The following is a 57,671-nucleotide window of genomic DNA, read 5'->3' on the forward strand; positions in this document are numbered from 1 at the left end:
ACTGCTCACTGCTCACTGCTCACTGCTCACTGCTCACTGCTCACTGCTCACTGCTCACTGCTCACTGCTCACTGCTCACTGCTCACTGCTCACTGCTCACTGCTCACTGCTCACTGCTCACTGCTCACTGCTCACTCAAACACTTCTCACTTCCGCCTCTTTATGAATTTTCTTCACCAAACCCTGAAGAACCTTTCCAGGACCACATTCAATAAATTCCACTGCTCCATCGGCCACCATATGCTGTACAGACTGTGTCCATTTTACTGGGGCAGTTAACTGGGCAATCAGATTATTTTTGATTTCCTGAACATCCCTAACAGCTGTTGTGCTCACGTTTTGGTAAACAGGACAGATAGGTTCATGAAAGACAGTATCTGCAATTGCTTTTTCTAGTTTCTCTCTTGCTGGCTCCATTAAAGGAGAATGAAAAGCTCCTCCAACCGGTAGCGGTAAAGCACGTTTCGCTCCCGCAGCTTTCATAGCCTCACAGGCCAATTCAATTCCTTTGTTAGACCCGGAAATCACCAATTGACCTGGGCAGTTATAATTTGCCGCTACCACAATCTCTCCCTCAATAGAGGCGCAAATTTCCTCAACTTTAGAATCCTCCAAACCAAGAATTGCGGCCATTCCAGAAGGATTGATTTCACAAGCTTCCTGCATTGCAAGCGCACGCTGATATACTAATCTCAAACCATCCTCAAATGCTAAAACACCGTTCGCCACTAAGGCAGAGAATTCTCCCAAAGAGTGTCCTGCTACCATGTCAGGATTGAAGTCAGCAGAAGTTTTTGCCAATATCACCGAGTGTAAAAAGATGGCAGGCTGTGTAACTTTGGTTTGTTTGAGTTCCTCATCTGTACCTTCAAACATGATATCTGAAATTCTGAAACCAAGGATTTCATTGGCTTTTTCAAACAATGCTTTTGCAGTTTCATTGTTTTCATATAAATCCTTTCCCATTCCTGGGAATTGGGCTCCTTGGCCAGGAAAAACGTATGCCTTCATAAGTTTTTATGTTGATTGAAGTGCAAATATAGGAAAAAGGTATTTATAGGGATATTGATTGATATTGGATAATGGGATATTGGGAGGAGGAGAGATTTTCTTGGGTAGATAAATGAAATAAAGTGGAAATAGGGTAGAAATAAATTGAAATAATAAGGAGAGACCCGGCAGGTTTTAAAAACCTGCCGGGTCTGAATGCGCTGATAACAAGTTTTTTTAAAAACTATAAAAAATTTTATTCTTTAGGAAAAACCATATATAGCCACTAATTATTTTGTTTAGCGGGGTGGTGAACTAATTTTTAAAAGATTGTCTTGAAATTGACTATTAGAATAGTACAAAGTCACCTAAGTATATGTTATTCAATGGGTAGGTGATTTGGAATAGTGGTTTGTGTTTTATAGTTTCATTAAGTTAAATTCATAAACCTGCATTTATGAAACCGCTCCAGCTTATAATAACCTTGACTTTATTTTCTTATTTCAATGATGATCTTCTCATGGGGAAATGGAAAATGTACCGTAATGAAACCATGGAAAGTATTCTTACTTCCAATAGATTTCAAATGGAAGATGAACAGACTCAACAAGCTTTAGCGGAGACCTTTTCTAAAGTTCTTAACGGTTCATTTTATCAATTTGAAAAAGATACCGTAACCTTTACAGATTATAAAAATAATGAAGTAGTTGAATTGAAAGGCCTTTGGTGGACCAATGGTGACACCTTAGTCATCGGGCAGTTACAAAAAATGAGTGTTCAAAAATATTTGATTACTAATCTGGATAAAGCTGAACTCCACATGAAAATGATTAACCCCCGTGATGGAGTTCCCTTCAAAAGTAGAATGATTTTTAAAAAAGAAGAGTAATTCAATTCAAAAACCCCTAATCTACTCTCCCAAATCATAGATCTCCATGATCTTGGAAAGAATGCTTTTGAAGTCGATTTTAAGGTCGATCAGTTTTCCTGTGGAGACATCAAAAACCCATCCGTGTACTTGTAATCCTCTTTGGCGAACTGCCTTTTGGACAGTGGCAGTTTTGAGGAGATTGATGCATTGCTCCTGTACATTTAACTCGATCAAGCGGTTGTATCGGTCATTTTCATTTTCAATCCCATCCAACTCGGCTTGATGAAGTCTGTATACATCTCGGATATTACGGAGCCAAGGATTCAAAACCCCTAAATCGGCGGCTTGCATGGCAGCTTTTACGCCTCCGCAGAAGTAATGCCCACACAAAACGATATGATCCACTTTTAAATGGTCCACCGCATAATGAAGTACTGCCATGGCATTGACATCTATTCCGATTACTAAGTTTGCAATATTACGATGAACAAACACATCTCCTGGTGCCACACCCATCAATTCCTCTGCTGTTACACGGGAATCCGAACAGCCTATGTACAAAATTTTTGGTTCTTGGCCTTTGGAGAGCTCATGAAAATAAGCCGGATTTTCGGAAAGTTTCTTTTGAATCCATTCCTCATTGTTCCCAAATACTTCCTGTAGTTTCATAAGTGGAAAAAGTTTAGTGTTTAGTTATTGACTATCTATTTTTTTATTCTTCTAGGTCTTCGGCGGTAAGGAACTTTGCCCGTTCCTCAGGTGTGGGCAATCGGCATGTTTCCTTCTTACCAAACCACCGATAACGGTTGCGTGCGATCCAATCGTAGATGGGGTCTCGGATAAATGCTGGAATGATGATCAATCCATATACAATTGGCCAAAGTCCCCCAAGATTTCGGGCAATTTCTAATGCCCCCCTGCTTTTGAAAAAGACCTTTTCTCGATGAATGTAAATTAAAGAGTCTAGATAGTCTTTGGGAATATCATAGGACTCCAATAATCGCTGTGTATGTGCATCTTGGATTGCCCCAACTTTGAATACATTTTTGCTATCTCGGCGGATGATGAAATCCACCGAATGATTGCACAAATTGCAAACACCGTCGAACAAGACAATATGGAACTTTTCTGTTATTTTCATCGAAGCACTTGTACAGTACCCTTATATTTCCTCATACGCAAAGCAGGGTCCAATACATCAAAATTCACAGTTGCTTCGTAGAAATAAGTCCCAGCAGGCACTTCATTATTACTCTTATCTCGCCCGTTCCAACGGATGAAGATATCATTCTCAGGAGATTGAAGGCTATTGTATCTGAACATCTCCACACCCCAACGGTTAACGATGGTGATTTCCACTCCCAATACAAATCGCGGACATCTGCTAAATGGATTATCAAAGGCCATGAAAGTATCATTTACCCCGTCATTGTTTGGTGTAAAGGCATTTGGTAAATCATAGTTAGGGCAATTATCCACGCATACCGTGTTACTTGGCTCACTTTCATTTCCCGATCTATCCACGGCAGTGATGTAGTAGCAACCACGGAAAGTTGGTAAGTCTCTGATCATCGTTGATAATTCGAATGCGGTGAATGTACGAATCAAATCAAATGGTCCATCTCCGTCATTATCTTTGAAGTACAAGCGGTAGCCACTCAATTCATCATCGCATACGCCCGAAAAATCCGGCTCCCAACTCAATTGATGCTCAAAGCTTGAGAAGTTACATGGTTTATCAGATAAGAAATCGGTGCAATCAGGTCCTTCAAAGGTCAGGACTGGAGGACATGGCAAGCGATCATCATCTGGACGGGCGCAGATGATTTGAGACTTGTTTTCCAACGGAAACTCAATCATATCCACATTGTAATTTCCTTTCGTAATCACATAGTAGCAATATTCAATTTCTCGTTGCAGCGGCACTCCGTTATGGGAACCATCATCAAAGAAGCTGAATCCCTGTGTTACAGGATTGACCTCTGCGATAAGCGTAAAGGTATCTGCATCCTGAGCTAATGGGTCGGTGCGATTTCGATAAACTTCATGTGCGAACTCTCCAACCGAATTATTCCAAGGTACATCAAATGTCCAATTCAATTCAATGGCCTCGTTGATGATTGTAGGCTCCAATCGTACGGAAGATGCTTTACTCGAGCTATCAATGACAGTGGTGTTTTCTCTTAAAATCACCCGATAATTGTATACAAGGTTTTCTGTATTGAGTCCTGTATCTGTGAAAACCGTATCATCCGTAGTTAATAAAGAAACACGGTTTTGATTGCCAGTGAATCCTGTGCTTCGGATCAATTCGTAATTAAATGGTCCCGGGAACTGTTCCCGATCAATATCATAAGGAGGAGTCCATCGAACAAGAATTTCACCATTTTGAGTATCTGTGGCTTCCACGCTGACATTGGTTAACAGTGGTACATCCACATCTACCGTGATACATATTTCTTCCGATACCACACTTTCTCCTAATCTAGGGGTAGGGAAGGCTGCTACAAGTCTGTAGCAATAGGTGTTGCCAGGTGCCAATCCGTTTCCTCCATTGGTGTCAATGAAATTGAAGGTCTGCATATTGGTAGTGCCGACCAGTTCATAGCCTGCACGAATGCCTGTCTCACAAGAATCAGGTTCGTAAGGGTCAGAATTGATTCGCCTCCATATTTGCATAGTTTCAGCCGAATTGGCACAGGTGTATGGATCCCATCGAATATCTACCGAGCGACCCTGTTGCTGTACTAGATCATCAATCACTGGTGGAGGGCCTATGACTGTGATATTCCAGGTTCGTATATCGACCAAAGCAGGTCCGGAGCGCGGTTGGTCTGTAATTCGGATTCGCACTTGATACTGTCGTTCTCTTACATGGGAGCAAACCGTCTGCCAATCAAAGTTGACTATTCCAGGGCTAGCCTGAAATATGGATAGCGGACTGTAAGTAGCACTTGGTGTAATCTCCATAGGGTCTCCAAATACTTCAATTCTGATAGGATCACCATCTGGGTCAGAACCTTGTATTATTTCTTCAATCCTTGTCCCCGCCACCACACAAAGATCTGGAGGTAAAATCAATTCAGGGCGTCTATTATTTGTGTTTTCAATAATAATCTGCATATCCCGGACCACATATCCAATCAAGCGGTATTGTCCATTGATTCTACGCCATTCCTGTATTTGAAAAGCGATATTGTATTGTCCCGCCAAGCCTGGTGCATCCCAAATCAAATCTCCATCCGTATTCATGGAAATAAAAGGATTGGGGCTTCCATCTTCTCTATTGAAACTGAATTCAGAAGATGCAGGGCTGCGGTAATTATTTACAAATCGCTGAAATGCCTGCTTTGGCCTGACGGTATTTTCATCAAAAAGATAAGCTATACTATCCCCATCGGGGTCATAAGCACCTGGATTGTGAATGTACCGGATATTTACACCTCCATTGTCCACAGGAGGGATTGTCAAAACCGGTGAATTATTAATGCCGATAAATGGATCAATGGTAATCATGGTTTCTACATAGAAAGGCGTATCTACGGAGTTATCCATGTTGAGGGTACGGTCATTTCTGTTGAATTCACGGAATCGGATGATGTATTGTCCCGGTCCTTGATAGGTATGGGTAATGACAAAAGTATTTTTCTCAATTTGGTTACCCAACGGCTCTGTAAACGCTATGTCAGCCTCTGTATTCAGTCGTACCTCCCTGCCATCTCCAAAATTGATTTCCCCAGGTCCAAATACTACATTGGAACGTGTATCTGTGTAACCGACCACAGTAATTCTATAAGTTAATGTTTGGGTCGAAATACGTTCGGCAATAATTTCACCCGCACGAATGTGTGTGGCGTAAATTTTTTGTAAAAAACTGAAATTCAGCAGGATGATAAATAAAAAGAGCGCTTTGATTTTCATGGGTTTCTTTTTTCAGCTTTTAATTTAAACGAAAATTACTAGATCAGGGTCATTTATTTGGTATTTATCAAACAATAAAATTGAACAGGTGGTTAAAAAACCATAAAATAAATAACAAAATTAGTTGTATCGACACTTATTTAGAACCTTTTAAAATAAGTTCAACCGATTGAATAAGCTTTGGTTGCTAATTTTTGCAAGCGTAAATTTGGCATCAAAGTTTTAAACTAAATCAATCGAACGTTTAAGAAAACACATATGAGTTGGGTATCAAAAACCTTAAGTAGCACACTAGGCCGCAAATTATTGATGGCCTTGACCGGTTTGTTTCTCATTTTGTTCTTGGTAGTACATTTAGCTGGTAACCTGCAGCTTTTATTACCTGACGGAGGAGAATCTTTTAATGTCTATGCACATACGATGGCAAATAATCCACTAATTAAAGTGGTATCCATTGGGAACTTTGCTTTTATCTTGTTGCATGTGATTTATTCAATCGTACTTACACAGCATAACAAGAAATCAAGACCTGTGGCTTATGCCATGAGCAAAGAAGGCAAAAGCAGCACCTGGGCTTCTAGAAATATGGGAATCCTTGGGACTGTCATCCTAATCTTCTTGGTAGTCCATTTGAAAGGCTTCTGGTATGAAGCAAAGTTTGGGACGCTTCCTACGACCATGATCGATGGAGAGTCATACAGTGACATCTATGCAATCGTCGCAGCTGCCTATGCTAATGTTTGGTATGTATTGATTTATGTGGTTTCCATGGGTTTCTTGGCATTTCACTTATCGCATGGATTTGCAAGTGCATTTCAGACATTAGGGTTGAATCACGTGAAATATTCTCCATTGATTCAAAAAGTAGGTGCAGGATTCTCTATAATAGTTCCTGTCCTATTCGCTTTGATACCTATCGTGATGTATATTCAAAGCTTATCATAAAAATTGAAGATTAGCAATTAAATCATAGTAAAATGATACTGGATTCTAAAATACCTGCTGGTCCTGTTGCAGAAAAATGGACCAAACATAAGTTCAACGTGAAGTTGGTCAATCCGGCCAACAAGAGGAAGTATGATGTGATTGTAGTGGGAACGGGTCTTGCAGGTGCTTCTGCAGCGGCTTCCCTTGCAGAATTAGGTTACAATGTCAAAGCATTCTGTTTCCAAGACAGCCCAAGAAGAGCACACTCCATTGCTGCTCAGGGTGGAATCAATGCGGCTAAAAACTATCAAAATGACGGTGACTCTGTTTATCGTCTGTTCTATGATACAGTAAAAGGTGGTGACTACAGAGCAAGAGAAGGCAACGTTTACCGCCTGGCTGAGGTTTCTGTAAGCATTATTGATCAGTGCGTGGCTCAAGGTGTGCCATTTGCAAGAGAATATGGAGGTTTGTTGGCCAACCGTTCATTCGGTGGAGCTCAGGTTTCCCGTACATTTTATGCAAGAGGTCAAACCGGACAGCAGTTGTTGTTGGGTGCATATTCGGCACTTTCAAGACAGGTTGCTAACGGGAAAGTAAAATTGTACCCTCGTACTGAAATGATGGATGTGGTAACCGTAGACGGTAAAGCGCGTGGTATCATCACCAGAAATTTGATCACCGGTGCTTTGGAATCACACAGTGCACACGCCGTATTGTTGTGTACAGGTGGATACGGTAACGTATTCTTCCTATCTACCAATGCGATGGGATCCAACGTGACGGCTGCTTGGAGAGCACATAAGAAAGGTGCTTACATGGCCAATCCTTGCTTTACACAAATTCACCCAACTTGTATTCCTGTTTCCGGAGATCATCAGTCTAAATTGACTTTGATGTCTGAATCCTTGAGAAATGACGGTCGTGTATGGGTGCCTGCTACAGTAGAAATGGCGGAAAAGCTTAGAAAAGGACAAGTTAAAGCAAATGATATCCCTGAAAACGAAAGAGATTATTTCTTGGAAAGAAAGTATCCTTCATTCGGTAACCTAGTTCCTCGTGACGTAGCTTCCAGAAATGCGAAGTATGTGTGCGATGAGGGTAGAGGGGTGAATGAAACAGGTGAGGCAGTATTCTTGGATTTCCGTGATGCAATCAAGCGTGATGGAAGAAAGACTATCGAAGGAAAATACGGCAACTTGTTTGACATGTACAAGCAAATCACCGGTGAAGATCCTTACGAAGTTCCAATGATGATTTATCCAGCAGTTCACTACACCATGGGCGGACTTTGGGTGGATTATAACTTGATGACTACAGTGCCTGGCTTGTATGCCTTGGGTGAAGCAAACTTCTCTGATCACGGTGCTAACCGTTTAGGAGCTTCTGCTTTGATGCAAGGCTTGGCGGATGGTTATTTCGTAATTCCTTACACAATTGGTGATTACTTGGCACAAACGCCTTACGATAAAATCCCTACAGATCATCCTGAATTCAAGAAGGCTGAAAAAGAAGTTCAAGATCGTATTCAGAAGCTTTTGACTATCAAAGGTGAGAAAACGGTTGATCACTTCCACAAGCGTTTAGGTAAGATTATGTGGAATTACTGCGGTATGGCTAGAACCGAAGAAGGTTTGAAAAAAGCGAAGCAGATGATCAAAGACCTGAAGGCTGAATTCTGGACCAATGTAAATGTCCTAGGTGGTGGTGACGAATTGAATCAATCCTTGGAAAAAGCACATAGAGTAGCCGACTTCATCGAATTGGGTGAGTTGATGGTGGATGATGCCTTGAACAGAAATGAGTCCTGTGGAGGTCACTTTAGAGAAGAGTATCAGACACCTGATGGGGAAGCCTTGAGGGATGATGAAAACTTCGCTTATGTGGCTGCATGGAAGTACATGGGAGAGGGACAAGAGGAAGAATTGCATAAGGAGCCTCTTGTATTTGAAAATGTGAAGTTGACCCAGAGAAGTTACAAGTAATCAACCGTATTTAAACTCGTAAGAGCCATGAATTTAACATTAAAAATTTGGAGACAGAAGAATAATTCCGATAAGGGAGGATTCAAAGAATATAAAGTGTCCGATATTTCAAAAGACATGTCGTTTTTGGAAATGTTGGACGTATTGAATGAGCAATTGTCAGAGAAGGGAGAGGATCCTGTTCACTTCGATCATGATTGTAGAGAAGGTATTTGCGGGATGTGCTCCTTGTATATCAATGGTAATCCACACGGACCGCTTCAGACCACTACCTGTCAGTTGCACATGCGTTCCTTCAACGATGGTGAGACCATTACGATCGAACCATGGAGAGCAAAGGCTTTCCCAGTGATGAAGGACTTGGTGGTAGATCGTTCTGCTTTTGACAGAATCATCCAAGCAGGTGGTTATGTATCTGTCAACACAGGTGGTGTACCGGATGCCAATGAAATTCCAATTCCTAAAACAATCGCTGACTTAGCGATGGATGCAGCTCAGTGCATCGGTTGCGGTGCTTGCGTAGCAGCATGTAAAAATGCTTCTGCCATGTTGTTTACTTCTGCGAAAGTTTCCCAATTGGCCTTGTTGCCGCAAGGACAAGTTGAGCGTAAGCGTAGAGCGGAGAAGATGGTTGCTCAGATGGATTCCGAAGGCTTTGGAGCATGTACCAATACAGGTGCTTGTGAAGCACAGTGTCCAAAGGGCATTTCCATTACCAATATTGCTCGTATGAACAGAGAATACTTCTCTGCTGTTGTGAGCAATACGGAGTTAGTGTGAAAATTTAACATTCATCGATATACAAAAGCCAGCTGTTAAGCTGGCTTTTGTGTTTATAAAATTACTAACTGTGGCTCGGTGAAAATGAAAAATGTTATTTTGGTTTTTTGTGTGTTGGTACTGACAATTTCATGTGCTCAAAAACATGTGAGTGAGGAGTTTTTAGACAAAATATTACCATCCTTTTTGTTGAATGTTAACCAAAGTAGTGAATTTCAGTGGCCTTCCACACTGACGGTGGAGGAAGTTATTTATTTGGAGACTACCGATGAATCCATTCTTTCCAGTTTGGACAAAGTCTATGTTTCACCAGATGAGCAGGTTTTGGTAGCCATAGACTTGAAGTTAAAGAAGGTAGTCATTTTTGATCCATACGGGAATGTACTTCGTGTTTTAGAAAAAATAGGCCAAGGTCCAGATGAGTATCTTCATATGACCGACGTGTTTGTGAATTTTAAAAAGAACACCATTGAAATTTTGGAATTGAAAACTATTCAGGTCTATGATTTGATAAGCTTGGAGTTTTTGGAATCCGTATCCTTGGAGGGAATAAAAGGAGATATCAATTATATACACCATGTAAGCATCGATGATGTCTACTACATTTGGACACCCATTCCATCAGAGCAACGGAAGGACTTGATTCAAATCACAGCATTCAATCAGTATCACCTGATAAGAAAAGAAGGAGATACAGTAGAATATTTTATTCCATTTCAGTTTGGGGCTCCTATTGATAATCGTTTTCATCCTTCTGTTCGTGATGGCGAATTCCTGCTTTCTCCAATTTTAGGGACATCTACTGTTTATAGCCTTATGAAAGAGGGAATCGCTCCTGCTTATGACTTTCAGTTTTCTTCAAATGCTCCAACCTACGAAGAATTGAAATCCTATCGTGGAAATGAAGTCGAATTTTTAACAAATAAGTCATTTAAGTTTTTAACTAATTTCAGGGAAACTGAAAAGTATCTTTATTTTCAATTTCTGGGAGGGGAATTTTACTTTCATGGTTTGCTTGATAAAAAAGAGGAGCGTATAGTTTCAGTAGGCAAGCAATCAGATTTTCGGGTAACTATCATTGCGACAAATGGGCCTAATTTTTATTGCTATATTTTCCCAAGTGTGTATCAGCGATTGAAAGCAGATGGGAAGTTATCTAAAGACCATCCCTTGTTGAAGCATGTGGATAGCAATAAGTTGGACAAAGAGGATAACCCGGTGTTGATTAAATTTAGTTTATGACGTAAACAGGGCTTCTTTTTTTTGAATTTTTTCAATTAAATCTTTGGTTTTCGTTTTTTTTCTAAATTTAATTCATGAAATATTTAGTCGACAAATTTTTCAAGGCCATATCACAGGGGTGTGGTTCAATCAAAATTGTTAGTATGAAACATCATTGCGCAATCATTTTCATAATTTTAGTTAGTTTTTCTTGTGGTGTAAAAGAAGAAAAATCTGATCAAATTAACTTTTTCGACACCACAGTTGAGATCAATACAGAGGTATACGATTCCATAGGCTTCTTTCAAAAGCCTGATCAATTAGAGCTCATTTCTGATTCCTTATTAATCGGTTTTAGCAGTTTTTCAGGTTTTTCCATTTATCAACTGCAGTCTGGTATTCAACTTGATTACGTTGATTTTAAGCGTGAGGGATTGAGGAATTACTTTTTTTCAGCTTTTGATGCGCGTTCTTTTCCTCTAGTTTATTTTCTCGAGCCAAAAAGAAAAACAGTTGTACTTTATGATGTTCAAAAAAAGCAGCTGGTAAATTCCGTTAATTTGGATTTAAGTGAAGAAAATTCCATTCGTGCTTTAGGAGGTAAATTTAAGGTTTACAACAATGAGTTTTTTATCGAGTTAGAACCCCTAGGTGTTCCCATGTTAGACGTAAAGTACTACGAAAAATCAGGTAAATTCCTGGGGATATTCGGAGAGGATGGCGGACAAAAAAGAAAGGTTTTGGAGTACCCAAAAGAAATGAGAGATTCTTCTTTTTTCTTCATTCCGGCAAATTACTATTCGTTCGATATTTACAATGATCAGTTGTTTATTTGTTTTCCTTTTGAAAGGAAAATTAGGATCTATAGCTTGAACTCTGACTTTAAAGAATACAGCTCAATTGATCTTCCTGAAATCAAGCATATCGATCTGGCATTACAAAAAATCCCCACCAAATTTCATCCCAAGGATTATCCAATTGAACAGCGATTGATTGCTCCTAGAGCCGATAAGTTATTGGTTTCAAAAGGAGGGGATATTTATTTGAGTTTAGTTATGAACGATAATAATAATTCGGATAGATTTCGGGAGTATGTTACCGTTTGGAAGTATGATGCTTCTCATCAATCTTGGTCTGCCTTAAAAGATCCTGTAGATTACTTTGATCTTGGGAATTTCGCAGGTGTTAGTAATGGTCTTTTGTATTTTTTTGATGCAGCGGTCATCGCCAAAGATGAAAAATTTATCAACGCCATACGCATGGAGTAAGGGGAGTGTTGTTCAAATGGTTTAATTTTACGCTTTCAGGCTTTTAAACAAAATTTTATTTTCGTAAATTTGAAAAATTCTATCAATTAGAAATTTTGTTTTATTTTAACTAGAAAAACATGCATTACATTGACCTCGGCATCTTTGTCGGGTACATGGTGCTGATGCTCGGCGTAGGATACTACTTCATGCGCCAAAATAAAAATCAGGACGATTATTACGTAGGAGGCAGGAATATAGGAAGCTGGCATATTGGGTTGTCCGTAGTAGCGACAGATGTGGGTGGAGGTTTCTCTGTGGGATTAGGAGGATTAGGTTTTGTCATGGGACTTTCCGGTAGTTGGATGTTGTTCACTGGATTGCTCGGTGCTTGGTTGGCCGCAGTGATTTTGATTCCTCGAGTAAAGAGTGATCCTGCTTTTGCAAACTTTTATACCTTTCCGCAGATTTTCGAATATTTATTTGATAAAAAGGTAGGCGTTATCGCAGCTGTAATCTCGTTGATAGGATATCTCGGTTTTACGTCATCTCAGTTGTTGGCAGGTGCAAAATTGGCATCAGGAACATTTCTAACACTGGGTTTGACAGAGGCCTTGGTCTTAATGGGTGTCATAGCAGTGGTTTATACCGTGCTAGGAGGCTTAAAGGCTGTAATTTATACGGATACTGTACAGTGGATTATTTTAATGCTGGGTTTTATTTTTATCGGTTTGCCAGTAGCTTACTTTTATGTAGGCGGTTGGGAACAAATACAGGCCACCTTACCGGATGCTTATTTTTCTTTGACCAATCTCCGCTGGCAGGATTTGGCTAACTGGGGTATTACGATTATCCCCATTTGGTTTATTGGGATGACCTTATATCAGCGGATATTTGCAAGCAGAGATGTAGCCTCAGCCAAGAAAGCCTGGTTTATCGCAGGTTTTTTTGAGTGGCCTATCATGGCTTTTATGGGTGTATCCTTGGGATTGCTATCCAAAGTGGCCTTTGAACAGGGAATGCTCATCATTGATCTGGATGTGATGGATCCGGAAATGGGTTTGCCTATCTTATTACGAACCATTTTACCGCCGGGTATTTTGGGATTGATGATGGCGGCCTATTTTTCGGCAGTGCTATCCACAGCTGACTCTTGTTTGATGGCAGCCTCTGGAAATCTCAGTACCGATATCTTCGGTTCATGGTTAAGTCCCAAGTCCGAACAGGCCCAAATTCGCTACAGTCAGTTATTTACCTTGATGTTAGGTGTAATCGCCCTTGTAGTAGCCTTACACATGACCAATGTATTGGACTTGATGTTGTATAGCTATGCATTTATGGTTTCGGGTCTTTTGGTTCCGATTTTATTTGGACTCTTTACTACCCATAGAAATCCCTTGGCGGCAGTTGCTGCCATGCTGACAGGAGGGGTGGTTACTGCGGGGCTGGGTTTGTTGGGCTGGGAGCTTTTATGGGGCTTAGATCCAAATTTTTTCGGAGTATTTGCCTCTTTAGCAATGTATTTGCTTGTAAGTGTATTCAATAGAGATTATAAACAAAATAAAATTACAAAATATGCCTAGTATAGAAACGCTATCCGCTATGGATCAAGCTACCTATTTACAGAAAAAAGAAATTGCTGATTTTCTATTTGTTCACTTAGAAAAATATGGAGATCCGCATGAGCATATCATGAAATGTTTGGATTACGCATTGGATCAAGCAGTAGATAAAGGTGGATTTGTGGTGATGGCTAGAGAAAATCAAGAGGTAGTAGGTGCTGTGGTCATCAATAAAACAGGCATGTCTGGCTATATTCCTGAAAATATCTTGGTTTATATTGCCGTAGATGCCTCTCAGCGGGGTAAAGGAGTAGGGAAAAAGTTGATGCAGACAGCCATTGACTTAGCTCAAGGAGATATTGCCTTACACGTGGAGCCCGATAATCCTGCTAAAGGTTTGTACGAATCTCTTGGGTTTACTAATAAGTATTTGGAGATGAGACTGGTGAAAGGATGAAGGATGAGGGGGGAAGGATGAATAGTTGTACCAAGTACCATGTACGAAGTACCAAGTAGGGATTCGCTAGGAAGAAGTAAGATTCGAGCTTGCTTGCCGTAAAGCAGGAGTTTAGAAACAAGACACAAGAAGCAAGACACAAGATGAAACATGCTTGCTTCGACAGGCTCAGCACAAGGGCGCTATATAAAGTTGATAGATGCCTTCTAACTTTCGTAGATAAGAGCAGTGATATAGTAGGGAGGTGTGGAGAAAAAAAATATTCTTTAAAAAGTGTCTCGTATTTTCATTATTGGGCAGTTGAGTACAATTTCGCGCTTCTACGCTTTAATCTCTAATGATTCGATCCCAACGGGATCACATGTTTATAGTTTAAATTGAGTCTATGAAGGAATACGACCCCGTAGGGGTCGAATGTGCCAGCTGCCAAGATCTTTGCTATAAACATATGACCTCTTTGAGGTTACTTAATTGAGGAGTTATGATGCGATTAAGCTTTATATTACCTGAATACCTAAATGGTACAATTTCAGAGATAAGTGATGGGAGTGATACTGAAGTCAATTAGGGATGAAATGTCGAATGATGAATGACCAATGTCGAATTATGAAGGGCAATTATTCAATTTATTACCCAAACCCCTACTTGGTACTTAGTACTTGGTACTTCGTACAAAAAAATACATAACGAAAAAACTAACAATGGCATACCTTACATTAAATAGACAAAAGCTAACAGAAAACTTTGAATTCTTGCGGGGGATGTTTGAAAAGCATGATGTCTCTTGGGGAGTAGTGTCCAAGTTGTTTTGTGGAAATCGAAAATTTTTGAAAGAATTGATCGAATTGGGGGTGCGGGAGATTCATGATTCCCGCATCAGTAACCTGGCAAAGATTAAAGAGCTCAATCCTGATGTTCAGACGGTGTATATCAAGCCTGTTTCCAAGCGAAATATTGCTAAAATGGTCAAATATGCAGATGTAAGTTTGAATAGCGAACTGAATTCTATCCGTTGGATTTCAGAGGAGGCTGTCAAACAGGGGAAAACCCACAAAATCATCATCATGGTAGAGACAGGTGATTTGCGTGAGGGGGTGATGGGGGATCATTTGGTTGATTTTTATGCGCAGGTATTTGATCTTCCGAATATTGAGATCATTGGCTTAGGCACTAATTTGAATTGCCTCAATGGGGTCATGCCATCAACCGATAAACTGATTCAATTGAGCTTATACAAGCAAATCATCGAACTCAAGTTTAATAAAAAAATACCTTGGGTTTCTGCGGGAACCTCGGTGACTATTCCTTTGATGTTGCATCAGCAATTACCGAAAGGGATCAATCATTTTAGGGTAGGAGAGACCTTATACTTCGGAGTGGATTTGTTTGAAGAAAAGGTGATCGATGGGATGCATGGAGATGTTTTCGAACTATATGCGGAAATCATCGAAATGCAGGAGAAGCCATTGTTACCTACAGGTGTTTTAGCTGCCAATCCTCAGGGAGAAGTTTTGGAAATTGACGAAAACTTATACGGTAAATCATCGTACCGTGCCATTTTGGACATAGGCTTATTGGATATAGATCCGAAGTATTTGATTGCAGAGGATGGGGAGTTGGAGATTATCGGAGCAAGTTCGGATATGTTAGTTTTAAACTTAGGAACTAACCCCAAGGGCTATGCAGTAGGTGATACAATTAAATTTGATCTGAAGTATATGGGAGCATTGGGGGTCCTGAATTCCAGCTACATAGACAAGGTAGTTGTGTAAATGATCTGTCGTTTTATCTAGTTTATTGTGGTTTAAATTATATGTTGGCATAATTATGGCTCTATTTGTAGCATAACCAACTATTATTTATACTATGAGAAAATTGATGTTAGTATGTGCATTTGTTTTGGGAGCAGTAGTTGTTCAGGCACAGGATGAGAGTAGATTAGGGATTGGTATCCGAGGGGGAGTGAATTTTTCTACCTTCGGTGGAGGGGATATTCAGGATGATGATTATTCCAATCGTACAGGTTTCAGCACAGGTTTATATGCGACGGTTCCAATTTTGCCGTTCTTAGCAGTGGAACCTGGGGTTTTTTATTCCGTGAGAGGTACACAAAACAATGATTTTGCAAATTCACGCGCAATTTTAGGATATGTGGATGTACCGGTATTGGCCCGATTGTATTTGGGTAATTCCTTTAACGTCTTTGCAGGTCCACAGGTATCCTTTTTGCAGTCTTCCCGATTCGAGGGAGATTTGTTTGGGTCGACGGTAGGGTTTGATACGGATACAGTGCGTGAAAGTGATTTTGGAGCGGTAGTAGGTATTGGATTCAATCCGGCCAAAGGGATCAATGTGCAAGGTTCTTACAATTACGGCATGCAGCCGGTGTTTAAAAACTCCAATATAGATGTGTATAATCGTGGGTTTACTATCTCAGTAGGTTACACCTTTTAAAGGATAGGAACATAGGATAAAGGCCTCTCTCATGAAAATGGGGGAGGTTTTTTGGTTTTACGCAAAGGCGCTGTTTATGGAATGGTTTGCCACAAAGGAACGAAGGCACAAAGTTTTGGTTGCTTTGGGTTCTTTGCGTAATCCTTTGGGTCCTTTGAGGTTAATTTTTTTGTAGGTCCACGAATGGGACAAATGATATGAATCCTAAAATCTAAAATAAAAAAGTCCACGAATGGCACGAATGGCACGAATTACACGAAGATTTTTTTGATTGATTTTTTGGTTATCATTGAGATCGAGGTGCTTGGATGGATTTTTTAATGATTGCGCAAAGCTTAGGAATTGCACGAATACTACAATCTGATATCTAAAATCTACCTTCTAATCCCGATAGCTATCGGGACTAAAATTAAAAAGTCAACAGATTTCGCAGATTTGCACAGATGTTTTCTCACATCCTAAAATTTCTTGACACTTTTCTCATTTCTAATTCCCAATTCCTTACTTCGACTACGCTCAGCACAAGCATTCCTAATTCCCACCACTGTTCACTACGCACTGCTAACTATTTCACCCTTCATCCTTCATCCCTCATCCTTCATCCTTCATCCTTTCATTTAAATCTAAAATCTAAAATCATCATCCTATTACATTTCATCAATCCATCGTTTGATCAGCTCTAGACCTTCTTGATGTACGGTGACTCTTCCGATTTCGGGCATGGCGGCGCCGACTTGGGTGGTGCCCATACGGTAGGTGAGGATGGATTCATCGGCTTTTCCGGGAACGATATCATAGGTGAAGCTGCCTGCGCCAAAACCTGCGGCTACAGGTGTTTTGAGAATCCCCAATCGGAGTATGTCTGTTTCTTCATAGGTCAAAAATAGCCCCGAAGTACTGGCAGGTGCCTCAGCCCGGTGGCAATGGGCACAGTTGATGTCCAAATAGGCTCGCGCTCTTAATTCCAGGGATTGGCTTTTATCTAGGTAATTGACCATGTTGGGGTAAGCGGTTTCATGGGAGAAGTTGCTGAGTTTGCCTGCATCAGCCCACTTGACCAATTGATTGTGAGTGCCATCTTCAAAAGTGATGGCATGATTCAAATGCTTGGCTTTTACGCCTATCGGGACCAGCTGCTCGTGGATGTTATGGCAACTCTTACATTGATTTTTGTTGGGGATGATGTAATTGATAAGCTGTGTTTGCCCTTCCTCATCAATCCAACTCACTTGTTTTTCTCCACCAATCACTTTGAGCTGTGCATCGGATTGGTCATCTGCCCAAACATAGGGATATGCTTCCCACTGTTCGGCTGTCTTCACCATCAGACGGGTTTCTATGATTCTACGTTCCTTTTCAGGCTGTCTGAAATCCGTGGGATAGTAAAAATTCTTGATAATCACTGTTCCTTCTGGAAACTCCATCGTTCCTTCTTCATCAGCCTGAATACTTGCAGCAGTACCCTCTGGCATCCAAATATAACGGGATTTGTGTGCGTAATCTGTGAATAAAGAAGATGCAGGTTCATATAGCAATACGCCTTCATTGGGCGTAAGGCTACGCATGATTCCTTTGAAAAAACCATATTCTGATAAGTTAGTCAATGGAAATGCTTCCAAGTTTAATTCAGCTAGATTTTTATCGGGAGCTTGAAAGTCTACAAATGCAGGCAAGGCAATCACTATCTCTTGTTCCTTCGTAGGCTGCGAACAAGCAAACAAGATCAATAGTGAAAAAAAGAACGATCTGGAATAACGACTATACATATCAATTGGCTAAACTGAGTGAAGATACATCTGTAGAGATGCTAAGGGAACAGTTGAAGAACCTATGGTCCTTGGAGGATTTGATATTGGATTCCCCTTCCCATAAGTCAAATAGGGTGAAGCGGAGTTTGTCCATAGAGGCTTCTTGGATACAAATATTCATGGGATTTTCTTCTATGCTTGCAGCCAGCGATTGATCCCAAAATCCATCATAGACGATGTCCTGACTTTTTCCTTTGCCATGGGCGTTGTATACGGATATCAATTGCCCCATTTCTTTGCTTAGGTCAGGTATTTTTTGGCTGCGTTGATAGTCGTTGCTATGGACATAGATGTTGGATGTAAATGGTGACCAATTGGGGGCATCCAAGGGGAAGCCGGTGACATGGTAATTGGCGATGGCAACTCCTACGGTTTTGTTGTTGTGGATACGGTTGTTGTAGATTTCCACATCCTTTGCTGCCAATAAGACGATGCCCGAACCAGGTGGAATCATGGTAACTGTATTTCCATTAGGATCTTCTCCCAATGGGGTAGCGAAATTTACATGATTGTTGGAGATGATATCATTGTCATAAATCTTGGTGCTACCACCATCGGACTTTGGTAATCCGGGAAGGTTAAATACCAAAATACCTCCTGAATTGTCCCTTGCGGTGTTTCCATATACTTCTGCGTTATCGGAGTTTTCGATTTCTATCCCCGCTACGTTGCCAAATGCCAGGGAATTTCTGACGATGATATTTTCGGATTGGCCTACATAGATGCCGGCGTCTTTGGAGTGGGAGGCGATGCATTCATCGATCATCACATTTTTGCATTGCACGGGATAGATGGCGTATGTTCCATTTTTAGATTTGTCTCCATTGGTCCAGGTGACGTTGATTCTGTAAAAGGTGATGCCATCTACATGCTGACTTTTGACCCCATCGCCCGGTGCATCTTCGATACTAAGGTCTTGGATCCGGATATTGTTTCCTACCAACTTGACGCCTTCACCGCCTGATCTGAGTTCTCGGAAAGACAACACGGTTGCTGCCATACCTGCTCCTTTGATGGTGACATTGGATTTATTATCAAGAATCAGTTGGGTTTTAATCGCATAAAATCCAGAGGGAATCTCAATAACTTCTCCATCTTGAGCCATGATAAATGCCTCGACCACCCTATCTACTTCTTCCTGACTTGCTTTCCGTAGTTTGCTTGAGTCAAAAGTCATCTCTGTGCTGCTTTCTGAGCATGCGAATAGTATTAAACACAAAATAGTGAGCGGGTAGAAGTGGGTGAAACTAGTGCTAATGGTCTTCATGAGTTGCTTGGATTTATATTTGGAGAAAAGGTCTGAATAGTTATGAAAAATTTCGCAAAAAGTCAAGAAGGAAGTGGCTAGTGAGCAGTAAACAAGGAGTCGTGGTGTCAGACCTGGCAGGTTTTTAAAACCTGCCAGGTCTAGGAAAAAGGTTTAGTCTTTTAACTTGAAGGGCCAAGAGACAATGTGAATTACTTTTTTACTGAATCCCTACTTGGTTCTTCGTACTTGGTACCTGGTACAATACACCAAAGTCTTGTGTCTTACATCTAAATCCATCCTACCTCACTCAAGTTTTTCTGATGATTTTTCTTAATCCATTCTTGGATTCTAGTATATTCGGGGCGTTTTGAAAAGTTCGATAATCATCAGTTAAAATTTGATACCCATGAAAAAAACTCTTCTTCTAGTGATAGTTTCTGTGCTAGGATTTCAGGCACAGGCACAGTTTGGTGTTCGGGCTGGGGCAAATGTTTCCAATATCAATCAGTTTGCTTTTGCCAACCGCACAGGCATACATCTCGGAGCGTATTATGCCTATGAATGGAAAGAAAACATCGTGCTGGAAGCAGGTGCTTATTACAGTCAGAAAGGATATAATGATCAAAAAAGCTCAGGTATTTCGGAGAATTTCAATTATCTGAGTGTTCCTGTGATCGTCCGTTATAAGTTTTTGGATCAGTTCAATGCATTTCTTGGACCCCAAGGGAGTATTCTTGCTTCCCGAAAGCGTGATGATAACGGCACAATTTCCCAGACAACAGCCATTCTCAGAGGTTATGATATCTCGGCCTTGATAGGTGTTGGGATGGACCTACCACAAGGATTCAATGTGCAGATTGCTTATGACTATGGCTTAATAAGCTTGAATTACTTTGATTTTAATGTCAAAAACAGAACTTTACAGCTTTCCGTTGGGAAGAGTTTTTAAGATTTGACGCGGTCTGGATTATCCTCCAAAAAGGATTTCCAGCCGCCTGTTCTTCCTCTGGTCTGCAACCTTCCTGCATGGAAATGATGGCAAATGGCCACTGCTAAAGCATCGGTAGCATCGAGCAACTTTGGGATTTCCTGGATATGTAACAAGGTTTTGAGCATCTCGGCAACCTGTTCTTTGGAGGCATTTCCATTGCCTGTGACAGATTGCTTGACTTTTTTGGGGGAATATTCCGCGATCGGGATTTCTCTTGCCAAGGCAGCTGCCATAGCCACTCCCTGCGCTCTTCCCAATTTGAGCATGGATTGGATATTTTCTCCATAAAAGGGCGCTTCCAAAGCAACTGCATCCGGATGGAATTCATCGATCAAGCCTGTAATCCGCTCAAAAATCTTCTTTAGCTTCAATTCATGGGTGGTATATTTCTTCAAGTGAATGACCCCAAACTGAAGCAGGCTATATTTGTTTCCTTCCACCAAAATTAAACCATAACCCATGATATTAGTCCCTGGGTCGATTCCTAAAATAATTTTTTCTGATGCAGGTTTTTTGATTACATTACTCATTCCTGCAAATTAAGCCATTTCATGTTTACCTTGTACATTTCACTTGGGATAGTTTATCAAGTACTCTTACTCACACTTTATTTCGTGAGCAAGAAAAGTACACGAAAGACTGTCGTACACCATCAGGAAGGGGTAAGCATTATTCTCCCAATTAGAAATGAAACGGTTTATTTGGAACGTTGCTTGACAAGTATTGCTAAACTTAACTATCCATCTTTTGAAGTGCTTTGCATAGACGATCATTCCACTGATGATAGTCAGGCAATCGCACATGCATGCAAAGAAAAATTTCCCCATATTTCCATCCGGATATTTAATAGTCCAGGTCAGGGGAAAAAGGCTGCGGTAAGCTATGGAGTGAGTCAAAGTGCATATGAATTGATTTTGACTACCGATGCTGATTGTATCTTTCCGGAAGATTGGATACAAAATATGCTTGCTGCCTTAGGTTCTGAGGTGCAATTGGTCGCAGGTCCTGTTATGAGTCATGACAAGGACGGCTTTTTTGGAGGATTTCAACAACTCGATTGGGCAAGCATTGCATTGGTGACAAAAGCAAGCATTCACATGCAGCAACCACTGATGTGCAGCGCGGCAAATATGCTTTACAGAAAATCTGCTTTCGAGACTGTTGAGGGGTTTAGAGGAAATGAGCAGATACTTTCCGGTGACGATGAGTTTTTGTTGAAAAAGATCGTTTTACATTATGGGGCAGAAGCAGTGAATTATCAAGGGGACTCGAAAGCCTTGGTGTACACAGAACCTATGCCCACCTGGAGCGATTTATTTCAACAGCGGATTCGCTGGGCCTCTAAATGGAAAGCACATGGATGGAATATACATGCATTGGCTTCTTTAATTCCTGTTGTTCTTCAAGCACTTTTTTTGTTCCTCTTTTTTTTACCTTTTTTAAGACCTGATTTGTGGGGATTGGCCTGTTTGTTGCTTTTGTTGAAAGTGCTGGTGGAACGATTTGTACTCGGCCAAGTGTTGAAAAGCTACGGGATTAATCACTCCATCGTCCTTTGGCTTGGGACATCCTTGGTACATCCTGCGTATGTATTAGCAACTGGTTTTCAGACTTTTTTTCGAAAAATCGAATGGAAGGGAAGAAAATCCTTGAGATAGCATTAATTTAGCGAAATAAATAGGTAAGTATTCATGACCGATCTGGAGTTTGACTTATTGGACGAGCTGTATTTTGTCCAACATTATGATTACCTCAAAGAATCTTTGGGTTGGGAAGATACCCAACTCCTTGAGACCCTTGCTTCTCTTTGTCAAAAAGGATTTATCAAATGTTTATTTGGGCCGGATGATGAAGTTTTTCGTCCCATTGATTTCCCAAGTGAGGGACATACCTTGTACTATTTAGCTACCAAAAAAGGTTTAATGGAGCATAACGCCATCTAACGATCCAAACATTGACGCTGCAAACAGAAAAATATCATAAAAAAGAACTGGAGCTCAAGGCTCTGTTGGAGATCACACAAGCGATCAATGAGAACAAGCCTGCCCATGTATTGCTGGACATATTCAAGTTTACCTGCTTAGTGCATTTGAATATCAAATCCATTCTTTTATACATTCAGGGGCCTGATGGCTATGAACGAAAACTTTCCCATGGACTCAAAGGAAGTATCCCTGAATTTATTCCACATCAATCAGTAGCTTACGATAAAGATGCTGGTACGCTACACCTGGAGGTGGATCAGCGATATGCTTTTACTGAGCTTGAGAATTATCTACCGGTTTTCCATAAGGATAACATGTTGGCGGTATTGTTTTTGCGAAAAAAAGATCCGCTTTTAGAGTTGGATTTGGATTTTACTCAGGCACTATCCAATATTCTGGTGGTGGCCTTGGAAAATAAACGCTTTGCCAAAAAGCAATTGGAGCAAGAGCGATTAAATCGCGAGGTAGAAATCGCCAGCAATGTACAGCGGATGCTATTTCCAGCCCAATTACCCAAGGCAGCACCCTTGCATGCAAAAGTCACCTATGTGCCGCACTCCACGGTAGGAGGGGATTATTACGATTTGGTAAGAAAATCCAAGGATGAAGTATTTTTCTGTATCGCAGATGTTTCGGGAAAAGGCATGCCTGCAGCATTGTTGATGTCCAATTTTCAAGCAGCTCTTCGAACTTTATTGCGAAGCTCTTCCGATTTAAAAATGATTGTGGAGCAGTTGAATTATACCCTGTTTGAAAATACTAAAGGAGAGCGATTTATTACCTTTTTCTTAGGTTACTACAACTATAAGGACCGAAAACTGACGTATGTTAATGCGGGACACAATCCACCGGTACTTTGTTGGGGAAATGAAAATAGAAGTGAATTGCTAGGTGCAGGGACCACGATTTTGGGGGCATTTGAAGAGTTGCCTTTTTTGGAATTGGGTACCCGTGAGCATTTAAAGGGTTTTACCATTCATTTGTATACTGATGGCCTGACCGAAAGCATGGATCCGCAAGAGGAAGAGTATGGAGATCATCGCTTTATGCAATTTGTGAAGAAAAGATTGCATCTCAATCCGGATGAGTTTCATGCGTTGTTTTTCGAGGAGCTGAAGGTTTTTAGTCAGGGATCCCCTCAGCGGGATGATGTGACTTTGTTGAGTATACAATTTTCCTAAGCGTATGGTGGTCATGCATCACATACCTGATTGGATCCCTTATTTATTGCGGGATATTACTTGGCATAAGGACAGAAGTACGCCTACCATTTATTTAACTTTTGATGACGGGCCTGTGCCCGGAGTAACAGATTTTGTGCTGGAGCAATTGTCAAAAAAAGACATGCAGTCCACCTTTTTTACGGTAGGAGACAATATTCGAAAAAACCCTTCCTTAGCAAAAGAGGTGTTGGATGCAGGACATAGCATTGGGAACCATACCTTTCATCATCTAAAAGGTACCAAAACCTCCCATTGGGCTTACCTGAAAGATACTATTCGCTGTCAACATTGCTTGGAAGATGAGTTGAATTTTTCTCCCACTCTATTTAGACCACCTTATGGGCTCATGAGCAGGTTGCAATATGGCAGTTTGAAAGAGTCTTTTGAAATTGTCCTTTGGGATGTATTGAGCGGGGATTATGATATGCAACAAGATGCGGCAACTTGTCTGCAGAAAGCCAAGCAGTACACACAGGGAGGCAGTATCGTACTTTTTCACGATCAAGAAAAAACACGTGATAAAATCAGGAAAATTCTCCCGGATTTTTTGAGTTGGGTGGAGGATCAAGGGTTTGTAACAGCTAGTTTATGATAGAGGGAGTGGTTTTTGGGATTGTGATTGGGCTGATAGTTCAGGATTTGTTGTTGTTGGGTTTTTTAAAGTGGAATTTTAAGTCGTTTGAGCTCCTTTCTAGTAAACAGCAGGCAAAATTGCCATTCGTCAGCATAGTAATTCCTTTCCGCAACGAAGAGAATGCAATTCCCAAGATTTTGGAGTCTTTAGATAAATTAGACTACCCAGCTGATTCTCTTCAACTTTTGCTCGGAGATGATGGATCTCAGGATAGGACGGGAGAGCTGTTACAGGCATGGTCCAAGTCACGTTTGCATGTGAGTTTTTTTTCTTTGAATAAACCAGATGATTTTACTGGGAACGGGAAAGCTTGGGCCTTGCAGCACTTGTGTAAACATGCTACAGGTGAGTTTTTGTTATTTACAGATGCAGATTGTGAAGTGCCCGCGAGTTGGGTCACATCCATGGTTGGAGCTGCCATATCCGCAGATGCAGCTATGGTCACAGGGGTCACTCAGGTGGAAGAAACCAATATATTTGCAGTCATGCAATCCCTCGATTGGTGGTTGAATCTTGGGATGGTCAAAGTTGTATCTGACTTGGGAACCAATATCACCTCTATGGGGAATAATATGTTGATTAGAAGTGATTTTTATCAATTGACTGGGGGCTTTCAGCAGACTTATCACAGCTTGACAGAGGACTTTGAGATGGCTCGATGCATCAAAAAGGTGGGTGGGAAGCATATACACTTGGTCAGTCAGAAGAATTTAATTCAGACACAGCCGATTCCAAGATACCGTGGATTATTGGAGCAACGCAAGCGCTGGATGCGTGGAGCTATGGGACTTCCACTCTATTGGAAAGTTTTATTGGGGCTGCAAGTCTTGTTTTTTCCAGCAATCTTGATGCTTGTTTTTTTATCGTTTTGGAAAGGAATTTTTCTTTGGCTGTTCAAATTGCTAATGCAGTCTCTTTTTCTCTTATTTTTTGCTTCAAAAACCCGTAAAAAAATGAAAATTTGGCATTTATGCCTTTTTGAACTTTATTATTTCTTTACCACTTGGTGTACGATAGTTTATTATTTTTGGCCTGGTAAAACAGTTTGGAAAGGCAGAAAATACGCATAAGGCGAACAAGCTTTCTTCAAATAGTGTTTTATCTCTACATCGACTAAACCTATTGACACCTGTGGCTTACATTGATTCCCACGTGCATATCTACTCTTCCAAGTATGATGAGGACCGCGATACCGTTGTTCAGTCTGCTATAGAGCAAGGAGTAGAGAAATTATACATGCCCAATATTGATATTCCTTCCATTGATGCGATGCTGGAAGCCGAACACCGCTACCCAGGTGTCTGTATCCCAATGATGGGATTGCATCCATGCGATGTGAGTAAGGATTTTGAAAAAGACTTATACATCATGGAGGACTGGATTTCCAAAAGGGCTTTTGCCGCTATTGGAGAGACAGGAATTGACCTATATTGGGATAAGACCTTTTTCGAGCAACAAAAAGAGGCCCTCCGTATTCAGACCCAATGGGCAAAAGCGAAAAATTGGCCGATTGTCTTGCATTGCCGGGAAAGTATGGAGGAAGTATTGGAAATCATCCAAGCAGAACAGGATGGAACATTGAAAGGGATCTTTCATTGCTTTTCTGGAACTTTGGAGCAAGCGCAAAAAGTTGTAGAGTTGGGATTCCTTTTGGGAATAGGAGGCGTTGCTACTTTCAAAAACGGAGGGCTACGGCCGATTTTACCTGCGATTGGTCTAGAACATTTGGTGTTAGAGACAGATGGCCCATATTTGGCACCTACTCCGCACCGAGGTAAGCGAAATACGCCTGAGTATGTTCCTTTGATTGCCCAGGTAGTGGCAGATATTTTGGAGAAACCGTTGGTCGAGGTGGCTTCTGTAACTACAAAAAATTCCCTGAATATTTTTCACCCGATCTCTTAGTCCTATGAATTATAAAATTGTACGTCTCAATACAGTTGCCAAAAGTGAGATTACTTCTTCGGTACTGATCATATATACCGGAGGAACCTTGGGTATGTCCTATGATGCATCAGGCGCCTTGGTTCCATTCAACTTTGGGCAAATCCTGGACAAAATTCCTACGCTCACACATATGAATATCGCCATTACGGTGATTTCCTTCCCTGAGCCTATTGATTCTTCTAATGTGAATATGCAGCATTGGGTGGATATGGCTTATATCATCTATGAGAATTACGATAGCTATGATGGCTTTGTGATTTTGCATGGGACAGATACCATGGCGTACTCTGCCTCTATGTTGAGCTATATGCTGAGTGGTTTGACCAAGCCGGTAGTCTTTACAGGAGCGCAATTACCGATTTCAGCCATGCGTTCGGATGCTCGTGAGAATTTGATGACCGCCTTGGAAATTGCGACAGCAAAAGCCAATGGACGCCCGATTGTTCCTGAGGTGTGTATCTTTTTCAATCACATGCTACTCAGGGGTAACCGATGTAAAAAGGTGCAAAGTGTGCATTTTGATGCCTTTGAATCTGAAAACTATCCTCCTTTGGCGGAAGCAGGGATTATCATCGATTACAATTTTGCGGCTATACAGCCTTTCGATGAAGGGAAAAAACTCTTTTACAGCAATAAAATGGATAATCATGTGATGATTGTCAAGCTGTTTCCAGGAATTACAGAAAAAGTATTGGATGCTTGCTTTGATATGGAGGGTTTGAAGGGAGTAGTCTTGGAAACCTACGGTTCGGGTAACAGCCCAAGTGATAGTTGGTTTACAAGTTCCATCAAACGAGCCATTGCCAAGGGTTTGATTATCCTCAATGTATCTCAATGTAACGGAGGTCGGGTGATTCAAGGACGTTATCAGACGAGTAAAGACTTGTTGGATATGGGTGTATTGAGTGGAGGGGATATTACTACAGAGGCAGCGATTACGAAGATGATGTTTTTGTTGGGGAACGAAACCAATAAGCAATTGATCAAGCAAAAACTCATCACCCCGTTAGCAGGGGAGATGTCCTTGATAGGGATGAGTTGATTTTTTTCAGGCAATAGTTGCAAAGGCTGCGATAAATTCATTTCTTTGCACTCCGATTGAGAATCGACCACACAGAGAGGTGTCCGAGTGGTTGAAGGAGCACGCCTGGAAAGCGTGTATACCCCTAAAGGGTATCGAGGGTTCGAATCCCTTCCTCTCTGCCAGGTAGAAAAACAAAGCCTTCAAAAGCCTTCAAAATTAAGCTTTTGAATTCCTTTATTAAGTTTTTCTACAAGTGAAAAACCCAGTTTAAATCGTATTTAAGCGGTTTTTCGTCAAATTTTCACAAATTATCAGCTAAAAAGACCTGCACTCAGCGAATGCAGGTCTTTTTGTTTTTTAAGCCAAAATCTTCAATTTTTCCCAAAATTGAAGTGAGTCCTAGGTGAGTCTTTTTAGATGAAAAAAAGACTCACCTAGGAGGGGTTTAAGAAACTGAAAATCAACATGTTCTAGGGCTGAATATCTTGCCAAAAGACTCACCAAATAGTAATTTAAACCTTTAAAGTGAGTAAACATGATTGAAAAAACGTTTTCCCTGCTGTATTATCTCAAACCTTCAAAAAACGATAGAAATGGTTTGAAATCTATTTACATGAGAATCACGGTTGATTCCCAGCGATTTGAAATGTCAACCAAATACAAATGTCATCCCGATAAATGGATGGCCTCCGCCAATAGAGTGAAAGGCAAAACTGAAGAGGCTCGTATGATTAATTCGTATTTGGAAACATTGCAGCTAAAAGTTCATCAAGTAAGAAAATATTTATTAGATAATGATAAAGAGATTTCTCTCGAAAATATCAAAAATGTTCTTCAAGGTAAATCTGAACAGAACAGAAAGATCCTGGAAATATTTGCAGAGCATAATCAAAAAATGGAAGCCTTGGTTGGGAAGGAATTTGCAGCGGGCACATTAGAACGATACAGGACATCACTTGAGCATACAAGAGCGTTTATCCAATGGAAGTATCAGAAAGATGACATTGAAATCAAAAAACTCGATTATGATTTCATCTCGGATTATTCTTTTTGGTTAAAATCTATAAGAGGTTGTGCACACAATACAACGGTAAAGTATCTGGCAAATTTTAAAAAAATCGTATTAGGCTGCATCAAAAGAGGTTGGCTTGTAAGAGATCCATTTATCGGGTTTAAAATGGCTAAAAAGGAAGTTCCTAGGCATTTCCTTACAGTAGAGGAATTGGACGCCTTAGAGCAGAAGTTTTTTGAGATAGCACGGCTGGAACAAATCAGAGATATTTTTCTTTTTAGCTGTTATACTGGTTTGGCTTACATTGATGTTAAGAAGCTTAGAAGAGATCAGATTTTTGTTGGAATGGATAAGGAAAAATGGATTGCTACCAACCGCCAAAAGACAGAATCAAGTGTACGGCTTCCTTTGCTTCCCAAAGCCCAAAAGCTTATGGATAAGTACAAAGATCACCCTAAATGTGAGGCAGAAGGGTTGATTTTGCCTGTGCTCAGTAATCAGAAGATGAATGCTTATTTAAAAGAAATTGCTGATTTATGTGGTATAAAAAAGGAACTTACGTTTCATATTGCTAGACATACCTTTGCCACTACTGTAACACTCAGCAACGGTGTCCCTATTGAAACTGTATCCAAAATGTTAGGACATAAATCGCTTAAACAGACGCAGCATTATGCTAAAATTGTTGATTTAAAGGTTAGTGAGGATATGCGGACATTAAGAAATAAAATGGAGATGTAATAGTAAAGTTAAAATCATCAGAAAGTTTAGATAAAAATCAATCATTTATTTGACTTTCGAAAAAACACAAATCTACCTTCTAGAAAGATTTTTGAATTGTAACATGAACAGTCTATTAAAAACTAAACTCTTTTTATTTTCATTATTCTTAAGTATGAATTCTTGAGGAAAATTTAATTTTAGGTTCTATAGTGTATATTGACCGGTATTCTTATAGTCTAAAAAAATCAAAACCATGCCACTAACCCCCTACCATGCAAAATACTTCGCTTTTGAATTGACTAAAAGAGTACCGTCTGACTCGGTGGAAAAATTAGCTTCTGCGCTCGTGGATGCGCAGGTTGACCTGAACCCCCATCAAGTGGAAGCTGCTTTATTTGCGTTTAGATCACCTCTTTCGAAAGGAGCTATTTTAGCTGATGAAGTAGGGCTTGGAAAAACCATCGAAGCAGGTTTGTTGATCTCCCAAAAATGGGCTGAGCGTAAAAGAAAAATTCTAATCATTTCCCCTGCAAATCTACGAAAGCAATGGGGTCAGGAGTTATTGGATAAGTTTTTTATTCCATCTGTGATTTTGGAATCCAAATCCTTTAATGAGACTATAAAAAATGGCAATCTCAATCCATTTGAGCAAAGAGATCTGATTATCATTTTTTCTTTTCAGTTTGCCAAAAGCAAAGCACCTTATATTTCACATACGCCTTGGGATTTGGTCGTAATCGATGAAGCGCATAGGTTACGAAACGTTTATAAGCCTGGGAATATCATTGCAAATGTCCTAAAAAGAACCCTAGAGCCCTTTCCTAAAGTTTTGTTGACCGCCACACCACTCCAAAATTCTTTACTGGAACTTTATGGCTTGGTTTCCATTATTGATGACCATGTATTTGGTGATCTGAAAAGCTTCAAAGCGCAATACAGTAGGGTGGAAACCAGTCCAGACCCCAGTATATATGAGGAACTGAAGGAAAGACTTAAACCTGTATCCATCCGTACGCTTCGAAGGCAGGTGCTCGAATATATCAAATACACAGAAAGAAAAGCTTTCGTATTTGAATTCTTCCCTTCTGACAGGGAACAACAATTGTACAATTTGGTTTCTTCATACTTACAAAGACCAAAATCCTATGCTCTCCCAGCTTCCCAAAGAAAGCTTATGACTTTGGTCATGAGAAAACTTTTGGCTTCTTCCTCTTTTGCCATTTCAGGTACATTTAGGAAAATGCAGGAAAGATTGGGGGCCATACTCCAACGCCATGAAGAAAGAGAAGAAAATCTATGGGAAAGTTTTTTGGAAGTGGAATATGAAGATTATGATGAACTTAAAGATGAATGGGGTGAAGAAGAAGATACCCCTGAAGAAACTTGGTTAACTGAACTTGAACTCCTTGAAGTCAAGGAAGAATATGAGCTTCTTGGCACCTTTGCTGATTTAGCAGAGTCAATTGAAGTGAATGCCAAAGGAGAAAAGCTAGCTGCTGCACTTGAAGCAGGTTTCCTTGAAGCTGAAAAAAGAGGTGCTCCAAAGAAAGCTATCATTTTTACGGAAAGTAAACGTACCCAAAGTTACCTTTTAGAATTACTCTCACATAAAGGGTATAAAGATAAAATTGTGCTTTTCAACGGTACTAACACAGATAAAGCATCCAAATCAATCTACCAAAAATGGATTGTTGCAAATAAGGAATCAGATAAAGTCACAGGTTCTCCTACTGCTGATATGAGAGCGGCCTTGGTAGATGAATTCAAAGAAAGGGCAGAAATCATGATCGCTACTGAAGCAGCCGCAGAAGGAATTAACTTGCAGTTTTGTTCTATTGTGGTCAATTACGATATGCCATGGAATCCCCAAAGAATCGAGCAGCGGATAGGAAGATGCCATCGCTATGGTCAGAAATACGATGTGATTGTAATTAACTTCCTCAATAAAAGGAATGCCGCAGACGAACGAGTTTATAAATTATTGAATGATAAGTTCAATTTATTCAATGGAGTGTTTGGTGCTTCGGATGAAGTTTTGGGTTCCATAGAATCCGGTGTGGATATCGAACGGAGAATAGCCCAGATTTACCAAGAAAGTAGAACGGAGGAGGAAATTAATGAGAGTTTCAATCTTCTACAGCAGGAATTGGAAGAAAGTATTTCTCAACAGATGACCACGACCAAACAGAAATTGCTGGAAAATTTTGATGAAGAAGTTCATGAAAAGCTTCGGGTCAATCTGATGGAGAGTAGGGAGTACATTTCAAAATACGAATCCTTTTTGTGGAAATTGACACAGTTTGCATTAAATGGCAAAGCTATATTTAATGAAGATGAGCTGTCTTTTGAACTGCAAGAGCCTCTTTTTCAAACATCAATTGGTAATTATAAAATCGGAAAACAAGAGAATTCTCATCAATACACGTACCGTACCCAACATCCTTTGGCTCAGGCTATCCTTTCTCATTGGAATGAAAAATTGCTTCCCTCAAATGAAGTCGTATTTGATTATACAAGTACTCCTAAAAAAATCACGCTCTTGGAACCTTTTGTCGGGAAAAGTGGATGGCTAGAGTTAAGCCGTCTATACATCAAATCCTTTCAGGACGAAGATTATCTGATCGCCGCTGGTCTAAGCGATGATGGAGAAATGTTACCTGCTGATCTTATTCCTCGCTTCTTTTCATTGGAAGCTCATGTTATTGATGAAACAACACTTCCAGTGAAAGAAAAAGAAATGCTTCATCAAATGATTCAAACTGAATTCAAGCAGGCCCAAGAACTGTCTATGGAAAGAAACACCCAGTATTTCAGTGAAGAATACGAAAAGTTGGACCACTGGGCAGATGATATGAAAATCAGTCTGGAAAAAGAATTAGCTGATTTAGATGCAGAAATAAAGCTAAAGAAATCTGAAGCAAGGAAAATCACTGAACTCAAAGCCAAGGTAGCTGCCCAACGAGAGGTCAAGGACTTAGAAAAAGAAAGAAATGAGAAGCGGAAAAAGCTCTTTGAAGCCCAGGATTCCATCGAACAACAAAAGGAAAAATTACTTTCAGAAGTAGAGAACCAGCTCAATCAAGGAGAAGAACTTAAGACTCTTTTCACCATTCGATGGAAAATTATATAACTGTCATTTAATTTGTTATGGTTTAAATTACCATAAAGCCAATTATCGACTAATCTATTTTAACATTTTTTAGTAATTTTATTTTAACCTTTAGGGTTAAAGAAAAAATTAAAACACTATCTTTGTCATGAAGATTAACTACCAACCAAAAAAACTCGAAAAAACCACGCAGGACTTCAAGGCTATTTCCAAAAATTATGGAACAAGGGCAAAAAAAGTAATACAAAGGCTTGAAGAAATGAAAGCTGCCGAAAACTTGGAAATCCTAAGAAAGATTCCTGCGGCAAGGTGTCATGAATTAAAAGAAAACTTTAAAGGATATTTAGCAGTGGATATATCTGGAAACCATAGAATCTTTTTTAAACCAGATCACGATCCTCCTCCAAAAAAGGATGACGGAGGCCTCGATTGGACCACGGTCACAGCAATCACCATAACTGCTATCGGAGAAGATTACCACTAAATCCGATAGATTTCAGTAAAACCAAATCAACACAACAAACCCTATGAAACTGCGAACCCTCGAAGATATACAGCTGGCCAAAGAAATGATTTCTCCGCCAGGTGATACCCTTTTGGAAACAATTGAGTATAAAGGTATTTCCCAAACTGATCTTGCCAAAAGAATGGGAAGGCCTATCAAAACCATCAATGAAATCATTCAAGGCAAGGCTCAAATCACTCCTGAAACAGCTATTCAACTGGAACGGGCTTTGGATATTCCAGCCTCTTTTTGGTTGGAGCGGGAGAGGAATTACCGATTGGAATTGGCAGAAATCGAAGATGCTGAACAATTAATACAGCAGAAGGATTGGTTGAAAAATTTTCCAATGAAAGAGATGATGGCTTTGGGTTGGTTGCTACCAAAATCCAAGGAAGTTGTCGATTTGATGGATGCCCTCTTGAAATTCTTTGGGATTGGAAGTAAGGATGCTTTTTATGAAGCTACCTGCTATGCCTACATCGAAAATTCGGCTTTTCGATTGACTAATCAAGAAAAGAAGAACCCCTATGCCTTAGCGGCTTGGCTAAAACAAGGAGAAAAGCAGGCTGAACAAATGGAGGTAAAAATATTTGATAAGAAGCTTTTCAAAGCCAATCTAGAAAAAATAAAAGACATCATGGTAGCACATCCGGAAGATTTCTTTGCTCAATTGCAGCAGTTATGCGCTGAGGCTGGAGTAAAATTGGTGTACACTCCAAAATTACCCAACAGCAAAGTACATGGTTCAACTCGATGGTTGAATGATACTCCACTTATCCAGCTATCCAATCAGTTTAAGCGAAATGATATTTTCTGGTTTACTTTTTTCCATGAGGCTGGGCATATTTTGAAGCACGGGAAAAAGGAATTGTTTGTGGAGGGAATAAATTATTCAGAAGAAGGTAGGGTAAAAGAGAAGGAAGCTGATGATTTTGCCATAGAAATGACATTTTCCGAGAAAGAAGAGCTAGAATTTCTAGGTATCAAGGGAACATCAGGTTGGTCTATCGATCAAGTTATTTCTTTTGCAAAAAAGATCAATACCCATCCAGCCATTATCGTTGGAAGACTGGAACACAAAGGTTTATTGAGTCATGGACAAGGAGTGAAGTATGGGATAATTGAAAAAATTGAATTGTAAATGCCAAGATCACTTAATTCGACACAGGTTAAAGATTGGTTTAAGCCACAAAATAAAACACCTTTACCTTCTAATTCGTCAGGTTATTCTTGTAGTCAAAAGGTGGTTTTTGAGGGGGAAGAGTTTGATAGTAATGTTAGCCAATTATTAGATTTTAATTTTCTAGGTGGGCTCGAGTTTATTGGGTGCAATTTTAGTAATGGTTTATTTTTTAAAACACTAAAGGTAAGAGGTGGTCTGAAATTCGATAATTGTAAATCTCCGACTTTACCCCAAATTAGACCAGGGCTACATTTTCAAGATTTTGATATTGACAGCCTTGAAATCACAAATTGTATTTTAAGTCATGGGGTATATTTTGAAAAACCTTCATCATCAAACATAAAGAATCTAATCAATACACTTTCAATAAAAAATGGATCTTTTCCCGTCGGTGGATTAAATATTGTTAGAACAGAAATAAAATCAGGTTTCCATTTAAAAGGCGTTTCCGACTGTCAAAACCTAATAATCAAGGATTGTCAAATTGGGAAAATTTCGGACATTGATAACTTTAAAACCAAGCAAATAAATATCGGTGGCAAGGATCTTGTTTTTAAAGACAACTTAAATATTTGGAGAGTTAAAGGTTTAGATAAACTTTCAATTACTTCCGGGAAATTTGAAGGTGACATTAAGATAATCAAACCAATAATTTCCGATAAAATGGATTTTCAAAATCTGGAGATCTCAAAAAGTTTAATAATTGATTACAAAGATGAACAAAGTGAGAATCTTCCTAATTACTCTTTTCCTGAAATATATTTTAAAGGATGCACGGTAAACGAAGGTTTTTATTTAAGAGGAGAAAACACTAATTGTAATAAAATAACTATCCCTTTTTCACCTCAAATTAAAGGAAGGCTTTCTTTTTATGGAACCAATTTTAAAGAATTACATTTTTCCGGAACAAACTCTGATAATAACATTTCTTTTAATAATTGTGGGTTTGGTAAGTTTCATCTTAATGACTTTGTGAATTTAAAAATATTATCAATCAATGGTTTAAACGCAGCATTTCAAGAGGATAATAATTCAGAAATACAAATTACTGATTCAAATCTTGGGACATGGGTGCTTTCTAATTTTAATTTTAAATCGTTCTCTAAAATTATTTGGAAAGACAGTTTGGTGTCCGATTTAAAAACCTCATCAATAAAATGGTTTGAGGATAATACACTCCAAATAGACGGTGAATCAGACCCAAACACATGTTTAAGAAGACGGGAACTTTATAGGCAGTTAAAACTTGCCAGTGAAAAGGAAGGTGACAGGATTTCGGCCTTAGAATTTAAATCTAGGGAGTTAAAAGCTTATTTCAATGCACTCAAAGTTCTAAATAAAAAATGGTGGACAATAGACAGGATAACTCTTTGTTTAGGACTTACCAATAATCACGGTCAAAACTGGTTCTTACCTCTTGTGTTGATTTTAGCATTTACGACATTTCCATTTTATCCGCTAATTTTAATGGCTGCGGATTCTGAAATATCACTTTGCTGTTTAGAATGTGATTTCATCAGCTTTAAAACTTTTGGAAATAAATTCTGCAATTATGGAGCAGTATGGCCAAGTCTTTTCAATCCAGCAAGAAGAATCAGTGGTTTATTTCCAGAAGCTGAAAATTCATTTGCTCTAGGATTTTGGGATGGTTTACAGAGGATAGTACTAGCCTTCTTCATCTTCCAAATCGTTTCTGCCTTTAGAAAGTTTGTAAAGTAGATTAAATCAAACCAATCCATTCTTCTCCAAGGCCTCCCTAATTTTGTCTTGAATTAAAGGAAGAATACTTCTGGATAACCGATACACTTCTGTAGATCCTACGGATGGATGTCCTGATTCAAGACTTTTAAAATTTTGCTCTGCATGGACAGTTGCCCTTTGTATAAAAATTGGATGCTTTCTAGAGTCAAACCCGCCTGGAATGGCTTGATTCACTTTTTCTTTCCAATCTTTACAAACTTCACTGGATTCTATAGACTCCAATTGTTCATATAAATGATAATATAACCATACCTCAAAGCAGGGATTGCTTTCTGCAATGCGCCAAGCTTCCAATTTCGAGATCTCATTTCTTAGGTGTTCAATTTGCCCCTTTCTTGAGTCATGTTTGTCCGGGTCAGTATCCAATACAATCCAAACTTCATCATTTTCTTGAAAAGTATAGATAGGATTTGGATTGTCGTCTGATTCCAAAACACTTCGTTGAGCAATTTTGAGAAGTCCTAGCGGAGAATTGTTTTCCTTATCATCCAATTCATAAACCTCTACATTGATACGAGAATCAAGCTCCTTGAAATAATCGAAATAATGTTTTTCCCTCCTCTTGCCTTCGCAAAAAATATAAATGCTCTTGGCTTCCCTGCTAGGTGCTTGTCTTTCAAAGAGTCTATGCCTGTTCAGTAACATAATCATGCCAATTTAAATCCTTTAGATTTCCTAAAAACGGTATGGAACCGTATCGCCCATTGAGGTAGCCTTTTCGTATATCAATGGTTTTGTGCTCTTTGAAATCACTCAATGAATACAGGTCTGTGGCACCATCCCTGTTTTTTTCTGCAAACCAAATCTCATCTTGCCGAAACAGTTCCTGGTCCAATAAATTGGATTCATGGGTGGTAAAAATCAGCTGACCTTGGGTTTGGGAATCATGGGAAAACTTCCGCACCAATTCTTTGATCAAAAGAGGATGAATACTTCGCTCGATTTCATCCACCAAGAAAACCTTTGGCTCTGAAACAACGGCTCTAAAAGCTGGTATAAAGTCTAGCAATCTAACCGTTCCGTCAGATTCTTCATCCAAATCAAATTTTGCGACTTGCTCATTTTTTCCCTTATGGGCTATTTTTAGGATTTTCACCCAGATATCTCCCTGTTCCTTGACCAATACAATTTCATCGCCTCTTCTACTTCTCAAGCCAAACATTTTATTGGGAGATTCTTCTACTTTTTTTACGAGTTCGTTGAGTTCATTTTCATTGTCCTTTCCAAAAAAATCCTCTACGCGAATTTTGTCTGTGGACAAGGATTGAATGCCCAAATGAAAAGAACATATCATATCTTCTGCATAGCTTTTGAATTCCTCGTCTATATCGATTCGATGCGCTAGTGCCCTTGGTTTAGAATCTGGAGTGATGATTTGTAAGGTATCAGAAAACCATTGAAAGGCTTTCTTAACATTTCCCAAAAACTTATTGTCCCTATTGGAAAGTAATTTAAATACCGGTTCATCAGGTTTCACAAAGTCTTCTAACAAAACCGATTTTAGCAATTGGCTTTTTTCATCTTTTTCAAATTCAGGACTCAACTGCATGGACGATTCCATGGACTCAGCTGTTTTTCGCTCAAAAATCAACATGTCCGGCTTTTTCCCCAACCCTGAAAGATACAATTCCTCTGTTGCGATCCGTTCTCCAATTAATTCAATCCCGTAGTAATAGGCCTTTTCCTCTTGCACAAACTCCACTGCTAGCAGCTGAGGGGTATGGGGGTTTTCAGCAAACTTGAATCTACTCTCTCTTAGCCCAAATGGAATTTTTTGATCCAAGACCAATCGCTGCAATAAATAGATTGCTTTGAAAAGATTGGACTTTCCTGCACCATTTGCCCCATACAAGGCCGACAACTTCAATAGCTGTATATCTCCCAATTCATAGGTATGACTTTCCAATGTTTTCAATCGGGTATTGGGAAGGGTATTGAATTCTTTCCTTTCACCAAAGGAGAAAATATTTTCTAAAACGAAGCGAATAATCATAGTCTTGCGTGAAAATTTCACACAAAAATACGTGATTATCACGTATGTCCAGTTATTTTACGCTTTTTATTTTTGTTTTAGAATTTTTTTCACGTGATTATATGAGGAATGTTTAAACTTAGGCCTGTCTCAAAACAATCATTAACCAAACTGTTTAAATGAATTTTAGCCAATAACTAGCTATTAAAAAAAGAAACTTAACCCCCTTTAGCTAGATGCCCAAAAGAAATAGTGACAATTTGCGACCGAATGGAAGGTAAAATTGGAACATACCCCCAAAATCCCTTATTTTAGTCACTAGAATTTTTCTATTCTACCAATTACTATTTTCATTCCCATGAGTAAAAATACTTCCAACCCCCAAAAACTCGAACTCACTTGGATAGGCAAGGGCGATGAACCCAAGCTGGAACCCCGTATCCTGATTGAAAATCCTGAGTATAGCTACGGGGACCCAAATTCCGAAAACATGCTGATTCATGGAGATAATCTCCTTGCACTCAAAGCGCTAGAACAGGAATATGCGGGTAAAGTGAAATGTATCTATATAGATCCGCCTTACAATACAGGTAATGCCTTTGAGCAATACGATGATGGAGTGGAACATAGTGAATGGTTGAATTTGATTAGTCCTAGGTTAAAAATTCTAAGGAACCTTCTTTCCAATGATGGGTCCATTTGGATTTCGATAGATGACGATGAGTGTCATTACCTTAAAGTACTTTGCGATGAGATTTTTGGAAGGCAAAATTTTGTTAGTAATGTCATATGGGAGAAGAAATTCTCACCACAAAACGATGCTAAATGGTTGTCCGATAGTCATGACCATATTTTAGTTTATGCAAAAAACAAGGACATATGGCGTCCAAATTTGCTACCGAGAACAGAGGAGATGGATAGCAGGTATAAAAATCCTGATAATGATCCAAGAGGTCTTTGGACATCTGGAGATTGCTCTGTGAAAACATATTCAGCAAGTAATGATTTCCCGATTGAAACTCCTTCAGGGAGAATTGTAAATCCGCCATCAGGTTATTGTTGGAGATTTTCTAAAGAGAAATTTGCTGAGTTAATTTCTGAAAACAGAATATGGTTTGGAAAAGAAGGTAATAATGTTCCAAGATTTAAGAGATTTCTTACAGATGTTAAGGATGGAATAGTTACAAAAACTATTTGGAATAGGATAGAAGTTGGAGATAATCAAGATGCAAGAAGAGAAGTAAAAGAGTTTAACTCTAAGAGTGTTTTTGCAACTCCAAAACCAGAAAAATTAATTGAGCGTATTCTATTTCTCGGTACAAATGAAGGAGACATCGTTCTTGACTCCTTCCTTGGGTCAGGAACTACTGCGGCAGTAGCCCATAAAATGGGCAGAAAATGGATAGGAGTGGAGTTGGGAGATCATGCCATTACCCATTGCTATCCTCGAATGAAACAGGTAGTGGATGGAGAGCAAGGAGGAATTAGTAAAGCTGTAGATTGGAAAGGTGGTGGAGGATTTAAGTTTTATACCTTAGCGCCAAGCTTATTAAACCAGGATAAATTTGGCAATTGGGTCATCAACAAGGAATTTAATCCTGACATGTTGGCTGCTGCTATGGCAAAGCAAGAGGGTTTCCGCTATCAGCCAGATCCACATACCTACTGGAAGCAGGGGATTAGCACAGAAAAGGATTATATATTTACCACTACTCAGTATATCACTGTAGAAATGCTCGACCGCATTCAGGACGAAATGCAGCCCGAGGAAAATCTCTTGATATGCTGTAAGATTTTTGCTCCTGAATGTGAGGGGCGTCACGCCAATATTTCCGTGAAAAAAATTCCTACTGTACTCTTGGGCAAGTGTGAGTTTGGCAAGGATGACTACTCCTTCAAAATCGTGAACCTTCCAAAAGAAGAAGGTGAGGAGTTTCTGGACCCTATGGAGGAAATCCCTGCTAAAGTTTCTACTACAAAAGCTAAACCAAGTAGCCAACCCTCTTTATTTGATTAAATCCATTTTTTAAAGAACTCTACATGAACCAGAAAGCGAATTACATCAAGCAGCGATTGTCCCTCAGAGAACCCTTGAGGGAATCATTGGATATTTTGGCCAAGCTGAGTAGCGAATTGGAATTGACCAAGGAAGCAGACCTGACACAGGCTTTGGAAACAGTCAAGCATCATTTCCCTACATGTACGGATTTTGAAAGGGATTTTCCTTCCATTTGTTTTTCTATTGCTACCGGCGTCGGTAAAACACGTCTGATGGGTGCTTGTATCACTTACCTTTATCTACAGAAAGGCATCAGAAACTTCTTTGTCCTGGCTCCGAATATCACCATTTACGAGAAACTGATCGAGGATTTTGGGAATCCCTCTTATCACAAATATGTATTTCAGGGAATCTCGGAGTTTGTCCATAACCGTCCGGTCATCATCACAGGAGATAACTACAACCAAGCGGGCAACCTCTTCAGCGATTCCGAAATTCGAATCAATATTTTCAACGTAGCCAAATTCAATTCAGACAATAAAGGCACCAAACAAGGTGGAGTTGCCTTAGCACCTCGCATCAAGCGCCTGTCGGAGTATTTGGGACAATCTTATTGGGAGTACTTGTCTGGTTTGGATGACCTGGTTATCCTGATGGATGAAGCCCATCGCTATCATGCAGATGCTTCTAAAAAGGCCATCAATGAGCTCAAACCTGTTTTGGGAATTGAATTGACCGCAACTCCTATCGACGAAAAGGGGAAACCTTTTAAGAATATGGTCTATGAATATTCTTTGGCCAAGGCTTTGGAAGATGGGAAGTATGTCAAAAATCCAGCGATTGCTACCCGAAAAAATTTCAGGGCTCAAGGTTTAAGCAGGGATGAAATCGAAAAAATCAAATTGGAGGATGCCATCTCTATCCATCAGGATACCAAAAACGAATTGGAAATCTTTGCCAGAAACTACAAGGCAAAACTGGTAAAGCCTTTCGTACTAGTCGTCTGTAGGGATATCGAACATGCCTCAGAAGTTTATCAATACATCAATTCCACAGCTTTCTATGGAGGAGCCTATCAAGGCAAGGTTCTTCAAATAGACTCCAGTACCAAAAAGGATGAGGAAGTGGATAAGCAGTTTGTGGCTTTGGAGCAGTATGACAACGATATTGAAATTGTTATACATGTCAATATGCTGAAAGAAGGCTGGGATGTTTCCAATCTTTACACAATTGTTCCGCTTAGAGCGGCCAATGCAGCTGTTTTGATAGAGCAAACGATAGGTCGTGGACTTCGCCTCCCTTTCAATGGGGAGCGTACGGGTGTGGATAAAATTGATAAGCTGACGGTAATAGCCCATGATAACTTTGAGACGGTAATTGCAGAAGCGCAGAATCCAAACTCTATCTTAAACAAGGTTTCTTTTGTGGAAATTGATGATACTCCTGAAAAAGAAAAGTCAGAAGTAATCAGCAGTCCATCTACGATGGAAGTGGCATTTACCAAGGAAGAAAAACGCATTACTACCCTAACCAATCATGAAGAAAAGCAACGTGCACAGGTTGGCTTGGATGCCAAAAGAGCAGTAATCGCTGCTATTCCAAGTTTTGGCAGTTCCCAAGCAGTCAAATCATTTGCAGACTTGCACAAGCAGGAGGTCAAGGCAGCAGTGATCGATAAAGTCAAAAAGAATCTTTACAAAGACCAAACCGAGTTGTTTGAGTCTAATATCCTAGCAGAAGCGGAAGCCACCTACGAAAAAATCATTAACTCTTATCAGGAAAACATCATCGAGATCCCAAGGATTGATTTGGTTCAGGAAGAGATTAGGGTTTGGTTTGAAGATTTTGACTTGGATACCACTACCGGTTTTAATTACACTCCTCTTGGGGAAGAAATCATGGTGGTGGAACTGACGGGAGAGCGCAAAACAGATACTATTGGGGTAATGTTTGGGGCCTATTCCAAAGATAATCCCGTACAGCAAATAGTCAGTGAGTTGATCAACTATCCCGATGTGGATTACGATGAAAATGCAGAGTTACTTTTCAAGTTGGCCCAACAAGCTTTGAAGTATTTGGCAGAACGCTTGGAGGATGCCAGCAAATTACCGCTGACCATCAAGCAGTTCCGAAAGCATATTGCTTTTAATATTTACCAGCAGATGCGGGCCAATTTCCGTATTTCCGAACCTGATTATTTGGAACCGAAGGTTTTTCCATTTGTAAAGATTGAACCTTGGAACTTCACCGCTTTGCCTGGAGGAAGAAGGCACTACAAGGATGTCATCAGTCCGGTAAGTTTGATTCCTAAGTTGGTTTTTATGGGGTTTGAAAAAGCCTGTCATTTGGAGTATAAATTTGATTCCAAGACTGAGAAAGACTTTGCTTTTATCTTAGAGCAAGATTCCAGTATACAAAAGTGGATGAGACCTGCACCCAATCAGTTTCGGATCTATTGGGCCAATAACAGCAGGCAATATTACCCGGACTTTGTCGTCGAGACAGCCGATGCTATCTACATGGTAGAAACCAAGGCTGCGGATCAGTTAGATACAGCAGAAGTGCTGGATAAGAAAAAAGCCGCTTTGCGATATTGCAAATACGCATCAGAATTTACCGTTCCCAATGGGGGTAAACCTTGGAGATACTTGCTTGTCCCGCATGATGAGGTCAAGTTAAGCAGTAGCTTTGGGTATTTTAGGGGGAGTTTTGAGGGGAGCTAAGAAAAACCCTTAAGTAGATTGGAAACCAACAAGGAGTTTATTTCTTAAAAAGTTAGCTGCTCCGTTTAAATAATAACATCATCCTTGACAGGTTTTTGTTAAATAAGCAATTGGATAATACGTATGGAAAGCTTTAAAGTAGAAACCAATAAAAATCATAGTTTATTTAAGCAGCACTTAGATGCTCCTGATAACCATCGAATTATTTTTTCTGCACCTTTTGGATCAGGTAAAACCACATTCTTGAATGATTTTTTTAAGAAGAACGAAAATGAATACCAAGCTTTTCATTTGTATCCAGTCAATTATTCAGTTTCTTCTAATGAAGATATTTTTGAATTGATTAAATATGATATTCTATTTCATTTTCTAACTTTAAAAATTGATTTTGAGAAGGTTGCTATTCCTAAAGATGTTTCATTTGGATTTTTTGTTCAGAACAACATCGAAAATATCATTATGCCTTTCATTAGGCATGTACCCCGTATTGGTAAAGCATTATCTGATGTAAGTTCCAAACTTCTTATGCTTTACAAAAAATTTGAACTTGAACATTCAGACAATCAAGTTGATCAGAAAAAACAAATCATTGATTACCTCACTGAATTACGAAAACAAAAAGGGTCTATCATTGAGGATGATTTTTACACTCAATTGATTTGCGAACTTATGGTGCAAATAAAGTCCAATGATGACGCTAAGAAAAAGACTGTTTTGATAATTGATGATTTAGATAGGATTGATCCTGACCATATTTTCAGGATTTTGAATGTGTTTTCAGCCCATTTGGACAGTAAGAACAAGGGAAATAAATTTGATTTTGATAAAATAATTTTAGTTTGTGATATCGATAATATCCGTAAGATTTATGCCAACAGATATGGTCAGGATGTTGATTTTTCTGGGTATATCGATAAATTTTATTCGAAAGAGGTATTCAAGTTTGATATCATTAAAGAAGTTGAAGCAAAGTTATTGGATGTGTTTAGATCCATAGAATTAACAAGTTCAGGGAGTACACACAACTTGGAAATAATTAAAAGCTATTATGATGTAAGGTTAGTTATTTATATTATAGTTGGTTTAAATAAATCAGGTCAGCTGCCTATCCGGAAATTGCTAAAATTTATAGGTAAAAAAATATCAATTACAATTTCCAGATTCCCGCCTCAGGTTAATAGAAAATACTTAACAGTTGACAATTTTAGGTTTTTAATAGTCTACGAATTGTTAAAGTCTATTTACCCTGATATGCTAGATCTAAAGCACAAATTGGTTTCCATGAATGAAGATTCTCAAAATAATTTGTATGCAGATGCTAAAGAGCATTATTTGAATTTACTCATCCCCTTTTTGACCTACCCCGATCATTTATTTGAATTTGAAGCCAATAATGAAATCTCAGGTACTTATACCATTAATCCTTATAGAATTGAGTGGAAGTTAATACCTGAAGAAAAGAGAGGAGATTTGGTTTTAAATCCAACCTGTAAAATTTTTAAAGACACCAATCAGGTTAGTACAAGGGGTATTTCTGTGTTTAAATTAGTCAAAGAGACCATCGATAGTATTGAGAAAAATAAACTAAATTGGCTTGAGAATTAGTTCAGATAGTGTAATAAGAAAGCAAAATTAGGTATATTTAAACACGTTCTTTAACTGATAATTTTTGATCCATGGCTGATTTTCCGCATTTACTCTATACGAAAAACCCTGAGAAAATAGTAGGTTTCAGGAAAACTAGAGGGAGAGATTCTCAAAGTCAAAAGGAAGAAACCAAATCAGAGAAGCCTGTATCAGAGGAAAAAAAAATGAGACTCCTCCAAAAATTAAGAGATTACGATTCTTCTGTAGTAAATCGATTGAATAAAAAGACATTAAATCTCCCTTCAAACTTCGACCTTATCCAGATCGATTTCCATACTACTTTTGATAAAGCTTTAGAAAATCATTTTTATAGTACCTATGGACTTGAACCAATAGAGAAATCTAACTTCAATAAAAATATCCTATTTAACATTATTGATTTAGAGCTTTTTGTAACCTTTTCCGAACACATCAATTTAATTTCAACTCTCAAACCTGAGGAAGACCACAAGGGAAAGTCGTATTCTAGGGTTGCTCTTATCAGTAACTTCAAGCTCTTTGATAGCTCACATAGGAAAGGAACCCTTTCAGGAAAAGAAGGGTATATTCTTAGCATTTGTGATGTCCTTCAGTATCCCTATGCAGAGAAACAATTCAATTACTTATTAGATTACCTTAAATCCCAAAACATAGAAATTGCTTTGAATAATGAGAATAACTTAGCTTTTATTCGGGGAATAGATAACTCATTGGAACAGATTTTAGTGGATAATTTTGACGTAATTAGGTTAGTCTCTTCGGCAAGAGTACCCCTAATTAAACCTGGAACAGTATCAACCCCAATTAGAAGCTATGGGTTTAAAGTGAATGTAAAAGGAGATCTGCCGATTGTTTGTATCATCGATACAGGAGTACAAAATAATATCGAACCTTTAGGAGAAATTCTTACAAATATAAATATTGACCACACAGGTAGCGGTTCTTATTGGGATGAAGCAGGTCATGGAACTGCGGTAGCTGGATGCATAGCTTTTGGACCTGATTTTTTTGACAGTTCACTAAAGCAAATTGATGCCAAAGCAAAAATAGCTGTTTTAAAAGTTATCCATCGGGCAAATGACGACATCAATATCGTAGCATTATTGAATGATATCAGAGAGCTTAACTTTATCTATGGAATTAGAATTTTTAATATTTCATTGAATCTGCCTGGATCAAAACTATATAATTCCTCAATTGGGAGGTTTGCTTATGAGCTTGACAAGCTCTCCTATGAATTGGATATACTTATCATCAACTCTGTAGGTAATTTTAATAAAGATGACTTATATACTTTGAGACAATCAGGTGATTTAGACTTAAATACACACTATCCCTCCTTTTTTTATAAAACAGCTCCTGAAATAGAATTACACTCTTGTGAATTCACCAATATCCAAGAGCCTTCGGAAGCAATGAATATCCTTTCTGTAGGGGCACTTGCAGGAAATTTCGAAGATAGGGTGACAGATGGGATCACCCCGGCAAAAGAATACCCTGCATTTTATACCCGCAAATTCCATTTGGACCAAGACGTTCTCATCAATGGCAAAAAACTCAAAGGGAATCAGTTCAACAAGCATCTCAACAAACCCGATTTAGTATTTGAGGGGGGAGATTATTTTAGTCCCGAAGCGGCAATGGAAGTGATCACCAGTCCATTTGATGTAGGCAGCCCATATTTCGGAAGATTGGCAGGAACAAGTCTTGCTGCCCCATTAATTACCTCCTTGGTAGCGGAATTAGTTAGTGCTTACCCCGAATTAAACATGGTCAGTATTAAGGCATTGCTGATCAATCATGCGGAGTCTCCAGCAGGGAAAAAACCTCCACACTTTAACTCAAAGATAAATAAAAAGGTATACAGAAAACTAACAGGTCATGGGAGGCCTAGTCCCAATCAAATCCTTGATAATGACGAAAACTCAGTAACTTTTGTCATCGAAGACAAAGCTTCCTTTGATGAATTTTATAAGTTTGATCTACAGTTTCCTGATTGGGTATTAACCACATCCAATAAAATAGAAGTAACCGGCACTTTGGCTTTTAAATTCCAGCCAGTACCAAATAATCAGTTGGCATATCTTCCTATTCACATCTCATTTGGAATTTTCAAACCCTTGGATATCAATACACTTTCTCAGCAAGACCTTGAGAATTTTCAGTTAAAATCAGCAGTAACTTGGGCAGAAGATCATTTCGGTGTGGAAGACCGGGTTTTTTCTAATGTACAAAAGGTCTCGTTTAATTTATCTAGCCATCACTTTTTAGCTAACTCTCCAAATGTGTCTATTGCCATCAGATGCTTTGGTAAATCTCATATTCCAGAAGAAGTAAAAAGACATCTTAAAGAAAATGGTCATGAATTTTCATTAGTCATACGACTGAAAGAAATCAAGAAAAACAAAAAGGCTAAGTTATCGGGTACCTTGTATAACGAAATAAAAGTACTCAATGAACTGGAATTGATCTCCGATTTGGAAGCAGGATCAACCTTGGAAGGTGGTGTTTAAACTCTATTGGATTGAGAAACTTTTTCCTCATCTAGTAAAGTTTTCCAAATATTCATATCAATCTTAACATGAGCCGGTACCAAATCAGTATTCAATTGATAAAGACTACGCTTCATAGCTGTAATAAGGGTTTTTTGAATGCTGTAAAAAGAAAGGCCTATTGATTTTTGGATTATTTTTTTTAGTTCTTGTTTTGATCCTAATGAAAATACCCCTTTTTTTAAGGTTAATTCGATCAATTCCATGATCTCTTCTTCACCAGGCAATTCAAAGCCTATATGTGTGTCAAATCTGCGGACCAAGGCATCGTCAAGCATTCCAACCTGATTGGTGGCTGCTATGACAATGGTGGATTGTGGAAGGTAGTCAAAAAGCTGTAGGATGGTATTTACAACCCGCTTCATTTCTCCATGATCCTGACTGTAATCTCTAACTTTCCCTAAAGAGTCAAACTCATCCAAAAACAAAATGCAATCTCCTGCCGCTGCCATTTTAAAAACCTGAGCTAAATTCTTGCTAGTTTCACCAAGCTTTGAAGAAACTATTGCCCCAAGATTAACCACCATAAGCAACTTTTCTAATTCACCAGCAACAATGTAGGATGCTAGGGTCTTACCGCAACCTGAAGGACCATAAAATAAAATTTTGTGGGCAATAGGAAGGTCTAAAGCTTCTAAAAGCGATTTTTTTCGATGTTCCAGTATAAAATGGTTCAGTGACTCCTTAACTCTTTGCTTACAAATAAGGTCTGATAAACGGTAATCAGAAGTAACCTGTTCAAGAATTAAATCATCTGTTTTATTTTGGGAAGGTCTATCAAATCTAATTCCTGAGCTAACCTTTGAAGTGGATCCGGTGGAGTGTACACGTATTGCCTCTTTCAGAATGGATTGTAGTTGGATGGCCAAATTGGTTTTCTTTGTTTTTCTGGCATGATCTATCATCTCCTGAAGTGAGAACTTCAGTTTTTCTTGATCATTTTCAAGACCAAATCGGGCAATATCTTTGATGAAATCAAACTGTGTCAAAGGATTACGATTTTATTCTGTATTCAAGACAAGTAAAAAATCCTATCTGTAAACAAAGTACGGACTTTTGTGTAAAATAATTATAAAAATCTATGGTATTTTGTTCTGGTAAGTTAAATCTTTCATAACTAAACCAACAATACTCTATCACTAGAGAAATTTGAACGAAATGACTTATTGGGTCCTTTTTTACATTGATAGTCAAATAAAATCCCAGTCTCTTCTTTAAGGGTTTACATTTCTAAAGAAATAAACCCTGCAAATTGTGCAATCAAGGCTTAATCATTGCGATTTCCCTAAAAACAAGAGTTATTTTATTTTGAACGTTGTTATAGTCAAGAAAATATTGGAGTGTAGGGTAAATAATTTTTGATGAATCCGTGGACTTCAACTCGTAATTTTTCATCTTTTTTTTCGAGAAGTTTTCATCCTTGCTGTTAACTACTAACATAAAAAACAATTTTTTATTTTGCTCTTTGTATTTTTCTAAAAGTGCCTTTGAGGATTTATAAAGTATCCAATCTATTCTGCTTTTTGTGATTTTTGCTTTCGTATACTTACATTGTATAAAATAAAGTTGGTTCTCTTTAGTGGCAATCAAGTCAATGCCACCATCTAGGAATCCTTTTTCAAGGCCAGGATAATGAACGATGTACCCTTCCTGTTCCAGTATTTGACCAACATATTTTTCATATACAAGTCCCCAATAGGACTCTTTTAGTTTATCGAAAGGAAGGATGAGTTGTTCATTCGCTATTTCGATCCGTTCTTCAATCCAGTTAATATTTATTTTACCCGCTTTAAGATACTTCCCTATTCTCATTTCAATGTTAGATAATATTTCTTAGCTGAACCTTTCTGTTATGCGCTAAACTTTAATCCCTAGATATCATTGGCTGTGCATCATCAATCTGTCATACATATGTTTTACTTGCAAATCCCCAAACCCGTAAACTCCTTCTCTCTTCGTAAACTCAGTAAAAACCACGTCAAATGCGGTCGATTGTGTTTGAATGAGTTCTTGGATGGTACTTTCGGGTCTGACTAGATCCGTAATGAAAAGTCTGAGCGTTTTTTCACTAACCTTACTGCCATTTTTACTCAAATTTGATTGTAAACCATTTGAACAGTAGAAAGCACAAAAGAAATTCCAGAAGTCTCTTGCTTAAGTCCCTAAAGACGCAGAAAATGGAATGGATTTAATATATAACCCCTCAAAATAGGTTACAAATCTATGCCATTTCCATAACTCTTACCCTTACCGACCTACATACCGACGCAATTTACAATCCAGTAAGCCACTCCTGATAGATCGAGAAGATTCGTACTGCTTATCTTTAGGATCGGAAGAATGAGGCCCTGAGAGTCGGGATTAATTGTGAGGACTGCCTGAGGCTAAGGCAGGGGATTAACCTAAGCTAATGGTCCAAAGCCGTCTACTCGACCATGCTATTTCTTTTATCAAACAATTTTGATAACATTGATCAGGGTCTCATTTAAATGGTCAAAATCGCCATCAGTTGTCATCAGTGGAAGGTCAAGTGAATATGCTGTTGCTGCAATCCAAAGGTCATTTTTTTTCCTGTGATTGTATCTCTAACTATATGGATGAACACACAGGTATCAATAACAATATTTTTCATCTGTGTATGTCTTTAAGCATTTCTTGAAATTGATCCTCACTGATTTCATCTTTCAATAAGCCTGAAATACTTTTTAATGCTAAAAGTGAACTTGACTTTTTAGATTGCTTCGCTTGGAAAAGCAGTTGTTGGTGAGCCGTCATTGCGGTAGGTTTTTTCGAGAAAAATCTATCTTTTGCTCCTGGTTCACCATATTCTTGAATTTCAACAAAACTTAATTGTCCATTAGGTTTGTAGTGTGCCATTCCCGAAATAGTAACTTCCTTTCCCATAAAGCTAACAATGCTTTCAATGATGGTTGAGTCATTAGCAAACACGTTCACTAAACCTTGTTCAGTCTGCAAGCCAAGTTTACCTTTAGAAATTTTCATTTCATCTAATTGACCATTTACAATAACTTTTTGAGCTTCAGGTATACTGTCTTCTAATTGCCCTATTTTTTGAAAGTCATCTTTGGTTAATCTTACTTCTGCAATTGTTCCCCGATTGGCCATATAGAATATTTCATTATCACTAATGAAGTTTTTTTTGAAACCCATCAATGATTTTAGTAATGGTTTATCCAAATCTGCATCTTCGCTTTCATTATTCAGTGCTATTTGAAATGAATGAATTACCAATGCCATTGGGGTTAGTTGAAGGACTTCATGTCTTGGCTTGAACATTTCTAATTGAAGTCCTTTAATTGTCTCTGAAAAATGTGTACAGTCTACAGTAAGTGATGTACCATCTTGTTCACTTCCTACGATGCTTTGTAAGCGCATTGCTAATGCCTTTTTTAGCTTTTTGTCAGGGTTTATATCGCTAAATCCTCTTAATCTGAACATTAACGCCTTGGTTGCAATGTCTTTTATAGACTTTGTTAATAGATTTAGTCGGTCAAACTCCAAAAGACCATTATCTTCATCTTCTCCTAATATTTTTATATCGTAATGCATAGTAAGTGTCTTTTTTTTGCGAAAACCGAGTTTACAAATCTAGAAATTCAGTTTGACTGTTGTCGGTTGGTTTTTGGGTTAGGCAAAATTGTTTCTTTTACCACCCCCTTTTTATTGAGCAAACCATTTATCTTCAGATTGATAGACGTCAAAGTCTAGGCTATTTCCAATTACCTCCAAATCTACCCATTCCCCCTCACCAAAAAAATACCCATATCAAGGTATTTTTTGGTTTTTATCCACTAAATACTAGATTTTTAATACCTTGAATTGTTATGGTATTATGAAAAAAGACTTCGAATACCAAGATTGTGGAATCTATACTTAGAAAGGCTAAGTCCCACACAGTTTCGGATAAATGGTAAGAAGCGTATAGAGTAGGGGACCGACCGATAACGCTAATGAATATTCCAGACGACCCTGACACCTCAATTCCCATCTATTTTTCAGGTATGAAAAACCATTATCAAAATCATTCATAACCATCTAGATTTTTCACCCAAAAGGAATCAGTCCAAACTTTTAATCTCCATAAATAAATCTCCTCTAAACCCCGTTACGTCCCGATGCTTCTTAATCAACTAGGTCACCAAGCGCACTAAATTACTGCTGAGTTCCAATTCGATTTAGCTCTTATAGGTTAGCTGTTGTTTTTATTTTTAAATTCCAAAAACATCAAATTATCATCAAAAAATTCCACAAGCTTTGTTTTAGGATTTATTTTCCCATAAATAGTTTTGTGCTCAATTTCATTTATGGAATTGATTTTTTTCGTTAATCTATCATTTGGGCATTTTTCGTAATTTTCAATTACATATTCTAGGATTTGATCAATTGCATTTTCCCAATCATCTATATCTAAATCATTATCAAACAAAAGTTTGATATGTCTATTTTGTTTTGTCTGAATATTTATTGATACAGCTATTGACTGATTATAGCTCCCAGACAATTTTTGTGTTGATTGGCTTGCCGTAATTGTTCTGTAGTTAAACTGTTTTCCTTTTTCAGCAATTTTTTTTAAAGCCTTTTTTAATAATATGTAAAAATCTTTCCCAGCTTCTGATAGAAAAGAATCAAAAAATGGTTTGAGAATATAAGCTCCAAAAGCAGTTGGAAGAATCCATTCCAGAGAGTTGTAAGGTTCACTTTCAACTTTCTCAATTTTTATATTCAATCCACTAGAATTTAATTCCAAAGTTTCTTCTGATATTAATTCGTCTGGGAAATCTGATGGATAAATTAAAATAATGCCTGGTATTTCTTCTGTATTCATAGATATGTTTTTACGTAGATTTTTAAAATAACCGCCATCGTTAAACCATAAAAATACCTTGATCAACTAGGTCACTGAGCTTGTCGAAGTGGGGGCTAATTCCGAAATTTGGTCGCTGAGCCTGTCGAAGTGCCGCTGCGCTCCACTTCGGTTTAGCCTTTATATGTTAGCAACTGGCTTTTATTTTATGGTTAAATATCTTTCCACATATGATGTAGGAGTAATATTGTCAAAAAGAAGATATGTCAAAAAGGAATCACCTAAAATCATACTTTGCCCATTTACCGAAATTTTTATTGCTCTATTTTCAAAAACAAAAGGTCGGTATCTTTTCTCAAGGGCAACAATATTATGAGTTTCTTTTCTGCTTAACCATTTTGCTGGAATCCCTTTTGAATTAAATAACTCAATTAGTTTTTCTAAATTGATTGCAAGGTAAATTTTAACTCGTCCAAACAATAGGTCATAGATGCTTTCTATTCCAAATGGTTTGAGAAACATAGGTTCTTTCAACGGAATTCCAATTAGATGCAGGTAATCTATAATTATATTTTTTTCATAGATATGGTCTACAATTGCTTTAAATAAATGTGGTGAAATAGGTCTTTTATTTTCTCTATAGATGCCGATATAAACTATGCTTTCTATTTCTCCGTATGTTGAATTGGTTTTTTTCGATTCCTCTATTAAATTTTTTAGATTTTTAAAGAAATATTTTTGTGGATTAGTAGATTCAAATACTTTAATTTTTTTCTCGGAAAAAGGGTCAGATCCTTCTTCTTTTTTTAAAAACTCTGTAACCCTAAAACCCTTCTGCATTTGTTTTAAAGTTCTCTCTACTTGTTTAAAGAACTTTTCATTTTTATCGCTGTAATCAATTTTAGTGACATCAAAATCATCTTGTGCAACATAATCCAAAAAATCAAATACCTTTTCTTGAACTTCTCCTTGTTTACATTCTACAATTACAATTTCTCTACCTTTGACTAATAAAATATCTCCAATATCAATAAACGATGTTAAATCTGTTACTAAGGCAAAATTTGTATCATTTTCTTTGTGAAAGTGCTCAACAGCTTTAAGAACGGATTCTAAATTAGTATTCAGTAAGTCAGGTCTGTTTCTGTCACCAGAAAAAAACCTACGAGCTTTATAGTAGTCTTTTTTGAAAACTTGCCAAGCTATAAAATCAGCAAAATGTCTTAAAACTTTGATTTTATAATCGGTTAAATCTATTTCTGATTTAATTTGCTGTAATAATTCTTTGTCCTTATCCCTCTTAGCTTGTTTTTCTTTTTGTTTATGCTGTTCCAAGTCTTTAAGTAGGGGAACTATTTCTTTGATTATTAAATCTTGTCCTAATCTGAAACCTTTGTGAACTTGAATTAAAAATTCGATTTTGTCTTCTTCAGTTATCTTTTCTGGATTTCTAAAATCAAGCGGTTTGTTTTTAATCCCATATTCGGCTATTAAATGGAAAATTTCTCGTGTTATTTTTTCAAATTCTATCAACGTAATTTCATTTTAAGCTTGTTGCTAACTTAAGTACAGGTCTTGAAAAACCAAACAAATTGCTCAGTGAAAAAGGGACAAGTCAGGCTTTCTCAAAACTAGCAATTCCCAATCACCTAAAAAATACCCTGATCAGGGTATTTTACTTCATTTTTGGCTAGGAGATTTCAAACCAATACTTTGTAATAAAATACTTTCCCGTTTGGGCTTTTTTTTGAGATTTTAAGCCATTCGAATTCAGCAGTAATCCTTTTAATAGCTTGTTCTAAGGCGCTATCGGTAAAAGAATTAACAAAAAATTTGCTAGTCTTTAGTCGTTTCTTGATTTCACTTAATCTTCTTTCCTCTCTAAAATAAGTGTCTGTTAAAAGTTGGTCCTTAACGAACCTATGAGCATTATGAATTTTTGATAAACTAATGAAATATTTAGGATTTGCGGAATCATCAGACTTGAAATTAATCAGCTTCTGAAGTTTTGGTATATGGCTAGTTTTTACCGGATACTTATTTGAAATTTGTGAAGATGTTAAGCCGAATGAAAGCGCAATTTCATTTAGCTTGTTAGGGGATATGTTAGAAAGCTTTAAAATCGCTCTGTCGATTGTAGGCTTTGAGACTTTTGTGAATTCTACAATTCCTTCAACCGTTAAATCAGCCTCCTTCATAATTAATTGTAAATTTTTGGAGATGTTTTCCGCTCTTAAATAGTCTATTTTGCTCATAGTGAGCAAATCGATAAATATTTTCTAGTACATTTTATATCAATAATTTTTTTATTTGTACTGAAATATATACTTTTGGAATATCAGGTGATTAGACCTGAATTAATTGAAGATTATTAGCAGTCATTAAACTAAGAGTCTCTATCACAAATTCCGACAATTTGATAAGGGAGAGACGGTAGGTTAATGCCCAAGAGGTTATTTTGTGTACATTTGTATGCACTATAGCGCTTGGGCCCTATCGAAATCACCCCTTAAGGCGTCGGAACCTTGTGATGTGGTTGAGATAGAAGCCCACGCTATAGTGTTCTTTTTTTCGACCTAATCCAGACTCGTTTTTATATAGCTGACCAATGCAAGCGAGTATGACACACAGTTTCACATCCGATTATAATAATCTGCTTCCCAGTCAAGAGAAGGAGAGGACTGCTGTCTATTTGCCTCATGAGTCTGGAAGAACCCTTACCCTATTTGAACTTTTAAAGAACATCATCAAATCTCCAGTTTGATGCTTTGCCCTCGGTAAGGAAGGGGAGAAGTGGCTTTTTTTGCCGTACGTCCGGAATTTCCCTGTTCCTTGGTTGCCCCGACTGCTGCAGAAGTTAGGGGATATGTATTCACTTCATTTCTTACGGTTCTTACACAGTCTCCAGAGACTGAGGGGGAAGATACTGTCTTCACAGCTGTGACAGTCGATTCCCGCACCACCACCGATTGCATGAAAAAAATCATTCATTCATGCTTCCTGGGATTGCCATGCCTCTACCGAAGTATCCAAGCAGGACTCAAGGGAAGCTATAACCCCAAGGCCTGTAATGAAACTTCCCTGAAAGCTGTCATATTCCTGGGAGCAAATTATCCCTGCGTCCTGATGATAGCACGATACTTAACCCTGCTACACTTCCAGGTAATCCGCAGATTTTCAAATAAAAACACCAAATAAACCAGCAAAAATATGAAGACAATCCAAAAAACCAGAACCTAGCCAAAGTTGCTTACCCCACAGGCTCCCTGAAACTCTCCTCATAAGGTTAACGATCAACCAAACCCAAATGTAGCTAGCGGATTCACACAAGGTGACGGTACTGCACAGGGAGGGAAGCTCGCTTCCAGGCCGGAATTGTATGTGTTTACAGCTTTCGGCTTCCTTTAAATCAAATTCAGAAATAAAAATTTAAATGAATTAAATGTATGTATAAAAATAAACTAGGACTGTTCCAAAAAAGAGCATTTGACTATGTCGAACCCTGTCTTATGGTCTTCTTCTTCTTCTTCCTATCCGGCAATTGGCTGTTTGCTCAAAACGAAGGAACATCTAAGCCCATCAGTTTTTATCTGGAAATTGATTCCCAGGAAGATCCTGGAGAGGTGCAGGCTTTTCTCTTTACAGATTTTCTTTGGTCAAGCACTAATCTCTTTCCGCATCAGATGAAAAAAGGTATTCCCGAAATGGGGGAATTTATCCTTGGAACTTTCGGAAAAAAAGTATTTAGCTGGACATCTTCTCCCATTAGTACCCCAGGTTATCTGAGCCTGAAAATTGGCAAATCTACGGTTTTCCGGGATTACCTGATCTTCCCGGGAGACAGTGTATTTATGTTGCTGGATGATAAAACAAAGAAAATTGTTTTTTCAGGTCCCCATGCAGCAGGCTTTCAACTTCAGAGAGCAATACAGGAAAAAACACTTGGAAAAACTTTTTCTGCCCAAAGAATGATCCTTTCCAATGATCCTGAGGTACTTCTGAATGATGCAAAAAATCGAATTGTCCTGCATAAATATGAAGATGAATTTTCAATTCCCATCCAAATTAAAAAACTGGACCATTGGGAAAAGTTCGAAAATCTAAAAAACATCGATCTTGATCAACACCTGAACCTCTGGCATGAGTTTTCTTCCACCTTTCGTGTAAACGAAGAGAACTTGAGGGGACAAATCCTTAAAATGGATTTTATTTCGCAAGCTCTTCTTGCACATACTCTTGAATTCAGAATGCTCTATCAAACGGCCTCGAACCTGTCAGATAAGGCTTTGTTAGATAGTCTTGAATCTCTCTACAAGGTCCAACAGGCAAAGATCAAACCTCGACCTGTAACTGCTGAAGCCGCTTACTTTTCAGAGGTCTTTTCAAAAGCATTCATAGATTGGGCCAAACTTGAAAATTACTTTTCGGACGATGAACTGGTTTCCATCCTATCGCGGGAATTAGACCACTTTGCCTTCTATCCATTAAAAGAAAAAGTTCTGGCTTACTACCTTGCAAGAAATTCCAAAATATTGGACAATCCCGCAAGACTAGTATCTCAACTGCTGGATAGCACCCAAACCTCTTGGATACGTGAAAGGTTGACTGATCTTGAGACATCCCTTCTAATTGGTAAAGAAGTAAGTGGATATAAATTTACAGATAGCGAAGGGGAGACTGTTGAACTTGCCCACTTTAAAGGCAAAGTCCTCCTTTTAGACTTTTGGTTTACAGGCTGTAGCGCTTGTGTCAAACTCTATTCTGAGATTCTATCCAAACTGGAATACCATTACAGGGATAATTCAGATTTTGCTGTAATATCTATCAATACAGATAAAAGTGAAAATTCCTGGCATAATAGTATTCAGTCAGGAAAATACACCTCCAAGGAAGGGAACAATCTATATGCCGGTTCTGAGGGACATCCAATAATTAAAGACTTCAGGATTTTCAGTTATCCCTTTAAGCTGCTTTTAGATCATAATTCAATACTGATCCATTCGGGATCCTTTCCCGAAAACCTCGAAGGGTATATCTCAATGATTGACCATGCCCTTGCCAAATTTAAATCCCCTTCCACTCACCAAATCGACTAACACTATGATAAAAAATCTACAGATAACCATCATCTTGTTTTTTCTGTCAATCCTTGCTTTTGGACAGACCAGATATGAACTTTCAGGAACTGTCCTTAATGCTGTTTCCAACGATCCTATCCCGGGTGCGTTGATCAGGGTCCATGACAGTCCTACAGCCACAGTTTCAGATGCTGATGGCAATTTTGAACTCTCTTTAGAGCCTGGAAAATATCCCATTTTGATCAGTTTCATAGGCTATCAAAGCCAGAAGATTGAATTGGAAATACCATACCCTAACCCCTTGGTCATCAGCCTTACTCCTCAAGACATCAACCTTGAGGGAGTAGAAATATTCAGTACTGGATTTCAGACCTTAAGCAAAGAAAGAGCAACCGGCTCATTTGTGCCTATTGACAATGAACTTGTAAACAGGCGGGTAAGTACTAATATTTTGGACAGGTTGGAAGATATCACCTCGGGCTTGATCTTTAACAGGGCAGGGGCAACTGCTGACCCTGTAAGCATCAGGGGAAGAAGTACAATATTTGCCAATGCCCAGCCATTGATTGTCATTGATAATTTCCCATATGATGGGCCTCTGGAAAATATCAATCCCAATGATGTTGAATCCATGACAGTCCTTCGGGATGCAGCTGCCGCATCAATTTGGGGGGCACGGGCCGGAAACGGAGTTATAGTAATAACTACAAAAAGTGGAAAACAAAACCAAAAACAAAGAATTTCTTTCAACATCAACACCAATATCATTGAATCTCCGGATCTCTTTTATGAACCAATCATGTCAAGTGCCGAATTAGTCGATGCGCATAGCCTTCTTTTCGCTAGGGGTGTCTTTGCAAACAATGAGCTTTCACCATTCAGGTTTCCCTTGCCACCGGCAGTTGAAACTCTGATCGCTGCTAGAGATGGTATTATCAGTGAAGAACAGAAATTAATGGAACTTGATGCGTTCAGGGCCAATGATTCCAGAAGGGACCTGGAAAAATATTTTTATAGACCGGCCGTGAATCAGCAGTACGCACTGAATTTTACGGGAGGCAGCAGAAATCATGGCTATGCATTTTCGGTAGGCTATGACAATAACAAGGAACCAATTGTCGGAAACCATAATGACCGGCTTACATTGAATTCAAGAAACAACTGGAAACTTTTTTCAGAAAAATTATCTATAGATCTGGGGATTTATTATGCCCAGACAGGAAATTTTAAGACAACCGATCCGCCGGGACCTTTGGAACCTGTTCTTTATGAAAGACTTTCTGACGGATCAGGCAGACCACTACCCATAGTTAGAGGATACAGCACG

General features: G+C 38.7%; 45 protein-coding genes, 1 tRNA gene and 1 pseudogene (1 of these 47 running past the window's edge). 30 read left to right on the forward strand and 17 right to left on the reverse strand.

Translation table 11 applies throughout. The features are described from left to right. Positions 1-135 precede the first annotated feature (135 nt). A complete protein-coding gene (gene fabD / locus ACXIUD_RS06410) occupies positions 136-1,011 on the reverse strand; it encodes an ACP S-malonyltransferase (protein WP_458051797.1) in 876 nt (291 codons plus the stop codon). A 436-nt stretch (positions 1,012-1,447) separates the two neighbouring features. Here fabD and ACXIUD_RS06415 point away from each other — a divergent pair, with 436 nt between their 5' ends. Further along, a complete protein-coding gene (locus ACXIUD_RS06415; protein ID WP_458051798.1) occupies positions 1,448-1,879 on the forward strand; it encodes a hypothetical protein in 432 nt (143 codons plus the stop codon). Positions 1,880-1,900: 21 nt separating this feature from the next. On the opposite strand, the gene ACXIUD_RS06420 is transcribed toward ACXIUD_RS06415, so the two are convergent. Genes ACXIUD_RS06420 through ACXIUD_RS06430 form a run of 3 tightly spaced genes read right to left on the reverse strand, consistent with a single transcriptional unit; the run spans position 1,901 to position 5,782 of the window. Continuing rightward, positions 1,901-2,530 carry a carbonic anhydrase gene (locus ACXIUD_RS06420; RefSeq protein WP_458051799.1) on the reverse strand — a complete coding sequence of 210 codons (630 nt, stop codon included), beginning with the start codon at positions 2,528-2,530 and terminating at the stop codon, positions 1,901-1,903. A 43-nt stretch (positions 2,531-2,573) separates the two neighbouring features. Beyond that, positions 2,574-3,002, reverse strand: a complete 429-nt coding sequence (locus ACXIUD_RS06425; protein WP_458051800.1) for a thiol-disulfide oxidoreductase DCC family protein — start codon at positions 3,000-3,002, stop codon at positions 2,574-2,576. Then, entirely contained in the window at positions 2,999-5,782 is a 2,784-nt protein-coding gene (locus ACXIUD_RS06430; RefSeq protein ID WP_458051801.1) for a T9SS type B sorting domain-containing protein, read from the reverse strand. The genes ACXIUD_RS06425 and ACXIUD_RS06430 overlap by 4 nt, the downstream gene beginning before the upstream one ends. Before the next feature lie 258 nt (positions 5,783-6,040). Between ACXIUD_RS06430 and ACXIUD_RS06435 the strand changes: the two genes are divergently transcribed. The 9 genes from ACXIUD_RS06435 (at position 6,041) to ACXIUD_RS06475 (ending at position 16,415) form a co-directional block, all read left to right on the forward strand. Continuing rightward, positions 6,041-6,727: a succinate dehydrogenase cytochrome b subunit gene (locus ACXIUD_RS06435; RefSeq protein WP_458051802.1), complete on the forward strand. Its 687-nt coding sequence runs from the start codon at positions 6,041-6,043 to the stop codon at positions 6,725-6,727. A 32-nt stretch (positions 6,728-6,759) separates the two neighbouring features. Next, positions 6,760-8,694: a fumarate reductase/succinate dehydrogenase flavoprotein subunit gene (locus ACXIUD_RS06440; protein ID WP_458051803.1), complete on the forward strand. Its 1,935-nt coding sequence runs from the start codon at positions 6,760-6,762 to the stop codon at positions 8,692-8,694. A gap of 27 nt (positions 8,695-8,721) precedes the next feature. Next, positions 8,722-9,474: a succinate dehydrogenase/fumarate reductase iron-sulfur subunit gene (locus tag ACXIUD_RS06445; protein ID WP_458051804.1), complete on the forward strand. Its 753-nt coding sequence runs from the start codon at positions 8,722-8,724 to the stop codon at positions 9,472-9,474. Positions 9,475-9,558: 84 nt separating this feature from the next. Beyond that, on the forward strand, positions 9,559-10,716 hold the full coding sequence (locus ACXIUD_RS06450) for a 6-bladed beta-propeller (RefSeq protein WP_458051805.1): 1,158 nt from the start codon (positions 9,559-9,561) through the stop codon (positions 10,714-10,716). Positions 10,717-10,859: 143 nt separating this feature from the next. Continuing rightward, positions 10,860-11,963 (forward strand): hypothetical protein, encoded by a 1,104-nt coding sequence (locus tag ACXIUD_RS06455; protein ID WP_458051806.1) that lies wholly within the window; start codon positions 10,860-10,862, stop codon positions 11,961-11,963. A gap of 119 nt (positions 11,964-12,082) precedes the next feature. Further along, positions 12,083-13,525 carry a sodium:solute symporter family protein gene (locus tag ACXIUD_RS06460; RefSeq protein ID WP_458051807.1) on the forward strand — a complete coding sequence of 481 codons (1,443 nt, stop codon included), beginning with the start codon at positions 12,083-12,085 and terminating at the stop codon, positions 13,523-13,525. Beyond that, the gene (locus ACXIUD_RS06465) at positions 13,518-13,961 is read left to right on the forward strand and encodes a GNAT family N-acetyltransferase (protein ID WP_458051808.1); all 444 of its coding nucleotides are present in this window, start codon (positions 13,518-13,520) and stop codon (positions 13,959-13,961) included. The genes ACXIUD_RS06460 and ACXIUD_RS06465 overlap by 8 nt, the downstream gene beginning before the upstream one ends. A gap of 701 nt (positions 13,962-14,662) precedes the next feature. Next, positions 14,663-15,733, forward strand: a complete 1,071-nt coding sequence (locus ACXIUD_RS06470; protein WP_458051809.1) for an alanine racemase — start codon at positions 14,663-14,665, stop codon at positions 15,731-15,733. Positions 15,734-15,827: 94 nt separating this feature from the next. Next, a complete protein-coding gene (locus tag ACXIUD_RS06475) occupies positions 15,828-16,415 on the forward strand; it encodes a porin family protein (protein ID WP_458051810.1) in 588 nt (195 codons plus the stop codon). A gap of 647 nt (positions 16,416-17,062) precedes the next feature. Here ACXIUD_RS06475 and ACXIUD_RS06480 read toward each other — a convergent pair. Both ACXIUD_RS06480 and ACXIUD_RS06485 read right to left on the reverse strand, forming a co-directional pair. Beyond that, a complete protein-coding gene (locus ACXIUD_RS06480) occupies positions 17,063-18,181 on the reverse strand; it encodes an SO2930 family diheme c-type cytochrome (protein ID WP_458051811.1) in 1,119 nt (372 codons plus the stop codon). 1 nt (position 18,182) lies between these two features. Beyond that, positions 18,183-19,490 (reverse strand): parallel beta-helix domain-containing protein, encoded by a 1,308-nt coding sequence (locus ACXIUD_RS06485; protein WP_458051812.1) that lies wholly within the window; start codon positions 19,488-19,490, stop codon positions 18,183-18,185. A gap of 388 nt (positions 19,491-19,878) precedes the next feature. Here ACXIUD_RS06485 and ACXIUD_RS06490 point away from each other — a divergent pair, with 388 nt between their 5' ends. Beyond that, entirely contained in the window at positions 19,879-20,421 is a 543-nt protein-coding gene (locus ACXIUD_RS06490; protein WP_458051813.1) for an outer membrane beta-barrel protein, read from the forward strand. Here ACXIUD_RS06490 and ruvC read toward each other — a convergent pair. Then, positions 20,418-20,993, reverse strand: a complete 576-nt coding sequence (gene ruvC, locus ACXIUD_RS06495; RefSeq protein ID WP_458051814.1) for a crossover junction endodeoxyribonuclease RuvC — start codon at positions 20,991-20,993, stop codon at positions 20,418-20,420. The genes ACXIUD_RS06490 and ruvC overlap by 4 nt on opposite strands. Before the next feature lie 21 nt (positions 20,994-21,014). Between ruvC and ACXIUD_RS06500 the strand changes: the two genes are divergently transcribed. The 13 genes from ACXIUD_RS06500 to ACXIUD_RS06560 all read left to right on the forward strand — a co-directional run bounded on the left by ACXIUD_RS06500 (position 21,015) and on the right by ACXIUD_RS06560 (position 35,527). After that, complete coding sequence (locus ACXIUD_RS06500; RefSeq protein WP_458051815.1) at positions 21,015-22,121, forward strand: glycosyltransferase; 1,107 nt, start codon at positions 21,015-21,017, stop codon at positions 22,119-22,121. 33 nt (positions 22,122-22,154) lie between these two features. After that, positions 22,155-22,406: a hypothetical protein gene (locus tag ACXIUD_RS06505; RefSeq protein ID WP_458051816.1), complete on the forward strand. Its 252-nt coding sequence runs from the start codon at positions 22,155-22,157 to the stop codon at positions 22,404-22,406. An 11-nt stretch (positions 22,407-22,417) separates the two neighbouring features. Further along, on the forward strand, positions 22,418-23,629 hold the full coding sequence (locus ACXIUD_RS06510; RefSeq protein ID WP_458051817.1) for a PP2C family protein-serine/threonine phosphatase: 1,212 nt from the start codon (positions 22,418-22,420) through the stop codon (positions 23,627-23,629). A gap of 13 nt (positions 23,630-23,642) precedes the next feature. Beyond that, positions 23,643-24,263, forward strand: coding sequence for a polysaccharide deacetylase family protein (locus ACXIUD_RS06515; protein ID WP_458051818.1), 621 nt, complete (start codon positions 23,643-23,645; stop codon positions 24,261-24,263). Beyond that, entirely contained in the window at positions 24,260-25,375 is a 1,116-nt protein-coding gene (locus ACXIUD_RS06520) for a glycosyltransferase (RefSeq protein WP_458051819.1), read from the forward strand. Before ACXIUD_RS06515 ends, ACXIUD_RS06520 begins: the two co-directional genes overlap by 4 nt. A 61-nt stretch (positions 25,376-25,436) precedes the next feature. Further along, the gene (locus ACXIUD_RS06525) at positions 25,437-26,210 is read left to right on the forward strand and encodes a TatD family hydrolase (protein ID WP_458051820.1); all 774 of its coding nucleotides are present in this window, start codon (positions 25,437-25,439) and stop codon (positions 26,208-26,210) included. Between the two features lie 4 nt (positions 26,211-26,214). Next, positions 26,215-27,294 carry an asparaginase gene (locus ACXIUD_RS06530; RefSeq protein ID WP_458051821.1) on the forward strand — a complete coding sequence of 360 codons (1,080 nt, stop codon included), beginning with the start codon at positions 26,215-26,217 and terminating at the stop codon, positions 27,292-27,294. A gap of 73 nt (positions 27,295-27,367) precedes the next feature. Further along, a tRNA-Ser gene (locus tag ACXIUD_RS06535) sits at positions 27,368-27,458 on the forward strand. Positions 27,459-27,811: 353 nt separating this feature from the next. Continuing rightward, positions 27,812-29,029, forward strand: coding sequence for a site-specific integrase (locus ACXIUD_RS06540; protein ID WP_458051822.1), 1,218 nt, complete (start codon positions 27,812-27,814; stop codon positions 29,027-29,029). A gap of 235 nt (positions 29,030-29,264) precedes the next feature. Beyond that, a complete protein-coding gene (locus ACXIUD_RS06545) occupies positions 29,265-32,141 on the forward strand; it encodes an SNF2-related protein (RefSeq protein ID WP_458051823.1) in 2,877 nt (958 codons plus the stop codon). Between the two features lie 127 nt (positions 32,142-32,268). Continuing rightward, the gene (locus tag ACXIUD_RS06550) at positions 32,269-32,604 is read left to right on the forward strand and encodes a type II toxin-antitoxin system RelE/ParE family toxin (RefSeq protein WP_458051824.1); all 336 of its coding nucleotides are present in this window, start codon (positions 32,269-32,271) and stop codon (positions 32,602-32,604) included. 43 nt (positions 32,605-32,647) lie between these two features. After that, positions 32,648-33,766 carry a HigA family addiction module antitoxin gene (locus tag ACXIUD_RS06555; RefSeq protein ID WP_458051825.1) on the forward strand — a complete coding sequence of 373 codons (1,119 nt, stop codon included), beginning with the start codon at positions 32,648-32,650 and terminating at the stop codon, positions 33,764-33,766. Next, entirely contained in the window at positions 33,767-35,527 is a 1,761-nt protein-coding gene (locus ACXIUD_RS06560; protein ID WP_458051826.1) for a hypothetical protein, read from the forward strand. A gap of 6 nt (positions 35,528-35,533) precedes the next feature. On the opposite strand, the gene ACXIUD_RS06565 is transcribed toward ACXIUD_RS06560, so the two are convergent. Then, a complete protein-coding gene (locus tag ACXIUD_RS06565; protein WP_458051827.1) occupies positions 35,534-36,214 on the reverse strand; it encodes an RloB family protein in 681 nt (226 codons plus the stop codon). Next, positions 36,195-37,562 (reverse strand): AAA family ATPase, encoded by a 1,368-nt coding sequence (locus ACXIUD_RS06570; RefSeq protein ID WP_458051828.1) that lies wholly within the window; start codon positions 37,560-37,562, stop codon positions 36,195-36,197. The genes ACXIUD_RS06565 and ACXIUD_RS06570 overlap by 20 nt, the downstream gene beginning before the upstream one ends. A 337-nt stretch (positions 37,563-37,899) precedes the next feature. Between ACXIUD_RS06570 and ACXIUD_RS06575 the strand changes: the two genes are divergently transcribed. The 4 genes from ACXIUD_RS06575 (at position 37,900) to ACXIUD_RS06590 (ending at position 46,402) form a co-directional block, all read left to right on the forward strand. Next, positions 37,900-39,558, forward strand: coding sequence for a site-specific DNA-methyltransferase (locus ACXIUD_RS06575; RefSeq protein WP_458051829.1), 1,659 nt, complete (start codon positions 37,900-37,902; stop codon positions 39,556-39,558). A gap of 23 nt (positions 39,559-39,581) precedes the next feature. Further along, positions 39,582-42,263 carry a DEAD/DEAH box helicase gene (locus ACXIUD_RS06580; RefSeq protein WP_458051830.1) on the forward strand — a complete coding sequence of 894 codons (2,682 nt, stop codon included), beginning with the start codon at positions 39,582-39,584 and terminating at the stop codon, positions 42,261-42,263. Between the two features lie 123 nt (positions 42,264-42,386). Continuing rightward, entirely contained in the window at positions 42,387-43,868 is a 1,482-nt protein-coding gene (locus ACXIUD_RS06585; RefSeq protein ID WP_458051831.1) for a P-loop NTPase fold protein, read from the forward strand. A gap of 71 nt (positions 43,869-43,939) precedes the next feature. Next, the gene (locus tag ACXIUD_RS06590; RefSeq protein ID WP_458051832.1) at positions 43,940-46,402 is read left to right on the forward strand and encodes a S8 family peptidase; all 2,463 of its coding nucleotides are present in this window, start codon (positions 43,940-43,942) and stop codon (positions 46,400-46,402) included. Here ACXIUD_RS06590 and ACXIUD_RS06595 read toward each other — a convergent pair. The 8 genes and pseudogenes from ACXIUD_RS06595 to ACXIUD_RS06630 all read right to left on the reverse strand — a co-directional run bounded on the left by ACXIUD_RS06595 (position 46,399) and on the right by ACXIUD_RS06630 (position 54,253). Continuing rightward, the gene (locus ACXIUD_RS06595) at positions 46,399-47,430 is read right to left on the reverse strand and encodes an AAA family ATPase (protein WP_458051833.1); all 1,032 of its coding nucleotides are present in this window, start codon (positions 47,428-47,430) and stop codon (positions 46,399-46,401) included. The two genes, ACXIUD_RS06590 and ACXIUD_RS06595, sit on opposite strands and share 4 nt — an antisense overlap. Positions 47,431-47,701: 271 nt before the next feature. Next, positions 47,702-48,253 carry a restriction endonuclease gene (locus tag ACXIUD_RS06600; RefSeq protein ID WP_458051834.1) on the reverse strand — a complete coding sequence of 184 codons (552 nt, stop codon included), beginning with the start codon at positions 48,251-48,253 and terminating at the stop codon, positions 47,702-47,704. A gap of 638 nt (positions 48,254-48,891) precedes the next feature. After that, positions 48,892-49,008: pseudogene (locus ACXIUD_RS06605) on the reverse strand (hypothetical protein); the annotation flags it as partial. Positions 49,009-49,069: 61 nt separating this feature from the next. After that, positions 49,070-50,011: a hypothetical protein gene (locus tag ACXIUD_RS06610; protein WP_458051835.1), complete on the reverse strand. Its 942-nt coding sequence runs from the start codon at positions 50,009-50,011 to the stop codon at positions 49,070-49,072. Positions 50,012-50,651: 640 nt separating this feature from the next. After that, positions 50,652-51,287 (reverse strand): hypothetical protein, encoded by a 636-nt coding sequence (locus ACXIUD_RS06615; protein WP_458051836.1) that lies wholly within the window; start codon positions 51,285-51,287, stop codon positions 50,652-50,654. A 180-nt stretch (positions 51,288-51,467) separates the two neighbouring features. Then, entirely contained in the window at positions 51,468-52,799 is a 1,332-nt protein-coding gene (locus tag ACXIUD_RS06620; protein ID WP_458051837.1) for a hypothetical protein, read from the reverse strand. A gap of 167 nt (positions 52,800-52,966) precedes the next feature. Further along, the gene (locus ACXIUD_RS06625) at positions 52,967-53,521 is read right to left on the reverse strand and encodes a hypothetical protein (protein ID WP_458051838.1); all 555 of its coding nucleotides are present in this window, start codon (positions 53,519-53,521) and stop codon (positions 52,967-52,969) included. Between the two features lie 492 nt (positions 53,522-54,013). Further along, positions 54,014-54,253: a hypothetical protein gene (locus tag ACXIUD_RS06630; protein ID WP_458051839.1), complete on the reverse strand. Its 240-nt coding sequence runs from the start codon at positions 54,251-54,253 to the stop codon at positions 54,014-54,016. A 459-nt stretch (positions 54,254-54,712) separates the two neighbouring features. Here ACXIUD_RS06630 and ACXIUD_RS06635 point away from each other — a divergent pair, with 459 nt between their 5' ends. Both ACXIUD_RS06635 and ACXIUD_RS06640 read left to right on the forward strand, forming a co-directional pair. Then, complete coding sequence (locus ACXIUD_RS06635) at positions 54,713-56,362, forward strand: TlpA family protein disulfide reductase (protein WP_458051840.1); 1,650 nt, start codon at positions 54,713-54,715, stop codon at positions 56,360-56,362. A 4-nt stretch (positions 56,363-56,366) separates the two neighbouring features. Beyond that, positions 56,367-57,671, forward strand: the start of a protein-coding gene (locus ACXIUD_RS06640; protein WP_458051841.1) for a SusC/RagA family TonB-linked outer membrane protein. It continues 1,890 nt past the right edge of the window; only the first 1,305 of its 3,195 coding nucleotides appear in the window; its start codon is at positions 56,367-56,369; the stop codon falls past the right edge of the window.

The organism is Mongoliitalea sp. (assembly GCF_054166905.1).

Excerpts from the sequence above, each read along its gene's own strand:
- fabD (WP_458051797.1), bottom strand. The coding sequence starts at position 1,011 with ATGAAGGCATACGTTTTTCCTGGCCAAGGAGCCCAATTCCCAGGAATG.
- ACXIUD_RS06415 (WP_458051798.1), top strand. The coding sequence starts at position 1,448 with ATGAAACCGCTCCAGCTTATAATAACCTTGACTTTATTTTCTTATTTC.
- ACXIUD_RS06420 (WP_458051799.1), bottom strand. The coding sequence starts at position 2,530 with ATGAAACTACAGGAAGTATTTGGGAACAATGAGGAATGGATTCAAAAG.
- ACXIUD_RS06425 (WP_458051800.1), bottom strand. The coding sequence starts at position 3,002 with ATGAAAATAACAGAAAAGTTCCATATTGTCTTGTTCGACGGTGTTTGC.
- ACXIUD_RS06430 (WP_458051801.1), bottom strand. The coding sequence starts at position 5,782 with ATGAAAATCAAAGCGCTCTTTTTATTTATCATCCTGCTGAATTTCAGT.
- ACXIUD_RS06435 (WP_458051802.1), top strand. The coding sequence starts at position 6,041 with ATGAGTTGGGTATCAAAAACCTTAAGTAGCACACTAGGCCGCAAATTA.
- ACXIUD_RS06440 (WP_458051803.1), top strand. The coding sequence starts at position 6,760 with ATGATACTGGATTCTAAAATACCTGCTGGTCCTGTTGCAGAAAAATGG.
- ACXIUD_RS06445 (WP_458051804.1), top strand. The coding sequence starts at position 8,722 with ATGAATTTAACATTAAAAATTTGGAGACAGAAGAATAATTCCGATAAG.
- ACXIUD_RS06450 (WP_458051805.1), top strand. The coding sequence starts at position 9,559 with ATGAAAAATGTTATTTTGGTTTTTTGTGTGTTGGTACTGACAATTTCA.
- ACXIUD_RS06455 (WP_458051806.1), top strand. The coding sequence starts at position 10,860 with ATGAAACATCATTGCGCAATCATTTTCATAATTTTAGTTAGTTTTTCT.
- ACXIUD_RS06460 (WP_458051807.1), top strand. The coding sequence starts at position 12,083 with ATGCATTACATTGACCTCGGCATCTTTGTCGGGTACATGGTGCTGATG.
- ACXIUD_RS06465 (WP_458051808.1), top strand. The coding sequence starts at position 13,518 with ATGCCTAGTATAGAAACGCTATCCGCTATGGATCAAGCTACCTATTTA.
- ACXIUD_RS06470 (WP_458051809.1), top strand. The coding sequence starts at position 14,663 with ATGGCATACCTTACATTAAATAGACAAAAGCTAACAGAAAACTTTGAA.
- ACXIUD_RS06475 (WP_458051810.1), top strand. The coding sequence starts at position 15,828 with ATGAGAAAATTGATGTTAGTATGTGCATTTGTTTTGGGAGCAGTAGTT.
- ACXIUD_RS06480 (WP_458051811.1), bottom strand. The coding sequence starts at position 18,181 with ATGTATAGTCGTTATTCCAGATCGTTCTTTTTTTCACTATTGATCTTG.
- ACXIUD_RS06485 (WP_458051812.1), bottom strand. The coding sequence starts at position 19,490 with ATGAAGACCATTAGCACTAGTTTCACCCACTTCTACCCGCTCACTATT.
- ACXIUD_RS06490 (WP_458051813.1), top strand. The coding sequence starts at position 19,879 with ATGAAAAAAACTCTTCTTCTAGTGATAGTTTCTGTGCTAGGATTTCAG.
- ruvC (WP_458051814.1), bottom strand. The coding sequence starts at position 20,993 with ATGAGTAATGTAATCAAAAAACCTGCATCAGAAAAAATTATTTTAGGA.
- ACXIUD_RS06500 (WP_458051815.1), top strand. The coding sequence starts at position 21,015 with ATGTTTACCTTGTACATTTCACTTGGGATAGTTTATCAAGTACTCTTA.
- ACXIUD_RS06505 (WP_458051816.1), top strand. The coding sequence starts at position 22,155 with ATGACCGATCTGGAGTTTGACTTATTGGACGAGCTGTATTTTGTCCAA.
- ACXIUD_RS06515 (WP_458051818.1), top strand. The coding sequence starts at position 23,643 with ATGCATCACATACCTGATTGGATCCCTTATTTATTGCGGGATATTACT.
- ACXIUD_RS06520 (WP_458051819.1), top strand. The coding sequence starts at position 24,260 with ATGATAGAGGGAGTGGTTTTTGGGATTGTGATTGGGCTGATAGTTCAG.
- ACXIUD_RS06530 (WP_458051821.1), top strand. The coding sequence starts at position 26,215 with ATGAATTATAAAATTGTACGTCTCAATACAGTTGCCAAAAGTGAGATT.
- ACXIUD_RS06540 (WP_458051822.1), top strand. The coding sequence starts at position 27,812 with ATGATTGAAAAAACGTTTTCCCTGCTGTATTATCTCAAACCTTCAAAA.
- ACXIUD_RS06545 (WP_458051823.1), top strand. The coding sequence starts at position 29,265 with ATGCCACTAACCCCCTACCATGCAAAATACTTCGCTTTTGAATTGACT.
- ACXIUD_RS06550 (WP_458051824.1), top strand. The coding sequence starts at position 32,269 with ATGAAGATTAACTACCAACCAAAAAAACTCGAAAAAACCACGCAGGAC.
- ACXIUD_RS06555 (WP_458051825.1), top strand. The coding sequence starts at position 32,648 with ATGAAACTGCGAACCCTCGAAGATATACAGCTGGCCAAAGAAATGATT.
- ACXIUD_RS06560 (WP_458051826.1), top strand. The coding sequence starts at position 33,767 with ATGCCAAGATCACTTAATTCGACACAGGTTAAAGATTGGTTTAAGCCA.
- ACXIUD_RS06565 (WP_458051827.1), bottom strand. The coding sequence starts at position 36,214 with ATGTTACTGAACAGGCATAGACTCTTTGAAAGACAAGCACCTAGCAGG.
- ACXIUD_RS06570 (WP_458051828.1), bottom strand. The coding sequence starts at position 37,562 with ATGATTATTCGCTTCGTTTTAGAAAATATTTTCTCCTTTGGTGAAAGG.
- ACXIUD_RS06575 (WP_458051829.1), top strand. The coding sequence starts at position 37,900 with ATGAGTAAAAATACTTCCAACCCCCAAAAACTCGAACTCACTTGGATA.
- ACXIUD_RS06580 (WP_458051830.1), top strand. The coding sequence starts at position 39,582 with ATGAACCAGAAAGCGAATTACATCAAGCAGCGATTGTCCCTCAGAGAA.
- ACXIUD_RS06585 (WP_458051831.1), top strand. The coding sequence starts at position 42,387 with ATGGAAAGCTTTAAAGTAGAAACCAATAAAAATCATAGTTTATTTAAG.
- ACXIUD_RS06590 (WP_458051832.1), top strand. The coding sequence starts at position 43,940 with ATGGCTGATTTTCCGCATTTACTCTATACGAAAAACCCTGAGAAAATA.
- ACXIUD_RS06600 (WP_458051834.1), bottom strand. The coding sequence starts at position 48,253 with ATGAGAATAGGGAAGTATCTTAAAGCGGGTAAAATAAATATTAACTGG.
- ACXIUD_RS06610 (WP_458051835.1), bottom strand. The coding sequence starts at position 50,011 with ATGCATTACGATATAAAAATATTAGGAGAAGATGAAGATAATGGTCTT.
- ACXIUD_RS06615 (WP_458051836.1), bottom strand. The coding sequence starts at position 51,287 with ATGAATACAGAAGAAATACCAGGCATTATTTTAATTTATCCATCAGAT.
- ACXIUD_RS06625 (WP_458051838.1), bottom strand. The coding sequence starts at position 53,521 with ATGAGCAAAATAGACTATTTAAGAGCGGAAAACATCTCCAAAAATTTA.
- ACXIUD_RS06630 (WP_458051839.1), bottom strand. The coding sequence starts at position 54,253 with ATGATTTTTTTCATGCAATCGGTGGTGGTGCGGGAATCGACTGTCACA.
- ACXIUD_RS06635 (WP_458051840.1), top strand. The coding sequence starts at position 54,713 with ATGTATAAAAATAAACTAGGACTGTTCCAAAAAAGAGCATTTGACTAT.